Annotated in this window: 45 protein-coding genes and 5 pseudogenes (1 of these 50 cut by a window edge); 31 read left to right on the forward strand and 19 right to left on the reverse strand. The window is 41.6% G+C overall.

All coding sequences use genetic code 11. From position 1 onward, the window contains the following. A protein-coding gene (locus M1F74_RS00785; RefSeq protein WP_247946017.1) for a hydroxymethylglutaryl-CoA reductase, degradative crosses the window boundary here: on the forward strand, positions 1 to 1,034 show its 3' portion. The gene continues 241 nt to the left of window position 1, outside the view; only the last 1,034 of its 1,275 coding nucleotides appear in the window; its start codon lies off the left edge, out of view; its stop codon occupies positions 1,032 to 1,034. A gap of 150 nt (positions 1,035 to 1,184) precedes the next feature. Here M1F74_RS00785 and M1F74_RS00790 read toward each other — a convergent pair whose 3' ends face one another. Then, on the reverse strand, positions 1,185 to 2,150 hold the full coding sequence (locus tag M1F74_RS00790) for a LacI family DNA-binding transcriptional regulator (protein WP_247946018.1): 966 nt from the start codon (positions 2,148 to 2,150) through the stop codon (positions 1,185 to 1,187). Continuing rightward, complete coding sequence (locus tag M1F74_RS00795; protein ID WP_247946019.1) at positions 2,131 to 3,585, reverse strand: sucrose-6-phosphate hydrolase; 1,455 nt, start codon at positions 3,583 to 3,585, stop codon at positions 2,131 to 2,133. The genes M1F74_RS00790 and M1F74_RS00795 overlap by 20 nt, the downstream gene beginning before the upstream one ends. A gap of 375 nt (positions 3,586 to 3,960) precedes the next feature. On the opposite strand from M1F74_RS00795, the gene M1F74_RS00800 reads away from it, so the two are divergent. Further along, entirely contained in the window at positions 3,961 to 5,847 is a 1,887-nt protein-coding gene (locus M1F74_RS00800) for a sucrose-specific PTS transporter subunit IIBC (RefSeq protein WP_247946020.1), read from the forward strand. Between the two features lie 158 nt (positions 5,848 to 6,005). Next, a complete protein-coding gene (scrK, locus tag M1F74_RS00805; protein ID WP_000164288.1) occupies positions 6,006 to 6,893 on the forward strand; it encodes a fructokinase ScrK in 888 nt (295 codons plus the stop codon). Positions 6,894 to 7,171: 278 nt separating this feature from the next. On the opposite strand, the gene M1F74_RS00810 is transcribed toward scrK, so the two are convergent. After that, the gene (locus tag M1F74_RS00810) at positions 7,172 to 7,789 is read right to left on the reverse strand and encodes a TVP38/TMEM64 family protein (protein WP_061417446.1); all 618 of its coding nucleotides are present in this window, start codon (positions 7,787 to 7,789) and stop codon (positions 7,172 to 7,174) included. A 135-nt stretch (positions 7,790 to 7,924) separates the two neighbouring features. On the opposite strand from M1F74_RS00810, the gene M1F74_RS00815 reads away from it, so the two are divergent. From M1F74_RS00815 to dtd, 20 genes and pseudogenes are all read left to right on the forward strand, one after another. Continuing rightward, positions 7,925 to 10,558, forward strand: a complete 2,634-nt coding sequence (locus tag M1F74_RS00815) for a DEAD/DEAH box helicase family protein (protein ID WP_247946021.1) — start codon at positions 7,925 to 7,927, stop codon at positions 10,556 to 10,558. A 427-nt stretch (positions 10,559 to 10,985) separates the two neighbouring features. Then, the gene (locus tag M1F74_RS00820) at positions 10,986 to 11,747 is read left to right on the forward strand and encodes a DUF6261 family protein (RefSeq protein WP_247946022.1); all 762 of its coding nucleotides are present in this window, start codon (positions 10,986 to 10,988) and stop codon (positions 11,745 to 11,747) included. A gap of 99 nt (positions 11,748 to 11,846) precedes the next feature. Next, entirely contained in the window at positions 11,847 to 13,013 is a 1,167-nt protein-coding gene (locus M1F74_RS00825; RefSeq protein ID WP_247946023.1) for an AbiH family protein, read from the forward strand. Positions 13,014 to 13,185: 172 nt separating this feature from the next. Then, complete coding sequence (locus M1F74_RS00830) at positions 13,186 to 14,757, forward strand: type I restriction-modification system subunit M (protein WP_247946024.1); 1,572 nt, start codon at positions 13,186 to 13,188, stop codon at positions 14,755 to 14,757. After that, the gene (locus M1F74_RS00835) at positions 14,747 to 15,751 is read left to right on the forward strand and encodes a virulence RhuM family protein (RefSeq protein WP_247946025.1); all 1,005 of its coding nucleotides are present in this window, start codon (positions 14,747 to 14,749) and stop codon (positions 15,749 to 15,751) included. The genes M1F74_RS00830 and M1F74_RS00835 overlap by 11 nt, the downstream gene beginning before the upstream one ends. Then, positions 15,751 to 17,559, forward strand: coding sequence for a restriction endonuclease subunit S (locus tag M1F74_RS00840; protein WP_247946026.1), 1,809 nt, complete (start codon positions 15,751 to 15,753; stop codon positions 17,557 to 17,559). The genes M1F74_RS00835 and M1F74_RS00840 overlap by 1 nt, the downstream gene beginning before the upstream one ends. Positions 17,560 to 17,596: 37 nt before the next feature. Continuing rightward, the gene (locus tag M1F74_RS00845) at positions 17,597 to 20,641 is read left to right on the forward strand and encodes a type I restriction endonuclease subunit R (protein ID WP_247946027.1); all 3,045 of its coding nucleotides are present in this window, start codon (positions 17,597 to 17,599) and stop codon (positions 20,639 to 20,641) included. 124 nt (positions 20,642 to 20,765) lie between these two features. After that, positions 20,766 to 21,145 (forward strand): annotated as a pseudogene (locus M1F74_RS00850) (YbgA family protein). Beyond that, positions 21,129 to 21,494 (forward strand): TIGR02328 family protein, encoded by a 366-nt coding sequence (locus M1F74_RS00855; RefSeq protein ID WP_247946028.1) that lies wholly within the window; start codon positions 21,129 to 21,131, stop codon positions 21,492 to 21,494. Before M1F74_RS00850 ends, M1F74_RS00855 begins: the two are co-directional and overlap by 17 nt. A gap of 581 nt (positions 21,495 to 22,075) precedes the next feature. After that, positions 22,076 to 24,325 carry a 5-methyltetrahydropteroyltriglutamate--homocysteine S-methyltransferase gene (gene metE / locus M1F74_RS00860; RefSeq protein ID WP_247946029.1) on the forward strand — a complete coding sequence of 750 codons (2,250 nt, stop codon included), beginning with the start codon at positions 22,076 to 22,078 and terminating at the stop codon, positions 24,323 to 24,325. 94 nt (positions 24,326 to 24,419) lie between these two features. Further along, a complete protein-coding gene (gene metF / locus M1F74_RS00865) occupies positions 24,420 to 25,286 on the forward strand; it encodes a methylenetetrahydrofolate reductase [NAD(P)H] (protein WP_025168823.1) in 867 nt (288 codons plus the stop codon). Positions 25,287 to 25,736: 450 nt separating this feature from the next. Further along, a complete protein-coding gene (gene pnp, locus M1F74_RS00870; RefSeq protein WP_247946030.1) occupies positions 25,737 to 27,950 on the forward strand; it encodes a polyribonucleotide nucleotidyltransferase in 2,214 nt (737 codons plus the stop codon). 15 nt (positions 27,951 to 27,965) lie between these two features. After that, complete coding sequence (cysE, locus tag M1F74_RS00875) at positions 27,966 to 28,583, forward strand: serine O-acetyltransferase (RefSeq protein ID WP_247946031.1); 618 nt, start codon at positions 27,966 to 27,968, stop codon at positions 28,581 to 28,583. A 32-nt stretch (positions 28,584 to 28,615) separates the two neighbouring features. Continuing rightward, a pseudogene (gene cysS / locus M1F74_RS00880) lies at positions 28,616 to 29,869 on the forward strand (cysteine--tRNA ligase); the annotation flags it as partial. Positions 29,870 to 30,394: 525 nt separating this feature from the next. After that, positions 30,395 to 30,550: pseudogene (locus M1F74_RS00885) on the forward strand (CysS/YqeB C-terminal domain-containing protein); the annotation flags it as partial. Continuing rightward, positions 30,543 to 30,929 carry a Mini-ribonuclease 3 gene (locus M1F74_RS00890; RefSeq protein WP_131200840.1) on the forward strand — a complete coding sequence of 129 codons (387 nt, stop codon included), beginning with the start codon at positions 30,543 to 30,545 and terminating at the stop codon, positions 30,927 to 30,929. The pseudogene M1F74_RS00885 and the gene M1F74_RS00890, both read left to right, overlap by 8 nt. 3 nt (positions 30,930 to 30,932) lie before the next feature. After that, positions 30,933 to 31,802 carry a helix-turn-helix domain-containing protein gene (locus M1F74_RS00895; RefSeq protein WP_247946032.1) on the forward strand — a complete coding sequence of 290 codons (870 nt, stop codon included), beginning with the start codon at positions 30,933 to 30,935 and terminating at the stop codon, positions 31,800 to 31,802. Between the two features lie 113 nt (positions 31,803 to 31,915). After that, on the forward strand, positions 31,916 to 33,046 hold the full coding sequence (locus M1F74_RS00900; protein WP_000229937.1) for an ABC transporter ATP-binding protein: 1,131 nt from the start codon (positions 31,916 to 31,918) through the stop codon (positions 33,044 to 33,046). Between the two features lie 145 nt (positions 33,047 to 33,191). Further along, positions 33,192 to 35,408 (forward strand): RelA/SpoT family protein, encoded by a 2,217-nt coding sequence (locus tag M1F74_RS00905; RefSeq protein WP_247946033.1) that lies wholly within the window; start codon positions 33,192 to 33,194, stop codon positions 35,406 to 35,408. 29 nt (positions 35,409 to 35,437) lie between these two features. Further along, positions 35,438 to 35,881 (forward strand): D-aminoacyl-tRNA deacylase, encoded by a 444-nt coding sequence (gene dtd / locus M1F74_RS00910; protein WP_247946034.1) that lies wholly within the window; start codon positions 35,438 to 35,440, stop codon positions 35,879 to 35,881. 30 nt (positions 35,882 to 35,911) lie between these two features. Here the strand turns inward: dtd and M1F74_RS00915 are convergent, their stop codons facing one another. The 6 genes from M1F74_RS00915 to M1F74_RS00940 form a co-directional block, all read right to left on the reverse strand. Continuing rightward, entirely contained in the window at positions 35,912 to 36,325 is a 414-nt protein-coding gene (locus tag M1F74_RS00915; protein WP_247946035.1) for a hypothetical protein, read from the reverse strand. Positions 36,326 to 36,432: 107 nt separating this feature from the next. Next, positions 36,433 to 37,083 carry a metal-dependent transcriptional regulator gene (locus M1F74_RS00920; RefSeq protein ID WP_247946036.1) on the reverse strand — a complete coding sequence of 217 codons (651 nt, stop codon included), beginning with the start codon at positions 37,081 to 37,083 and terminating at the stop codon, positions 36,433 to 36,435. An 83-nt stretch (positions 37,084 to 37,166) separates the two neighbouring features. Next, positions 37,167 to 37,661 (reverse strand): thiol peroxidase, encoded by a 495-nt coding sequence (tpx, locus tag M1F74_RS00925; protein ID WP_247946037.1) that lies wholly within the window; start codon positions 37,659 to 37,661, stop codon positions 37,167 to 37,169. Between the two features lie 122 nt (positions 37,662 to 37,783). Beyond that, positions 37,784 to 38,713, reverse strand: a complete 930-nt coding sequence (locus M1F74_RS00930) for a metal ABC transporter substrate-binding protein (RefSeq protein ID WP_247946038.1) — start codon at positions 38,711 to 38,713, stop codon at positions 37,784 to 37,786. Positions 38,714 to 38,745: 32 nt separating this feature from the next. After that, positions 38,746 to 39,594 (reverse strand): metal ABC transporter permease, encoded by an 849-nt coding sequence (locus M1F74_RS00935; protein ID WP_000559797.1) that lies wholly within the window; start codon positions 39,592 to 39,594, stop codon positions 38,746 to 38,748. Then, on the reverse strand, positions 39,591 to 40,313 hold the full coding sequence (locus tag M1F74_RS00940) for a metal ABC transporter ATP-binding protein (RefSeq protein ID WP_247946039.1): 723 nt from the start codon (positions 40,311 to 40,313) through the stop codon (positions 39,591 to 39,593). Before M1F74_RS00940 ends, M1F74_RS00935 begins: the two co-directional genes overlap by 4 nt. Before the next feature lie 179 nt (positions 40,314 to 40,492). On the opposite strand from M1F74_RS00940, the gene M1F74_RS00945 reads away from it, so the two are divergent. Continuing rightward, entirely contained in the window at positions 40,493 to 42,385 is a 1,893-nt protein-coding gene (locus tag M1F74_RS00945) for a M13 family metallopeptidase (RefSeq protein WP_247946040.1), read from the forward strand. A gap of 38 nt (positions 42,386 to 42,423) precedes the next feature. Here M1F74_RS00945 and M1F74_RS00950 read toward each other — a convergent pair whose 3' ends face one another. Both M1F74_RS00950 and M1F74_RS00955 read right to left on the reverse strand, forming a co-directional pair. After that, the gene (locus tag M1F74_RS00950) at positions 42,424 to 43,053 is read right to left on the reverse strand and encodes an MBL fold metallo-hydrolase (protein ID WP_247946041.1); all 630 of its coding nucleotides are present in this window, start codon (positions 43,051 to 43,053) and stop codon (positions 42,424 to 42,426) included. Between the two features lie 63 nt (positions 43,054 to 43,116). Then, the gene (locus M1F74_RS00955; RefSeq protein ID WP_001273840.1) at positions 43,117 to 44,211 is read right to left on the reverse strand and encodes a DUF2974 domain-containing protein; all 1,095 of its coding nucleotides are present in this window, start codon (positions 44,209 to 44,211) and stop codon (positions 43,117 to 43,119) included. A gap of 156 nt (positions 44,212 to 44,367) precedes the next feature. Here M1F74_RS00955 and M1F74_RS00960 point away from each other — a divergent pair, with 156 nt between their 5' ends. The 4 genes and pseudogenes from M1F74_RS00960 (at position 44,368) to M1F74_RS00975 (ending at position 47,559) form a co-directional block, all read left to right on the forward strand. Continuing rightward, positions 44,368 to 45,045, forward strand: coding sequence for a response regulator transcription factor (locus M1F74_RS00960; RefSeq protein ID WP_000548985.1), 678 nt, complete (start codon positions 44,368 to 44,370; stop codon positions 45,043 to 45,045). Continuing rightward, on the forward strand, positions 45,038 to 46,012 hold the full coding sequence (locus M1F74_RS00965) for a HAMP domain-containing histidine kinase (RefSeq protein ID WP_247946042.1): 975 nt from the start codon (positions 45,038 to 45,040) through the stop codon (positions 46,010 to 46,012). Before M1F74_RS00960 ends, M1F74_RS00965 begins: the two co-directional genes overlap by 8 nt. A 75-nt stretch (positions 46,013 to 46,087) precedes the next feature. Beyond that, positions 46,088 to 46,366, forward strand: a pseudogene (locus M1F74_RS00970) (ABC transporter permease); the annotation flags it as partial. A gap of 143 nt (positions 46,367 to 46,509) precedes the next feature. Beyond that, a complete protein-coding gene (locus M1F74_RS00975) occupies positions 46,510 to 47,559 on the forward strand; it encodes a DUF389 domain-containing protein (RefSeq protein WP_247946043.1) in 1,050 nt (349 codons plus the stop codon). A gap of 153 nt (positions 47,560 to 47,712) precedes the next feature. Here M1F74_RS00975 and thrS read toward each other — a convergent pair whose 3' ends face one another. The 3 genes and pseudogenes from thrS to M1F74_RS00990 form a co-directional block, all read right to left on the reverse strand. Beyond that, positions 47,713 to 49,656 (reverse strand): threonine--tRNA ligase, encoded by a 1,944-nt coding sequence (gene thrS, locus M1F74_RS00980; RefSeq protein WP_247946044.1) that lies wholly within the window; start codon positions 49,654 to 49,656, stop codon positions 47,713 to 47,715. A 10-nt stretch (positions 49,657 to 49,666) separates the two neighbouring features. Continuing rightward, positions 49,667 to 50,268, reverse strand: a pseudogene (locus tag M1F74_RS00985) (AAA family ATPase). Positions 50,269 to 50,530: 262 nt separating this feature from the next. Then, positions 50,531 to 50,905 (reverse strand): hypothetical protein, encoded by a 375-nt coding sequence (locus M1F74_RS00990; protein WP_247946045.1) that lies wholly within the window; start codon positions 50,903 to 50,905, stop codon positions 50,531 to 50,533. A gap of 197 nt (positions 50,906 to 51,102) precedes the next feature. On the opposite strand from M1F74_RS00990, the gene M1F74_RS00995 reads away from it, so the two are divergent. The 3 genes from M1F74_RS00995 to M1F74_RS01005 all read left to right on the forward strand — a co-directional run bounded on the left by M1F74_RS00995 (position 51,103) and on the right by M1F74_RS01005 (position 53,545). After that, positions 51,103 to 51,945: a metallophosphoesterase family protein gene (locus M1F74_RS00995; protein ID WP_247946046.1), complete on the forward strand. Its 843-nt coding sequence runs from the start codon at positions 51,103 to 51,105 to the stop codon at positions 51,943 to 51,945. Positions 51,946 to 52,017: 72 nt separating this feature from the next. Further along, positions 52,018 to 52,455, forward strand: coding sequence for an Rrf2 family transcriptional regulator (locus M1F74_RS01000; RefSeq protein ID WP_001167382.1), 438 nt, complete (start codon positions 52,018 to 52,020; stop codon positions 52,453 to 52,455). Between the two features lie 67 nt (positions 52,456 to 52,522). Further along, entirely contained in the window at positions 52,523 to 53,545 is a 1,023-nt protein-coding gene (locus M1F74_RS01005; protein ID WP_247946047.1) for a YdcF family protein, read from the forward strand. A gap of 285 nt (positions 53,546 to 53,830) precedes the next feature. Here the strand turns inward: M1F74_RS01005 and M1F74_RS01010 are convergent, their stop codons facing one another. The 5 genes from M1F74_RS01010 to M1F74_RS01030 form a co-directional block, all read right to left on the reverse strand. Further along, positions 53,831 to 54,613, reverse strand: a complete 783-nt coding sequence (locus tag M1F74_RS01010; protein WP_247946048.1) for a DUF4037 domain-containing protein — start codon at positions 54,611 to 54,613, stop codon at positions 53,831 to 53,833. 130 nt (positions 54,614 to 54,743) lie between these two features. After that, positions 54,744 to 55,403: an amino acid ABC transporter permease gene (locus M1F74_RS01015; RefSeq protein ID WP_000443846.1), complete on the reverse strand. Its 660-nt coding sequence runs from the start codon at positions 55,401 to 55,403 to the stop codon at positions 54,744 to 54,746. Between the two features lie 9 nt (positions 55,404 to 55,412). Further along, on the reverse strand, positions 55,413 to 56,090 hold the full coding sequence (locus tag M1F74_RS01020; protein ID WP_247946049.1) for an amino acid ABC transporter permease: 678 nt from the start codon (positions 56,088 to 56,090) through the stop codon (positions 55,413 to 55,415). Between the two features lie 12 nt (positions 56,091 to 56,102). Then, positions 56,103 to 56,897 (reverse strand): transporter substrate-binding domain-containing protein, encoded by a 795-nt coding sequence (locus tag M1F74_RS01025; RefSeq protein ID WP_247946050.1) that lies wholly within the window; start codon positions 56,895 to 56,897, stop codon positions 56,103 to 56,105. Between the two features lie 10 nt (positions 56,898 to 56,907). Beyond that, positions 56,908 to 57,666 carry an amino acid ABC transporter ATP-binding protein gene (locus M1F74_RS01030; RefSeq protein ID WP_001229577.1) on the reverse strand — a complete coding sequence of 253 codons (759 nt, stop codon included), beginning with the start codon at positions 57,664 to 57,666 and terminating at the stop codon, positions 56,908 to 56,910. Positions 57,667 to 57,671: the final 5 nt, after the last annotated feature.

Raw genomic sequence — 57,671 nt, forward strand, 5'->3', positions numbered from 1 at the left:
AGCCGTCAGTGGTTGCTGCGGCTAGCTATGCCAGCAAAATCATTAAGCGAGCAGGCGGTTTTACTGCTCAAGTACATGAGCGCCAGATGATTGGTCAGGTAGCCCTTTATCAAGTTGCTGATCCTGAACAAGCGCAAGTGAAGATTGCCAGTAAGAAAGCCGAACTCTTGGAACTTGCCAATCAAGCCTATCCTTCTATCGTTAAACGCGGTGGCGGAGCGCGTGATTTGCATGTAGAGCAGATCAAGGGAGAAACAGACTTTCTCGTCGTCTATCTCCATATCGATACCCAGGAAGCCATGGGAGCCAATATGCTCAACACCATGCTGGAAGCCTTGAAACCAGTCTTAGAAGAACTCAGTCAGGGACAGAGTCTTATGGGAATTTTGTCCAACTACGCGACCGATTCTCTGGTGACTGCAAGCTGTCGTATCGCCTTTCGCTACTTGAGTCCCCAAAGGGACCAAGGACGAGAAATTGCGGAGAAAATAGCTTTGGCTAGCCAGTTTGCACAGGCTGATCCCTACCGAGCAGCGACTCACAATAAAGGGATTTTTAATGGTATTGATGCCATTTTGATTGCCACTGGTAATGACTGGCGTGCCATCGAAGCTGGGGCCCATGCCTTTGCCAGTCGAGATGGACGCTATCAAGGTCTCAGTCAATGGAGTCTAGATAGGGACTCAGAAGAATTGGTCGGTGAGATGACACTACCCATGCCGGTAGCGACCAAGGGTGGCTCTATCGGACTCAACCCTCGTGTAGCCCTCAGTCATGAACTACTAGGAAATCCTTCAGCTAAGGAATTAGCTCAGATTATCGTGTCCATCGGTCTCGCCCAAAACTTTGCGGCCCTCAAAGCCTTGGTAAGTACGGGCATCCAGCAAGGCCACATGAAATTACAAGCCAAATCCCTAGCTCTCCTAGCGGGTGCTAGTGAGTCTGAAGTTACTCCCCTCGTTGAGCGTCTCATCGCAGACAAAACCTTTAACTTAGAGACAGCCAAGCGCTATCTCGAAAACTTAAGATCATAAAAAACTCAGACGAATCAGTCTGAGTTTTCTTGTGCTTATACTCAATGAAAATCAAAAAGCAAACTAGGAAGCTAGCCGTAGGCTGCTCAAAACACTGTTTTGAGGTTGCAGATGGAAGCTGACGTGGTTTGAAGAGATTTTCGAAGAGTATTAAATACTTTTTCCAGGCAATAGGGTGACTGGTAAGAAGTAACCGGTTGTCGCGACCTCTTTACCTTCAATCTTCTGCAAGAGGAGATCAACAGTGAGTTGGGCAATTTCTTCTAAGGGTTGCTTGATGGTCGCCAGTTGAGGGTAGTAGTTCTCAATAAAGTAAGTCCCATCATAGCCGATGACTTTGAGCTCTTCAGGAACAGAGATTCCCAGTTCCTGAGCGATTTTGATAACCAAAATGGCTGTCAGATCATCCGAAGCAAAGATAGCATCTGGTTTCTGATGAGTCAAGATATTCTTGATTTCCATTTCTTTTCTGACGGGCGAAAAGTCACTGGAAACATTAATAATAGGAGCTTTCGGGAGTACAGAGGCAAAGCCAGCATGACGCAGTCCAGTCGGTGAGTTCGAGTTGTCATTTCCTGTAATCATGATGATAGACTGGGCACCTGTCTTGACCAGAGTTTGGGCTGCGAGGACCCCACCACCGTAGTTATCAGAGGAGACGACAGGGATGTCTGGTGATAGATTTCTGTCAAAGGAAATAATCGGTGCTGTCACACGATTGTAGTCTTCGATACCCAAGTTATGACTTCCAGAAATGATACCGTCGACCTGATTGGCCTCCAGCATTTCAATGTACTCCCGTTCTTTTTCAGAGTTATGTTCGCTGTTACAGATGATGGTCTTGTAGCCATTTTTGAAGAGTTGGTGTTCCAACTTGTCAATCAACTCCGCATAAAAGATATGACTGATGTTTGGAAAAATGAGTCCAATCAACTTGGCAGATTTTCCTTGGAGACTTCGAGCCAGATTATTGGGTTTGTAACCTAGCTCTCGCATGGCTTCATTAACCTTTTGAATGGTTTTCTCAGATAGATAACCTTTTTTATTGATGACCCGTGAGACGGTAGTGGGGCTGACGCCTGCAAGTTTTGCGACATCAGTTAGTTTTGCGACCATAATCTAATTCATAGTAAGTTCCGGTTGGATTTCCAGATTTGATGAGGATACCATTTTGGTCCGCATGTGGGAAGACACGACCAGAAAATACTTTTTCTCCTTTATTGATGAAAATTTCAAAGACAGAATTGTCGATGAAGATGTTAGCAGTAGTAGTTTGATTGTCGATTGGGCAAGAACGAGTGGTGCCAAATTCTTGAGCGTACTGTTCACCAGCCTGACTACGATCCACTGTCACCTGTCCATTGGCAAGGTCAAAGTTGATGGAAAGTCCCTTGCCTTCTTTATCAGCAAGTAAGACAATCTCGCTCTGGCTATTGGACTCCAAGTTGAGCTCGAGTTCATAGGTGTTGTTGGTTTGAGTACGATTTGAGAAGACCTCTTCAGAAGAACGAAGTTCTTTGATAGCTGCGACTGGATATTGGTAGAGTTTCCCATCTTTGATGGTCAGTTCCTTAACCAGTGAGAGGGCACCTTGATAATCAAATCGATCAGATGGGTAGGCTACATCTGGCAAACCAAGCCAACTTACTGCTAGTGCACGTCCATCAGGAGCATTGAAGGCTTGAGTTGCATAGGCTTCGAAACCATAGTCTAGATTTTGTAATGGAGACACATCTACCATTTTGGCATTTTCAGGATCAAAGGAAGCCCCGATTTTGTACATGTTTGGATAGATATTATCATAGTCTAGAACACTCTTATCCAATCCTTGTGGACAGTAGAGAAGGACAGGTTGCTCCCCTACAAAGACTAGATTTGGGCATTCCATCATATAGGCAGTGCGGTCGTTAGCAAAGTCAAGGTCGCCAACTGCTTGCCAGTTTGTGTAGTCATTGTCCACAGCCTTGTAGAGACGGACGAAGCCTTTTTTCTCCAAGTCCTGTCCACCAACGATGGCATAATATTGTCCCTTAAAGTTAAAAATTTGCGGATCGCGGAAGTGGTCTGTAGAGTCTGCTGGCTGGTCAATCAAGATCTTGTCAATCTTTGTAATCTTGCCATCCTTATCCATCAAAGCACCAATCTGGTAAGGGTGACGGATCCAATTTTCATCACGGACATTTCCTGTATAAAACAGGAACAACTGATCGCCAAACTGCATGGCAGAACCAGAGTAGGCACCGTGGCTATCTAATGGAGTATCTGGCAAAACTTTGACTCCAGTTTCTGTAAAGTGCACTAAATCATCACTTTCAAGCTGCACCCAAGACTTCAACCCATGGGCTGCGCCAAAGGGGAAGTTCTGGTAAAAGAGAATCCATTTGCCATCAAAATAAGAAAAGCCATTTGGATCATTGAGAAGCCCCATTTTAGGCTCGACATGGTAACGAGTATGCCAAGGAGATTGTGCCATCTTTTCCTTGATTTGCTTGATTTCGTCATTAGACCAGTCTTCATAGCGTCTGTAACGGCGCTCAGTTGTCCATTCCATTTTATCTTTCCTCCATAAGTTCTATTCTATTAATAGTAAACGTTTTCGGCAAAAAAAGCAAGTCTTTTATGTTAAAAAAAGAAAAATATGTCAAACGATTGCCAGAAACCAAGTAAAGGAAATCTGGCAAATTTTCACGAAAAAATGAAAGAAAATGTAAACAAAAGCCTTGATTCCTCAAGTTTAAAGATATTTTTTTGAGGAAAAAGAGAATATCCCTCAAAAACGAGCAAGAATAATCAGGAACAAAAGAAAGGAAATAAAAAATCCTGCAAAACGCTTGACATATTTTAGAAACATGATAAAATAATAGTCGTAGGGCGAATAAAATCGCTTTCAAACAAGAACAAAATTTTTATAAGGAGATTTTTGCAAATGAACAATCAGGATATTGCAAAAGAGGTCATCGAAGCCCTTGGCGGACGTGAAAATGTCAACAGTGTAGCCCACTGTGCGACTCGTCTACGTGTCATGGTCAAAGATGAAGGGAAAATCAATAAGGAAGTGATTGAGAACTTGGATAAAGTTCAAGGAGCTTTCTTTAACTCAGGTCAATACCAAATCATCTTTGGTACAGGTACAGTAAACAAGATGTACGACGAAGTGGTTGCACTTGGTTTGCCAACCTCTTCTAAAGAAGACATGAAAGCAGAAGCTGCTAAACAAGGAAACTGGTTCCAACGTGCTATCCGTACTTTCGGTGACGTCTTTGTGCCAATCATCCCAGTTATCGTAGCAACTGGTCTCTTCATGGGTCTTCGTGGACTCTTGAACGCTCTTGGAATGACACTTCCAGAAGATGTTACCATTTACAGCCAAATCCTCACAGATACAGCCTTCATCATCTTGCCAGGTTTAGTTGTGTGGTCAACCTTCCGCGTATTCGGTGGAAATCCAGCTGTTGGTATCGTCCTCGGTATGATGCTGGTTTCTGGCTCACTTCCAAACGCTTGGGCAGTAGCATCAGGTGGTGAAGTAACAGCTATGAACTTCTTTGGCTTCATTCCTGTTGTTGGTTTGCAAGGTTCTGTTCTTCCTGCCTTCATCATTGGGGTGGTCGGAGCCAAGTTTGAAAAAGCTCTCCGCAAAGTGGTTCCAGATGTCTTGGACCTTTTGGTGACACCATTCGTGACACTTTTGGTTATGTCTATCCTTGGACTCTTTGTCATCGGACCAGTCTTCCACGTTGTTGAGAACTACATCCTTTTCGGAACAAAAGCAATTCTTGGCTTGCCATTTGGTCTTGGTGGTTTGGTCATCGGTGGGGTTCACCAATTGATTGTCGTATCAGGTGTGCACCACATCTTCAACTTGCTTGAAGTGCAATTGCTTGCTGCGGACCATGCGAACCCATTTAACGCCATCATCACTGCAGCGATGACAGCTCAAGGGGCTGCAACTGTTGCCGTTGGTGTTAAAACGAAGAATCCTAAACTAAAAACACTTGCTTTCCCAGCTGCTCTTTCTGCCTTCCTCGGTATTACAGAGCCTGCTATCTTCGGGGTAAACTTGCGCTTCCGTAAACCATTCTTCCTTTCATTGATCGCTGGTGCTATCGGTGGTGGATTGGCTTCTATCCTTGGACTTGCTGGTACTGGTAATGGTATCACCATCATTCCTGGTACAATGTTGTACGTTGGTAACGGTCAATTGCTTCAATACCTTCTTATGGTAGCTGTATCATTCGTTCTTGGTTTTGCCCTTACTTACATGTTTGGTTATGAGGACGAAAAAGAAGTTGCTTCTGAAGTGGCGACAGAACGCTTGGTCCAAGAAGAAACAACTGGTAACATTCCAGTAGCTCCTCAAAATGAAACAATCCTAACTCCAATCGTTGGGGACGTAGTTGCTCTTGAGAATGTTAACGACCCAGTCTTTTCAAGTGGTGCAATGGGACAAGGGATTGCTGTAAAACCAAGCCAAGGTGTGGTTTACGCACCAGCTGATGCAGAAGTATCAATCGCCTTTGCTACAGGACATGCTTACGGTTTGAAGACAGCTAATGGAGCTGAGATCTTGATCCACGTTGGTATCGATACGGTGACTATGAACGGTGAAGGCTTTGAACAAAAAGTTTCTCAAGGCGACAAGGTCAAAGCTGGTGACGTTCTTGGAACCTTTGACTCAAACAAAATCGCTGCTGCAGGTCTTGACGACACAACAATGGTTATCGTAACTAACACAGCAGACTACGCTTCTGTGACACCAGTCGCAAGCGGTTCAGTTGTCAAGGGTGACGCTATCATCGAAGTGAAAGCCTAGTCTTCTTCGAAAATCAAATCTAAAAACAAAACGAACAAATATCATGTTTGTTCGTTTTTACTTGGATGGTAAGATTTACAGAGGAAAATCTAAAATATTGAGAAATCTAGCCTTTTAAAATGTGCTATAATAGAGAAAACAAAGATAAGAGGTTTATCATGACAAAATTATATGGAAGCTTAGAAGCGGGCGGTACAAAGTTTGTCTGTGCTGTCGGAGATGAAAATTTTAATGTTGTAGAAAAAACACAGTTTCCTACAACAACTCCTATCGAGACCATCGATAAAACCATCGAATTCTTTTCAAAATTCGATAATCTTGCAGGTCTTGCCATCGGTTCCTTCGGTCCCATTGATATCGATAAAAACTCAAAAACCTATGGCTTTATCACAACGACTCCAAAACCTCACTGGGCAAATGTAGACCTACTTGGTGCTCTCCGCCGCGCCCTCAACGTACCTATGTATTTCACCACAGACGTAAATAGCTCTGCCTATGGTGAAGTAGTTGCTCGTAACAATGCTGGTGGCCGTATCGAAAACTTGGTTTACTACACGATCGGTACAGGGATTGGTGCAGGTGTTATCCAACGTGGTGAGTTTATTGGTGGTGTGGGTCACCCTGAGATGGGTCACTACTATGTGGCTAAACACCCAATGGATGTAGAAAAAGAATTTAATGGCGTCTGTCCTTTCCACAAGGGCTGTTTGGAAGGCTTTGCGGCTGGTCCAAGTCTTGAAGCTCGTACAGGGATTCGTGGTGAAAACATCGAACTCAACAGTTCTGTCTGGGACGTCCAAGCCTACTATATCGCTCAGGCTGCGGTTAATGCTACAGTAACTTTCCGTCCAGATGTGATCGTCTTTGGTGGTGGGGTTATGGCCCAACAACACATGCTAGACCGTGTGCGTGAGAAATTTACAGCTCTTCTCAATGGTTACCTACCAGTACCAGACGTGCGTGACTACATTGTCACCCCAGCAGTCGCAGGCAATGGTTCTGCCACACTTGGGAACTTTGTCCTTGCTAAGAGTGTCGCAAAATAAAACAAACAGAAAATCCGCTTGGGCAACCAAACGGATTTTCTGTTTGAAGACAATTTTTTTGAGCCTTTCCTTAAGTGATGACGGACGGTAGCGACTTTCTTTGAAATTCCATACCTAAACTTTAAGCCTAATATCTCAAAGTTTCCGAACATCTGAAATCTAATGATTTCAGGTGTTTTTATCACGGCGGAAAGGCTAGGTAAGTCCTCGATTCACTATCGAAAAATAGGTATGATTTCCATACCAAAGTATATTTAGTATCAGGCTATATTCTATTCTCAAAACATCTGCCAGAAGAAATCAATAATGTAGGTCAAACCATAAGTATAAACCACTAGGGTAAAGGGTTTGGTCAGAATGATGATAATCATATAGCGTTTGAAGGTCATCTTGGTGAGGGCAGCCAGCATACAGAGAAAGTCAGCTGGACTGACAGGCCAGATCATCATAAAGATAAAGAACCGCTCGAAGCGATTGCCCTTATCTAGCCAACCGATGTACTTGTCATAGGTGCGCTTGCTGACGACGGACTGGACAAAGGCAGCCCCATAGAGACGGACGAGGTAAAAGATAATGGCACAGCCAATCACGATGCCGATATAGTTATAGATAGTTCCGATGATGTGGCCGTAAATAAAGACCCCAGCCACTGAGGTCAAAGCTCCCGGAATAATCGGAACAACAGTTTGTAGGATTTGTAAAAAGATAAAGAGTGGTGGCCCCCAAAGCCCAGCTTGCTGAATAAAGTCTGATAGGGTTTCCTTTGACTGTAAAACACCCGCCTGATAGGCCCAAATACAGAAAATCAAGGTGCCGACTCCCCCGACGATAGATGAGATATTGATGACTTGCTGTAGAAGGGGAGAAACAGCTTTCATTTGCTTATGCTGTGACATAGAAACTCCTTATAGATAGTATGGTTCTACTATACCATATTTTTCTTATAAAGACTAATTTGATTCCTTATCTTGCTTTTTATATAAGTGTGGTACAATTAAAGGAGTAAGTCAAGAGATATAATGGTGAAAGAAATGTTAGATTTAAAATTTAAAGGAAGATGGAGAAAGTACCAAAAGGAAGTCTTAGATCGTTTTCAGAACTATCAAACAGATGGGCATGTTCACCTAGTGGCGGCACCAGGGTCCGGCAAGACCACCATTGGTATCGAGCTGATCGCTCGTTTTGGCAACCCAGCCCTTGTCTTGGTTCCAACTGTCACCATTCGTGAACAATGGGTAGATAGGATCCAAACAGCCTTTTTAGAGAACGAACAGAAGATTTCAGATCTCGTTTCCCAAAACTTAAAGGAGATGAAGGCATTAACGATTGTGACCTATCAGGCTTTTCATAGCGCCATGAACCAATTGCAATCACAAGAAGATGGAGAAGCAGAGGATTTTGTGGGGTTTGATTTGCTTACAAGTCTAGGAGCTCAGAAAGTTGCTACTCTTTGCTTGGACGAATGCCACCACCTGCGCAATGAATGGTGGAAAAGTCTGGAAGTCTTTCGCAAGCAGTATGGACAGTTGCAAGTCATCTCCCTGACAGCGACACCACCTTATGACAGCGAACCTGAACTTTGGGAACGCTATATCCGAATGTGTGGGGAAATTGACCAAGAAATCACGGTACCTGAACTAGTCAAGGAAGACACCCTCTGCCCTCATCAGGATTTTGTTTATATCTGTTCACCAACAGCTGAAGAGTCGGAACACCTCAGGCAGTTTGAAGATAGAAAGTGGGAGTATATCCATCAGCTTTTGGTCAATCCTGACTTTCAAGCTCTAGTATCAGGTTCGAAGGTACTCAAAGGAGATATTTCATCCGATGTTCTATTAGAAGACCCTAAGTACTTGTCGGCTATTTTGATCTATATGCATTCTCAGGGCTTGACCATTCCTGACTCTTTAGAGAATCTTTTGGGGGCGAAACGTCTGCCTCAGGTGAACTCCTACTGGCTGGAGACGCTGTTGCAGAGCGTTCTCTATCAAACTCCAGATTGGTACGAGGATTCAAATGGATTTAGGGAAAAGTTAGAATCGGAGTTAAAAGCACGGGGGTTGATCGAACAGCGACAGGTTTCTCTAGTCAAGTCCAAGTATAGGGACAAGATTTTAAATCAGTCTTTGGGGAAATTGTCTGGTATTGCAGATATTTTTCTGACTGAGTATAAGAGTATGGGACAAGATTTGCGACAACTCGTCTTGGCGGATTATATTCGCAAGGATTTTGCTACCTATCTGGGAGATAATCAGGCAACCATTTCTCAGTTGGGGGTTCTCCCTTATTTTGAAAGCATTCGTCGCAAAGCTCAGGAGCAAGAGATAGCTGTATCTTTGGCTGTCTTGTCAGGGAGTATCGTTATTCTTCCCACCAATGTGGCAGCAGAGTTGAAGGAACTCTTGCCTCAGGTTCATCTTAGTTTTTCGTCTATTGGTCAGTTAGACCAAGAGGATTATGTGCAGGTGGGATTTCTTAGTACGGCTAAGGGTATTGTAGCGGCGGTGACGGAACTTTTCCAACGCGGTCGGATCCAAGTCCTAGTCGGAACCAAATCTCTCCTCGGAGAGGGTTGGGATGCTCCTTGTGTTAATTCCCTAATCCTCGGAAGCTTTGTGGGGAGCTTTATGCTGAGTAACCAGATGCGGGGGCGTGCCATTCGTATCTGGCCGGGACATCCAGAAAAGACCAGTAACATCTGGCATCTGGTAGCCGTTCAAGCGCAAGCGCTCATCACTCTTCCTGGTGAGGAGCCAAGACCAGAGAGCAATCAGGATCTGCAAACCTTGTCTCGTCGTATGGAACATTTTCTTGGACTGGCCTATAATCAGGAGAGTATTGAGACCGGTTTGGATCGTTTGGATTTTCCAAAGCCCCCTTTTAAGAAAAAGCAAATCAGAGAGTATAACGAACGGATTAAGATGTTATCCAAGGATCGAGCAGGTTTGCGCAAAAAATGGTACGATTCTCTCGTAGTGGCAGATCAATTTGAGATTGTCACTGAAGTTGCGACTCAAAAACAGAAAATTCCAATCATGCTCCAGTTTGATGCATTAAAATGGGTACGCATGTCTTTGCTGCTGTTAGCAGTGGATTTATTGGTTTTGTTGTTTAGAATGAGACTGACTGGAGTTTGGTGGCTTACAGCAGCTTGTCTCCTCTTTTTGGCCTTTGCATCTTGGCGCTACCTCTGCTATAAGAGTCCCTATAAACGTTTGCAATCTCTGGGTGAGCAGATCCGAAAGGCTCTGCTAGATTCGGGGCATCTAACAGATGACCAATCTCGTGTTCAGGTAGAGGAGGATAAGGAAAATTATTTGGTTTTCGCCTATCTCAAGGGAGGTAGTATGAGAGATAAGGAATTGTTTGCGCAGACTGTGGGAGAATTCTTTGCTCCAGTGGACAACCAGCGCTATCTCTTGAAGACAGAGAAAGTTCGACAAGGTCAGTCACCTTACTATGTCGTGCCTAGTCTTTTTGACAAGCGCAAGGAAGATGCACAGAAATTCCTAAACTTTCTGATGCCTACTATCGGACGCTATCACCTCGTCTACACACGAACAGAGGCCGGACGGAAAATCCTTCTCGAAGCTCGTATCAAAGCTCTCTCTAACAAAAACGACCGTATCTTGACTAAGAAGAAGGTTAAAAGCCAGTTGGAGTAGGGGAGGTAGCTATTCGAAGTTTCGAAGATATGAATTTACTAAAGTTTATATTCATTCTAAACTTAGAATGACAAGAAATACATAAATTTATGAGCATTCTAAGCTTCGAATGGTCTAGCTGAGAAAGTTTTGAGGTCTTCGAACTTTCGAATAGTCTGCTTTCCTAAAATTTATATGTATTCTAAAGCTAGAAAAGTTAAAATCTAAAAATAGTAAGAGTCTCTATCTGACAGACGGAAATGTTTCCAGTCAGATAGAGATTTTTTGTTTTGGAAATAAAAGATTTGCTCTGAGAAGTACATTTTAGATGGAATTATTGACAGTTCAGAGGAAGGGGGACAAATCTTTTAAAGTAACTGTTAGAATGGATTTATAAATTTAAGGGAAAACTCCTTTTTGAAATAATGAAAAAAGAAAGGTTATCATCATGACAAAAACATTCACTATCCGTCCTCTAAGCTACACCAACTTTACCAACCGTGAGTTTGAAAGTCTCATGGTAGACACGGGTCAACTACTAGAAGTTTTTGCTAAGGCACATAAGGACGAGCCTATGTATAGCAAGCACCTTGCTTCCTTCAAGAGAAAGCTAGCAGACTTCCAAGCTCAACTAGCTATCGTAGAAAAGAAAGAGGCGACGAATCTGACCGAAGTCGATCGCAATCGTGACAGTGCCCTAGTCGGTCTCTTTACCCTTCATAGAGGATTTGCTAAGATCAAGGAAACCAAACTCAAAGAAGCCCATGAGACCTTGAAACCAGTCTTTGCTAAGTACAAGGATATCACCAAGCACAGCAATGATGTGGAAACGGCAGAAATCAAGAGTTTGCTCAAAACCCTCAGTGAAGAACCCTATCACACGGCAGTGACCAGTCTAGGACTGACACCCATGCTACAGGCGGTGATTAGTGCGCAGGAGGAATATGATAAGGTGGAAAGTCAGGCGCGTGCGCATAAGTCTGCCAAGGAAGTCGGCAAGACCAGACAAGTCCGCACCGAACTAACCAGCATCTACGACCTCTTTATGCGCTATACTGCAGCCAGTGCAGAAGCCTATCCTGAAAAGGAACACCTGACCAAACTCCTCAAGGACCTAAATACAATCCGAGATAGTAAACGACGATTGACTGGTTCAAGTAAGAAGGATAAAAAAGTAAAAGTAGAAGAAACAGAACAAGTAGCTGGATAAAAATAAACGTCTTTAGATATATTATTATCTAAAGGCGTTTTTTTGGTGGATTCGTGGTATAATTTTGGTAATTAGCTATAATGTAGAGGAGAAAAAATCATGGCAAACACAATTTTAATTTTAGGCAATGGATTTGATATTGCAATGGGTCGAAAAACAAAATATATAGATTTTATTGAGTTTGAAAAACAATTATTTTCTAATCCTGATGAGAGACTACAAGAGTTTCTAGAAGTTAAAAATATAAGGATTGAGAAATACAGAGATAATTTGTATTTGAAATTTATTAATGATAACAAGGATAAACTTGGAGAAAATTGGTCTAACCTTGAAATCATGATTTCTCAACTTGCAGATGCAATACTGTTTTTTAAAGAAAATAGTAAAGTATTATCTGAATGTATTGGATCTGATTATTACCCTTATTTTAATGATGTTTTAGAAGATACAAATAATTACACCGCAAAACGTTATGTTGCAAAAGTATTCGAAGATGAAATTCTAGATGAAGAATTGGATAATTATAAAAAAGAACTTTTCATAGAGAACCTTAATGAGTTATTTACTAAAAAACTTGATTTATTAATTGAACTATTAGAAATCTATCTGTCGTATTTAAATTATTTAGATTTTGAGGTTCAAGCGATTGAAGCACGTCCAACAGCTCTAGATGCATTATCAGATTTGTCCAATTCCTATGTACTAAACTTTAATTATACTAACACATCAGGTAATATCTACGGAACTTCTGAGGATAAAACTCATTTTATACATGGTAGAATTGATTTAGATAGAACTTTTAATCGGGTCAATACAATGGTCTTTGGAATTGAGGATAAGGAAAATGATGTCAACAGTGCTATAATTCCTTACCAGAAATACTATCAACGAATTGTTAAGGAAACTGGGAATAAGTTTGAGAAGTTTTTTAAAGTAACCCATTTTACCGAAAATATAAATATACCGAGTAGAGGAATAAGCGTTCCCTATACTAAAAAAACTTCAAAAAATATTGTTATTTTCGGTCATTCAGTAGATCCATTGGATAAAGAAATATTCCAAAAATGTTTTGCGTTAGCTGAGGAAGGTGGGTATCTCTACCGATTTATTTTCACTTATTTAGATGAGCCAGCTAAACGTTCGATTGTTAAGAATCTTGCAATCATTCTTGGGAAAGAAAAACTGATAGAGTTAACAGGGATACAGAAAGTTGTATTTGTAAAAAGTGATGACAAGAATGGCATGGAAAAAGTGCTACTGCCTTAATATAGTCACAAAGTAATTGAAGTTATAGAATACTATTATAAAAATCTTATTTAAAAAATTTCTCCGCCACTCGTCCTCTCTAGTTCGAGTGGTTTTTCTTAGTTCGATTGCTTGTTACTATCGAAAATATGATAAAATAGAAAAGATAATACATTAATTAAGGAAAGTAAAAATGGCAAGTAAAGAAAATGCAGAACGCAAGGAGTTGCATCGTAAAATTTGGGCGATTGCGGACGATGTGCGTGGGGCTGTAGACGGTTGGGATTTTAAGCAATATATCCTAGGGATCCTTTTCTATCGCTTTATTTCAGAGCATATGGCCGACTATTTTGACCGTGCTGAGCATGAGGCTGGCGACTTAGATTTCCGTTATGCTGACTTAAGTGACCAAGAAGCTGAGCAAGATTTCAAACCAGGTACAGTTGAGGATAAGGGTTTCTTTATCCTTCCAAGTCAATTATTTGAAAATGTCGTCAAGAACACCTCGCAAAATGAAAATTTAAACGAAGACTTGGCCAATATTTTCCAAGCTATTGAGAAATCAGCGATTGGCTTCAAATCAGAAGATGATATCAAAGGTTTGTTTGATAACTTGGATACACGAAGCAATATCCTTGGTGGAACTGTTCCAGAAAAAAATAAACGACTTTCTGACATTCTAAATGGTATCAATAGCATAAACTTTGGCAATTTTGAGGAAAATGACATTGATGCCTTTGGGGATGCTTATGAGTTCTTGATTTCCAACTATGCAAGTAATGCAGGAAAAAGTGGGGGTGAATTTTTCACACCTCAGACAGTCTCTAAACTACTAGCTCGTCTAGTCATGGTCGGCAAGGACAAGATTAACAAAGTCTATGACCCAACATGTGGTTCAGGCTCTCTCCTTCTTCAAATGAAAAAACAATATGAAGAGCATATCCTAGAAGATGGTTTCTTTGGTCAGGAAATCAATATGACCAATTACAACTTGGCTCGTATGAATATGTTCTTGCACAATATCAACTACAATAACTTTGATATTAAGCGAGGAGATACCCTCTTAAATCCTCAGCATTTGGAAGAAAAGCCTTTTGATGCCATCGTATCTAACCCTCCTTACTCTGTCAAATGGGTGGGTGACGGGGATCCAACTCTCATAAACGATGACCGTTTTGCGCCTGCAGGGAAACTAGCACCCAAGTCAAAAGCTGACTTTGCCTTTATCATGCATGGTCTCAACCACTTGTCTAATAAAGGTCGAGCAGCAATTGTATGTTTCCCGGGGATTTTCTATCGTGGAGGATCTGAAAAGACCATTCGTCAGTATCTGGTAGATAACAACTTTGTTGAAGCAGTCATTGCCCTTCCAGATAATCTCTTCTTTGGCACTTCTATCGCAACTACGATTTTAGTTCTGGCGAAGAATAAACTTGAAAATAAAACACTCTTTATTGATGCGAGTAAAGAGTTCAAAAAAGAGACCAACAACAATGTCTTGACCGATAGCAATATCGAGCATATAGTTGAATTGTTCACGAATTATCAAAATGTAGACTATAAATCTGCTCTTGTTGATAATGATGTGATTGGTTCGGAGCAGGACTATAATCTATCTGTCTCAACCTATGTCGAACAAGAAGACACACGTGAGAAGATTGATATTGATGAGCTTAATAAAGAAATCGCTGAGACCGTTACTAAGATTGACCACTTGCGTGCAGAGATAGATAAGATTGTCGAGGAGCTTAGCTATGGCAAATGATGTGATTCTCTATAGAACTGATGACGGGGAGTCCGCTATTGAACTTCACTTGGATAATGGAACAGTCTGGCTGACCCAACAAGAACTAGCTGAGCTCTTTCAAACTTCCAAGCAAAATATTAGTAAACATATCAAGGCCATCTTTGAAGATGGTGAGTTGGATGAAACAGTGGTTGTCAACTATCAGTTGACAACCACTCGTCACGGTGCAATGGCTGGGAAAACTCAGTCAAAAAAAGTCGCCTTTTATAATCTCGATATGATTTTGGCGATTGGTTATCGTGTGCGTTCCCCTCGTGGAATCCAGTTCAGACACTATGCTTCTACAGTCTTGAAAGAGTATCTGATTAAGGGCTTTGCCATGGATGATGAGCGCTTGAAAAACTTGGGTGGGGGCTCTTACTTTAAAGAACTCCTGGAAAGAATCCGAGATATCCGCTCAAGTGAAAAAGTCTTTTACCGCCAGGTTTTAGATCTTTTCGCGACATCAAGTGACTACAATGCAAACTCACCAGAGGCAAAGAAATTCTTTGCGACAGTCCAAAACAAGATGCATTATGCCATTCATCATAATACTGCCAGTGAACTCATCTACAATCGTGTTGATAGTGAAAAGGAGTTTATGGGCTTGACCACTTTTAAGGGCGACCTCCCTACTTTATCCGAAGCAAAAGTTGCCAAGAACTATCTGACAGAAAAGGAACTCCGTGGGCTTAATCAGCTTGTATCAGGATATCTAGACTTTGCTGAAAGACAGGCAGAGCGAGAGGAAGTCATGACTATGGCGGATTGGGTGGCTCACGTAGATCGTATCCTTCAGGCTACGGGGGAAGACTTATTGGACAATAGTGGTTCTATCTCTCGTGAACAGATGAAGCAGAAGGTAGATAAGGAATATAAGAGCTACCAAGCCAAAACCCTCAGTCAAGTTGAAAAAGATTACCTCAAGGAAATCAAAAGCATTGAAAATCTAGCCAAGGAAGGAGGTAAGTGATGAACATCCTAGAAGACATCCAAAACTGTCCCGTTGAGTGGAAAGAGTTGGGGGAAGTGTGTAAAATAGAAACAGGTAAATTGAATGCCAATGAGTCTGTTGAAGATGGGAAGTATCCTTTTTTTACAACAGCAAAAGAAATAAGTCGAATAAATTCCTTTCGGTGGAATGCAGAGGCACTATTAATTGCTGGAAATGCAAATGTTGGAGATGTTAAGTATTATTCAGGAAAATTTGAAGCATATCAAAGAACATATGTTTTGACAAATTTCTCACATAATGTGAAAGCTCGATTTTTGTTACACATTATCAAACAGGGGCTAAAATCTTATTTAGAGAATAATACAAATAAGGCGGCTATGTCTTACATTGTCATTTCAACTTTAAAATCGTTTCCTATTCCTATCCCACCAATAGAAATTCAAGAAAAAATCGTGCAAATACTTGACAAATTCATCGATTATGTTACAGAATTGACCTCAGAATTGACCTCAGAATTGACCTCACGTAAAAAGCAATATTCTTTTTATAGAGATAAACTCTTGTCATTTGAAGACGAGGTTTATCAGGTTGAGTGGAAGACGCTGGGGGAAGTAGCTAAATTTAATTATGGCTATACTGATAAAGCGAAAGATACTGGAGATGTTAGATTTATTCGAATCACTGATATTGATGAAAATGGCTATCTCAAGTCGAATGATAAAAAATATATTGCTTTAAGTGAAGAATCTAGAAACTATCTAGTAAAATATGGTGACTTGTTGATGGCTAGAACAGGTGCGACTTATGGAAAAACGCTATTTATTGATACAGATGAAGCTAGCGCGTATGCCTCTTTTTTAATTAAAATTACTCCATCAGAGGAGTTGAATTCAAGATACTATTGGCACTTTTCAAAGAGTGAATTGTATTGGAAACAGGCTAATAATTTAGTTTCAAAGGCTGGACAGCCTCAGTTTAATGCGAATAGTCTGAAGAATGTAAAAATCCCAGTCCCTTCCCTCGAAATCCAGTCTCGTATTGTTCAAGTTCTAGACAACTTTGATATGGTTTGTAATGACCTAAACATCGGACTTCCCAAGGAGATTGATCTACGTCAAAAACAGTATGAATATTTCAGAGAAAAACTCTTGACATTCACCGCCGAAGGCGAGTACACTGAGAGTAGAGTAGAGGAGTGGGACAACTCTGCAATTATCAAACTTTTACAGTGGGTTTTTGGCCCAATTCGAGTGGAGTTGGGAGCAGTTGCAGAATATAGTCAAAAGAGGATTAGTGTGACAGATTTGACTCCTGAAACTTATGTTGGAGTTGATAATTTGTTGCAAGATGGAAAAGGGAAAACAGTTGCTACATTTTTACCTGATCAAGGAAGTGTTACAACCTATAATAAGGGGGATATATTGATTGGTAATATCAGACCTTATCTCAAAAAAATTTGGTTCTCTAATCAAGTTGGCGGGAATAGTGGAGATGTCTTAACAATTCAAAATTCTGTAACCTCGTGTATGGAAAATAAATATTTGTATTATATTTTGTCAGAGGATCGATTCTTTTACTATAATATGCAATATTCAAAAGGTTCAAAGATGCCCCGAGGAGATAAGCAGGCTATTATGCGATATCAGTTTATACTGCCATCACTCACTGAACAAAAAAGAATCGTCTCCATTCTTGACAATTTTAACACCCTAACCAACTCTCTTTCTGAAGGTCTTCCAAAAGAAATCGAACTAAGACAGAAACAGTATGAATACTGGAGAGAACAATTATTAAACTTTACTAGACAAATTCTTTCATCATTTTGAGATAGAATCTCAATTAAAACAAACAAGGAAGCATACTATGGTTGATTATTCAAAAGTACAGGAAGTAATTGCGGAAACAAATGAAGGGATTCTCTTGGCTGAGTATCAACCAGAGTATCGCACGGATAGAGAATATCAGACAGAGGCTGATTTAGAAAATCAGTTAATTTCTGATTTGGTGAATCATCTCAACTATGAACGCTTAAATATTCATACGCCTGAAGAACTCTTAGCAAATGCTAAGGTTCAAATTGAAAAGCTTAATAAGGTGACCTTTACGGATGCAGAGTGGCAACGCTTTGTAGTGGAGTATCTGGACTGTCCCAATGAAGGATTGGTTGAAAAAACACGAAAAATCCAAGAAAATCATATCTACGACTTTGTATTTGATGATGGACGGATTAAAAATATTTTCATCCTTGATAAGAAAAACATTCACAATAACAGTATGCAGGTCATCAATCAAGTGACACAGGTGGGGAGCCATACCAACCGCTATGATGTGACCATCCTAGTAAACGGCCTCCCCTTAGTTCAGATTGAATTGAAAAGAAGAGGGGGTAGTCTTAAAGAAGCTTTTGAACAAATCCATAGATATAGTAAGGAAAGCTTCAATAGCGAAAATTCTTTATACAAATACATTCAGATTTTTGTCATTTCTAATGGGACCTATACACGCTATTTTGCCAATACAACAGCTCAAAATAAAAATCATTATGAGTTCACCTGTGAATGGGCAGACCGTAAAAATAAAACCATTCACGATTTAGAAGACTTTACTGTTACCTTCTTGAGCAAGCGAGTCCTTTTGGAGGTATTGACTAAATATTGTGTTTTTGACTCTGATAATACCTTGCTCATCATGCGTCCTTATCAGATAGCAGCTACTGAGAGTATTATACGCAAGATTCATTCATCTAATGAGATGAAGAATTTTGGCACTATCAATGCCTGTGGTTATATCTGGCATACGACGGGTTCAGGGAAAACCTTGACCAGCTTTAAAACTGCTCGTTTGGCGACAGAGTTGGACTATATTGACAAAGTGATATTTGTCGTAGATAGAAAAGACCTAGACTATCAAACCATGAAGGAATATCAAAAATTTCAACCAAATTCAGTCAATGGTAGTAACAATACAAAAGAACTCCAACGTAGTATCGAAGAAAATGATGATCGAATTGTTGTCACAACTATTCAGAAGTTAAATAAATTTATAACAGCAAATCCAAATCATGAAGTCTATAGTAAAAAATGTGTTTTAATCTTTGATGAATGTCACCGCTCCCAGTTTGGGAAAGCTCAAAAGCGTATTAAGAAGGCTTTTAAACAGTATGCTTTATTTGGATTTACAGGGACTCCGATTTTCTCAGAAAATAGCTTAACGGGAGAAACGACACAAGAAGTTTTTGGGGAACAACTTCATAACTACGTTATCACGGATGCTATTCGAGATAAAAAAGTGTTGAAGTTCAAGGTTGATTACAACTATATCAAGCCTGAAATCAATAAATATAGAGAAGCAGAAAAGGCAGTTGGCCGAGAGCTCGATGAGAAGAAACTCAAAAAGATAGAGAAGGAACTTCTTCTCCATCCAGAGCGGATAGCAACTATTACAGAGTATCTGTTAAGAGTTTACGATGATAAGACGCATCGAAATCAACACTATACTCATAAACAAAAACAATTGTTTGGATTTAATGCCATGCTGGCAGTACAAAGCATTGATGCTGCGAAATTATACTATGAAGAACTTCAGCGACAACAAGCAGCTTTACCAGAAGCTAAACGCTTAAAAGTTGCAACCATCTTTAGCTTTGCGCCTAACGAAGAACAGTCAGCTTATGGAGAAATTCAAGATGAAGAGTTAGAGCCTAAAGATACAGCCATGCCTCTTTCATCTAAAGAGTTCCTTTCTAAGGCAATCTTCGATTATAATCAAATGTTCAAGACCAACTTTTCGACTGATGGGAAAGAGTTTCAAAATTACTATCGTGACCTTTCTAAACGAGTTAAGTCCAAGGAAGTGGATTTGTTGATTGTAGTGGGTATGTTCTTGACAGGTTTTGATGCTCCGACCATGAATACTCTCTTTGTCGATAAAAACCTGCGTTATCATGGTTTGATTCAGGCATTTTCTAGAACTAATCGAATTTTTAACAAGGTTAAACCTTTTGGGAATATCGTATGTTTCCGTGATTTAGAAAAAGCTACTCAAGAAGCTATTAGAACCTTTGGAGATACCAATAAGCTTGATATTATCTTAGAAAAAAGTTTTAGCGAATACATGGATGGTTTCGTGGATCAGGTAACTGGTATCAAGGTCAAAGGTTATACAGAAGTCTGTCAGGAAATTCTGGAAAGATTCCCGAATCCGCAAGAAATTGAAACAGAGCATGATAAAAAAGAGTTTGTTAAGTTATTTGTTGAGTTTCTAAAGCTTGATAATGTCCTTCGAAATTATGATGAGTTTCAAGAAATCGACAAGCCTATCTCGGAAGGTTATCTCCAAGATTTAAGAAGTTCTTACGTGGAAATTCGAGATGAATTCTTAAACCTTAAAAACTATGAAAGAACGAAAGACCTAGGTGTTGACCTTTCAGATATTGAATTTGAGATTGAACTCTTAAAAACAGATGAGATTAATCTGGATTATATCCTTGCATTGATTGTTGAGAAATCGAAGAACTCAGAGTCTAAAGAAGCAATGAAAGCAGAAGTTAGTCGTGTGATTCGTTCTAGTATTGATATTCGTGCCAAAGAAGAGTTGGTGATTGGATTTATAAATGACACCGATTTGCAAAAATTGAAAGACCATGATGGGATTATCAATGCTTTTTACGAATATGGCAAGGAGCGCAAGAAAATTGCGATTCACGACCTAGCTGAGGCTGAGAAACTTGTAGCTGATTATCAATTGTTCATCGACAAATCAATTCAACGAGGTTATGCTGAAAATAGTGGGACTGATTTGGATTCGATTATTCCACCAACTTCTCGTAGACAGGGAGCGCGTGAACGGAAAAAGCAAGAAGTTTTACGTAAGATTCAGTTGTTAGTAGAGACTTATTCAGGTATTTAAGGATTTGTCGAACAAGACTTATTAGAAAAATCAGGCTCTACAAAAAATACTCTTTATTCGCTCATTTTTTAGATATAACTTTGTTTCCATATTTCCTGGAAACGGATAGAAAGTAAGGAGAAATATGGAACAAATTAACCAAAAATCCCAGTGCCAACAACTCTGGGCTAGAAACAAATACCTCGTTTTGAGCCATTCCAGCAATATTTACAATGACATTCGCCAGTATCTAAAGAAAGAAGTGGTGGAGCTGAGTCAGGTTCAAGAGATGATTGACCGTGCCTGTCAAATCCCAGAACACAGGGGTCAGGTTTGCAATGCCTTTCAGCATATTTGGGGCTATTTCAAAAAGAAAGCGACAGATGCCGAGCGTAAGGACTATATGCTTTTGCTTGATCGCTACCGCTATGGTCAGGCTTCTAAGGAAGACTTGATCGCTATCCCAATACCTACTTGCAACATTCGACTTTACTGAAAGGAGACACCCATGAGACTTTGGCATGAGGCTTTGATTTCACAACTTCCCCGTCCGCAACTTTTGGGGCAACATCGAGAGTGCTGTGCTCTTCGTGGCAATGGCTGGGGCAGAAAGCATGCGACGGTGGACTATGTCTTTACTCACTCGCCCTATCAACTCTATGCTTATCATCGCTTGATCATGGAGGAGATGGATAACCGTGGCTACAATGTCAGTCCAGAGTGGTTGGACAAGAACTACCGTGGTAAGACTTGCTCTTCTTATCAAGACTTAGCAGAGGAGAAGCTAGGCAAGCCCATCTATAGTGAACATGATGCAGAATACTATGAGGAGTGTCTGGCTAATCTCCGAGAGAAAGGTATTGAGCTGGAGTAAGAGTCAGGATTAGCTCCACATTATAACTCTTCTCATAAATTTTTTCGAATAATAAAGATGAGACCTTTAGAATGATTCTAAGGTCTTCTTTTTATGAGTGTTAGAATTTACTTTTAATAACTTTTGTGTTGTATTTAAAAGCCAAGGGCGAACGAAGTGAGCTTTTATAGGATATTTCCCGCTATAGTGGTATTCTAGATAATAATTTATTATTATCTAGAACGGGATTTTTGAGACATTTTGGCTCAAAAATTAGGGATGAAATTACGAAGTAATTTGCTCCCGCCCGCACTTTTTAAGGGAAATATCAGAATTACAAAAGAAAATCAACCTATAGTCTTTTCTAATAACAAGCCATAGTCACTTATAAGAATCGTCAATATCTCGTTTGAGCATTCCAACTAAAATACAGCCACAAAACAAGCTATACAAAGGATTTGAGACATTTGTTTCAAGTCTTTTTCTTTTGACCAAAAGAGTGATATAGTTTCAAACTATATCAAAGCCTAATTATTTACAATTATACAGACAGTTTCTTTTCTGTTAAGATAGTTTCAACAACAAATTTTGGAGGACACATCATGTCAACTACGATCATCGGTTTCCCTCGTTTGGGCGAATTCCGCGAATTAAAATTTACAACTGAAAAATACTTTAGAAAAGAAATCTCAGAAGAAGAACTCTTGGCAGCAGCAAAAGACTTGCGCGCAAAACACTGGAACATTGTCAAAGAAAAAGGCATCACTGAAATTCCATCAAATGACTTTTCTCACTATGACAACTTCCTAGATGCAGCTTTCCTTTTCAACGTGGTACCTGCTTCAGTTCAAAACTTGGACTTGTCTGAGCTTGAGCGCTACTTTGCTTTGGGTCGTGGTTACCAAGGAGAAAAAGGGGACGTTCGTGCCCTTCCGATGAAGAAATGGTTCAACACCAACTACCACTACATCGTGCCTAAATTTGAAAAAGACACTCAAGTTAAACTTGCAGGTCACAAGATTTTCGATGAGTTCCAAGAAGCTAAAGAACTTGGTCTCAACACTCGTCCAGTCCTTGTAGGTCCATTCACTTTCCTTCAATTGTCAGACTTTGAAGAAGGCGTGAAAGCAGAAGACTTTGTAGATAGTTTAGTAGTTGCTTACCAAGAAGTTTTTGCGAAATTGGCTGAACTTGGTGCGACTCGCATCCAACTCGACGAAGCGGCTCTTGTCAAAGATTTGACAGCTGAAGAAAAAGCTCTCTTCTTGAACCTCTACAACAAACTCTTGGCTGACAAAAAAGGTCTTGAAGTATTGCTTCAAACTTACTTCGGTGATGTTCGTGACGTTTATGCTGACCTTGTGAACTTGCCAGTAGATGCCATCGGTCTTGATTTTGTTGAAGGTAAGAAAACTCTTGAACTGGTTAAAGGTGGCTTCCCAGCTGACAAGACTCTTTATGCAGGTATTGTCAATGGTAAAAACATCTGGCGCAATAACTACGAAAAGAGCTTGGCTGTTCTTGAGCAAATCCCAGCTGAAAACATTGTCTTGACAAGCTCATGCTCACTTCTTCATGTGCCATTTACAACTGCTAACGAAGAATTTGAACCAGCTATCTTGAACCACTTTGCTTTTGCAGTTGAAAAATTGGAAGAACTTCGTGACTTGGATGCTATCCGCAATGGTCAAGGTGCAGAAGCTCTTGCAGCTAACAAAGAACTCTTTGCGACTGAACGTGTTGGTGAAAATGCAGAACTTCGTGCACGTATCGCTGGATTGACAGACGCAGACTACACTCGTTTGCCAGCCTTTGCGGAACGTGAAGCCATCCAAGAAGAAGCCTTTAAACTTCCATCCCTTCCAACAACAACCATCGGTTCATTCCCTCAAACTAAGGAAGTTCGTGCTAAACGTTTGGCCTTCCGTAAGGGTGAATTGTCACAAGAAGAGTACGATGCCTTTCTTGCTGAAACTATCGACGAATGGATCAAATGGCAAGAAGAAGTTGGATTTGACGTGCTTGTACACGGTGAGTTCGAGCGTAACGACATGGTTGAGTACTTCGGCCAAAACTTGTCAGGTTACCTCTTCTCTAAGAATGGTTGGGTACAATCATACGGTATGCGTGGGGTGAAACCACCAATTATCTGGGGTGACGTTACTCGTCTCAACCCAATCACTGTGAAATGGTCTAGCTACGCACAAAGTCGTACTGACAAACCTGTCAAAGGTATGTTGACTGGACCGGTTACTATCCTTAACTGGTCATTCCCACGTGAAGACATCTCTATCAAGGATTCTACTCTTCAAATCGCCCTTGCGATCAAAGATGAAGTACTTGACCTTGAAGCTGCTGGCGTGAAGATCATCCAAATCGACGAGGCTGCTCTTCGTGAGAAATTGCCACTCCGTCGTAGCGACTGGTATGAAGACTACCTTGACTGGGCTATTCCAGCCTTCCGCTTGGTACATTCTACAGTTGCGCCAGATACGCAAATCCACACTCACATGTGTTACTCAGAATTTACAGATATCATCCCAGCCATCGACAACATGGATGCGGACGTTATTTCCTTTGAAGCAAGCCGTTCAAACCTTGAAATCTTGGACGAACTCAAAGCGAAAAACTTCCAAACAGAAGTGGGACCTGGGGTTTACGATATCCACTCTCCTCGTGTGCCAAATGAAGGCGAAATCGACCACACGATTGATGCTATTCTTGCCAAAGTTCCAAGCAAGAAAGTTTGGATCAACCCTGACTGTGGTTTGAAAACACGTGGTATTCCAGAAACAAAAGAAAGCTTGATCCGCCTTGTCGAAGCAGCAAAAGCTGCGCGTGAGAAATTGTAAGATAAGATTTCGCTCGTGACACTGACTGATCAAGGGACTGCTTGGCCCTAGCTGGCTCAGCAATCATGAAATCAAAAAGAAAAGGATAATGACTATGTCACGCCAAACGCCGTCACTTTCATTTGAAGTGTTCCCTCCAAACCCAGCTGTGGGTAATGATAAAATTATTTCAGCTTTGCAGGATATGCGGGAGCTGACACCGCACTTTATCAGTGTGACTGCCAGCAATAATAAATTTAATATCAAGGAAACAACGGTTCGTTTGGCTGACTTTATCCAGAATGATTTGGCGATTCCCACTATTGCCCACTTGCCAGCTATCTATCTGACCAAGGAAAAGGTTGCTGAAACCATTGCAGACTTGGATAAGGTTGGGGTACAGAAAATCTTGGCCTTGCGTGGGGATATTATCCCTGATGTGGAGCCACAAAAGGATTTCCGCTACGCAACGGACTTGATTGAGTTCATCAAGGAACAAGCCCCTCACTTTGATATTGTTGGTGCTTGCTACCCAGAGGGGCATCCTGACTCGCCAAACCAAATCTCAGATATTCAAAATCTCAAGAAGAAAGTGGATGCAGGCTGTTCCAGCCTTGTAACACAACTTTTCTTTGACAATGAGCGCTTCTATGATTTCCAAGACAAGTGTACCTTGGCAGGGATTGATGTTCCCATTCATGCGGGTATTATGCCCATTCTGAACCGTAACCAAGCGCTTCGTCTCTTGAAGACTTGTGAGAATATCCACCTTCCACGCAAATTTAAAGCTATCTTAGACAAGTACGAGCATGACCCTGAGTCGCTCAGAGCAGCAGGACTTGCCTATGCCGTGGACCAGATTGTGGACTTGGTAACCCAGGATGTTGCAGGTGTACATCTCTACACCATGAACAATGCTGAAACAGCAAAATACATCCACCAAGCAACCCATGCTTTGTTTAATCATCAGTCTTTAGGATAATAAAAAGCAAACCATTCTTCTCAGGTGAGGGGAATGGTTCCTTTTTAATAGAAAAGCCCGCACTTTTTAAGAAAAGTATGATAAAATAGACTCTGTACGTACTTGATACAAAGATGAGGGTATAAACAGATTCTTAGCTATTCAAATCTGCTATAAAAGGTACAAATGCTAAAGAATAATATTTTTAAACTTTTCAAAGTGCCTAGATAGTTGAACACGGGCTGAATCCCTAGTGAAAAAGATAGATTTCCTGGTGTGCATCGCACACTGCGTCAATTTATGCTATCATGAGTAATTGAACCCGGCCGAAAAGCTGTGTAAAAAAGATAAACTGTCTTGTCTTCATCGAAGACTTCGCCAGTTTCCTATTTTTACTTTGCTTTTTGCGACCTTAGTATCTTGATCTTTGTAGGCAAGGCGTATAATTTCATCAATCCAAAGGGGATTAAAATGACAAAACAAGTGTTTCAAACGACTTTTGCGGGTCGTGAATTAATCGTTGAGACTGGTCAGGTTGCTAAGCAAGCAAATGGCGCAGTTGTCGTGCGTTACGGTGAGTCAACTGTCTTGACTGCGGCCGTTATGTCTAAGAAAATGGCAACTGGGGATTTCTTCCCACTTCAAGTCAACTACGAAGAAAAAATGTATGCGGCTGGGAAGTTTCCTGGTGGCTTTATGAAACGTGAAGGACGTCCTTCGACAGACGCAACCTTGACGGCGCGTTTGATTGACCGTCCAATCCGTCCGATGTTTGCGGAAGGTTTCCGTAACGAAGTGCAAGTAATTAACACCGTCCTTTCTTATGATGAAAATGCCTCTGCTCCAATGGCGGCTATGTTTGGTTCATCCTTGGCGCTTTCTATCTCAGATATTCCGTTTGACGGACCAATTGCTGGGGTGCAAGTAGGTTATGTTGATGGCCAAATCATCATCAACCCTACTCAAGAACAAGCAGAACAATCTCTTCTTGAATTGACAGTAGCTGGTACCAAACACGCTATCAATATGGTAGAGTCTGGTGCCAAAGAATTGTCAGAAGAAATCATGTTGGAAGCTCTTCTCAAAGGACATGAAGCTGTTAAAGAATTGATTGCCTTCCAAGAAGAAATCGTTGCGGCAGTCGGTAAAGAAAAAGCAGAAGTGGAATTGCTTCATGTGGATGCTGACTTGCAAGCTGAAATCATTGCAGCTTACAACAGCGACCTCCAAAAAGCGGTCCAAGTAGAAGAAAAATTGGCTCGTGAAGCTGCAACTCAAGCAGTTAAAGACCAAGTGACTGCTGTTTACGAAGAAAAATATGCAGACCACGAAGAATGTGACCGCATCATGCGCGATGTGGCTGAAATCTTGGAACAAATGGAACATGCTGAAGTACGCCGTTTGATCACAGAAGATAAGGTACGTCCTGACGGTCGTAAGGTCGATGAAATCCGTCCTTTAGATGCGCAGGTCGACTATCTTCCTCGTGTACATGGTTCTGGCCTATTCACTCGTGGACAAACTCAAGCTCTTTCAGTCTTGACCTTGGCTCCAATGGGTGAAACTCAAATCATTGATGGTTTGGATCCAGAGTACAAGAAACGCTTTATGCACCACTATAATTTCCCTCAATACTCTGTAGGGGAAACTGGTCGTTACGGTGCGCCTGGTCGTCGTGAAATTGGTCACGGTGCTCTCGGTGAGCGTGCCCTTGCTCAAGTCTTGCCTAGTTTGGAAGAATTTCCATACGCGATCCGCTTGGTAGCTGAAGTATTAGAATCAAACGGTTCATCTTCTCAAGCCTCTATCTGTGCGGGAACTCTTGCTCTTATGGCTGGTGGTGTGCCAATCAAGGCGCCAGTAGCAGGGATTGCTATGGGTCTCATCTCAGATGGAAATAACTACACAGTATTGACAGATATCCAAGGTTTGGAAGACCACTTTGGAGATATGGACTTCAAGGTTGCAGGTACTCGTGACGGGATTACAGCTCTCCAAATGGATATCAAGATCCAAGGAATTACTGCAGAAATCTTGACTGAGGCCCTTGCTCAAGCCAAGAAAGCTCGTTTTGAAATCCTTGATGTGATTGAAGCAACCATTCCAGAAGTTCGTCCAGAATTGGCTCCAACTGCACCGAAAATTGATACCATCAAGATTGATGTGGACAAGATCAAGATTGTCATCGGTAAGGGTGGAGAAACCATCGACAAGATTATCGCTGAAACTGGCGTTAAGATTGATATCGACGAAGAAGGTAATGTTTCTATATACTCTAGCGACCAAGATGCCATTAACCGTACCAAAGAAATCATTGCTGGTTTGGTTCGTGAAGCCAAAGTGGATGAAGTTTACCATGCTAAGGTTGTTCGTATCGAGAAATTTGGTGCCTTTGTCAACCTCTTTGATAAGACAGATGCACTTGTGCACATTTCGGAAATGGCTTGGACTCGTACCAACCGTGTCGAGGATTTGGTAGCTATTGGTGATGAAGTCGATGTTAAGGTTATCAAGATTGATGAAAAAGGTCGTATCGATGCCTCTATGAAGGTACTTCTTCCTCGTCCGCCAAAACCTGAGCATGATGAAAAAGGCGAAAAGTCTGAGCGACCTCACCGTCCACGTCATCACAAAGATTACAAACCTAAGAAAGAAGTTACAGAAACACCAAAAGATTCAGAATAAGAAAAGGAGAAATGTATGGGATGGTGGCGCGAAACCATTGATATTGTAAAAGAAAATGATCCAGCGGCACGCAACAGTTTGGAAGTTTTGCTGACTTATCCAGGTGTCAAGGCCTTGGCTGCCCACCGTCTCTCGCATTTTCTCTGGAAGCACGGCTTCAAACTCCTGGCTCGTATGCACAGTCAGTTTTGGCGCTTTTGGACCCAGATTGAGATTCATCCAGGTGCCCAGATTGATTCAGGTGTCTTTATCGACCACGGTTCAGGCTTGGTGATTGGAGAGACAGCGATTGTTGAAAAAGGCGTTCTGCTCTATCATGGAGTGACTCTCGGTGGGACAGGGAAAGACTGTGGCAAACGCCATCCGACTGTGCGTAAAGGAGCTCTCATATCGGCCCATGCCCAAGTTATCGGGCCGGTAGAAATCGGTGAAAATGCCAAAGTCGGTGCAGCAGCAGTAGTCGTGGCAGACGTACCTAGTGATGTAACAGTTGTCGGTATTCCGGCTAAGATCGTCCGAGTTCATGGACAGAAGGATGAGCCTATCATCCACGAGGTCGAAGAAAAACGTGAATACTACGTCAATAAACTTGAGCATGCTAGAGAAGCCAGTCACAGGTCGTCTGGTTTGTAAGCTTATTGTAAGAAACAGAAAGGAGTCAGTGAGTGATTAAAATCTATGACACCATGTCTCGTGATTTGCGAGAATTTGTCCCAATCGAGGACGGCAAGGTTAAGATGTATGTCTGTGGGCCGACAGTTTATAACTATATCCACGTGGGGAATGCCCGTTCAACAGTGGCTTTTGATACGATTCGTCGCTATTTTGAATACCGTGGTTATGAGGTTACCTACACTTCCAACTTTACGGATGTGGATGATAAGATTATCAACCGTGCCAAGGAAGAAGGTATCACGCCTCAGGAAGTAGCAGACAAGTACATTGCTGCCTTTCGTGAGGATGTGAGGGCCTTGGGAGTCAAACCTGCTACTTACCATCCGCGTGTGGTGGATTATATGGCTGACATCATCCGCTTTGTGGAAGATTTGATTGAAAAAGGCTATGCCTACGAAAGTCAAGGAGATGTTTATTTCCGAGTGGAAAAATCTCACAACTACGGCAAATTGGCTAATAAAACACTGGAAGACTTGGAGTTAGGTGCTTCAGGTCGCACTGATGAGGAGACAGCCCGCAAGGAAAATCCTGTAGACTTTGCCCTTTGGAAAGCTGCTAAAGTAGGCGAGATTTCTTGGGATAGCCCGTGGGGACCTGGTCGTCCGGGTTGGCACATCGAGTGTTCGGTTATGTCAACTAAGCTTTTGGGAGATACTATCGATATTCACGGTGGTGGAGCTGACCTAGAGTTTCCGCACCATACCAACGAAATTGCCCAGTCTGAAGCTAAAACGGGCAAGACCTTTGCCAACTACTGGATGCACAATGGTTTTGTCAATATCGACAATGTCAAGATGTCCAAGTCTTTAGGTAACTTCATTACGGTACACGATGCCCTTAAAACTATCGATGGTCAAGTATTGCGTTTCTTCTTTGCGACTCAACACTACCGTAAGCCTATTAATTTTACAGAAAAAGCAGTGCGCGATGCCGAGACCAATCTCAAGTATCTAAAGAACACCTATGAACAACCATTTACTAGAACTGTAGATACTCAAGAGTTACAGGCTTTTAAAGATAAGTTTGTAGCTGCTATGGATGAGGATTTTAACGCTTCCAACGGGATTACAGTAGTATTTGAAATAGCCAAATGGATTAACTCAGGTAACTATGATGCTACAGTCAAGCAAACTCTTGCGGCTATGCTAGAAGTTTTTGGGGTTGTATTTTTAGAGGAAGTTTTGGAATATGGTGCTGTTGAAGAGGTTATTAATCGTCTTGAATTCGATAAAAATAATGACGATAAAAGAGCTGTTGAGAAAAAAAAGAGAGCTTTATTGAGAAGGAATCTAGTACTTCATGAGAAGGGATACAGTCCATTTTTGAATTTTAATAGTAAAAAATATCATGAAATTTCCTTTGTTATTAATCACATTGAGAATGCAAGTCGCTCTATAGATAGCATTTTATTAAATGAACCAAAAAGAGTACACGGACAGAAGATAGCAGATTTCTTATTCAAGTACTTGCAGAAAGAACTAAATTTTTGGAATTGGGAATCTAACAATCAAACAAAAACAGATATTCAAGGAAATTATCTCCAAAATAGAATCTTTATTGAGGTACTTAATACAAAGAATCCGAGATTGGATTCTAGAGTTGTAAATTCTCTTGTAAATATTACTAGTGAAATGTCAGATGATATTGATCCAGTAATTGTATTACTTTTATTTGGTACTAATATTTCCTCATCACTCCTAAAATCATTGAACAATATTACAATTATAGGAGCAGAACTAGGTGTAACAGTAATACCTAAACTAATTAATTTATTAGATTTTGAAATCGAAGCCTTGATCCAAAAACGTCAAGAAGCGCGTGCGAATCGTGACTTTGCGACAGCAGACCAAATCCGTGACCAATTGGCTGCTCAAGGAATTAAGCTCCTTGACACCAAGGATGGAGTGAGGTGGACTCGTGATTGATGTCAATCTCATTAACGGGATTGCGCTAGCTTTTGAGGGAGATGCGGTTTATTCCATGTATATCCGTCGCCACCTCATTCTCAAAGGCATGACCAAGCCCAACAAGCTCCACCAAGAGGCGACTAAGTATGTGTCAGCCAAGGCTCAGGCTCGCTTGATTTCCCTCATGTTGGAAGAGCAAGTCCTGACGGAAAAAGAAGAAGAAATCTACAAACGTGGCCGCAATACCAATAGTCACACAAAGGCTAAAAATGCAGATGTCGTGACTTACCGTATGTCCACGGGATTTGAGGCGGTCATGGGCTATCTCCATCTGACTGAAAATGTGGAGCGTCTAGAGACCATAATTGCTTGGTGCATCCAAAAAGTGGAGGGCTAGGATATGATTGCAAAGGAATTACAAGACTGGTTCCCTGAAGCTCAGATTTCAGATCAGCCGATTGAGAAACCAGGCTATCTCACTCTCCCTTTAGATTCTCAGCAGTGGATTTTACTGGAGGAAGCTGGGCTCAGCGAGCGTGAAAAGCAGTTGGTTGCTCTTTTGACCCAGCAGGAGCAGGCTCGTTCGCTCAATCCTTGGTATCCCTATCTAATTGAGGGGAAGGGGCAGGCACCGCAAACATTTAAAAAAATTCAGCTGGTTTATTGCCATCTTTCCTATTTCCAACAGGAAAATCTATCCTCTTGGCTAGACATGATGCGGACTCTTTTTCCCAACTGCCTGACAGTGCTACAGGTCGGTTCTCAGGATTATGTATTTGTGCTTCAACAAGATAAGTACAGCTCTGTTCGCTCAATCTTATCTGATACGATTGAGGCAGTAGAGTATGACTTTGGTCTTCGTCTGTCGATCATGTTAGGTCAGGTTTGGTCTCAGACTGGGTATCAGGCTCTGTCAGACCTGATCAAAGCGGAGCGAGATTTGTTTAAGACATGGTGGCGCCAGGGTCACCAAGGTGTACACACCTTTTCACAACTCTATCTTTGGAGTATGGGAGAAAGACTAGTGGACTTGAAGGTAATCAAGGAATGCCTGCACCAGATAATCTTGGATCAGGACCAGATTCAGGAAATTATCCTTTCTCTCTGGGAAAACAGTGCTGTTCTAACTAAAGCAGCCCAGCAACTCTATCTGCACCGAAATTCTCTCCAATACAAGATTGACAAATGGGAAGAATTGACGGGACTTCAGTTGAAGGAGTTGACGGATCTCACCCTTTGTTATCAGTTGATTTTACCAGATATTCTCTAAAGTTTTGTGCAAGTTGCACAGAACTTTTTTGTTTTTTTGGTCACCTTGCCATAGAAAAGTAAAGCGTTTTCATCTATAATAAAACTATCAAAAGACAAAAGGAGTTCACCTCGATGGTAGAATTAAATCTTAAAAACATTTACAAAAAATATCCAAACAGCGAACACTACTCAGTTGAAGACTTCAACTTGGACATCAAAGACAAAGAATTTATCGTTTTCGTAGGTCCTTCAGGATGTGGTAAATCAACGACTCTTCGTATGATTGCTGGTCTTGAAGACATCACAGAAGGTACTGCATCTATCGATGGCGTGGTTGTCAACGACGTAGCTCCAAAAGACCGTGACATCGCCATGGTATTCCAAAACTACGCTCTTTACCCACACATGACTGTATATGACAACATGGCTTTCGGTTTGAAATTGCGTAAATACAGCAAGGAAGACATCGACAAACGTGTACAAGAAGCAGCAGCAATCCTTGGTTTGAAAGAATTCTTGGATCGTAAACCTGCTGACCTCTCAGGTGGTCAACGTCAACGTGTTGCCATGGGTCGTGCCATCGTCCGTGATGCAAAAGTGTTCTTGATGGACGAACCTTTGTCAAACTTGGATGCCAAACTTCGTGTATCTATGCGTGCTGAAATTGCGAAGATTCACCGTCGTATCGGAGCTACAACTATCTACGTAACCCACGACCAAACAGAAGCGATGACTCTTGCAGACCGTATCGTTATCATGTCAGCAACTAAGAACCCAGCTGGTACAGGTACTATCGGACGTGTAGAACAAATCGGTACACCTCAAGAAGTTTACAAAAACCCAGTTAATAAATTCGTAGCAGGATTTATCGGAAGCCCAGCTATGAACTTCATCAATGTGAAATTAGAAGGCAATGAAATTGTTTCTGACGGTTTCCGCTTGAAAGTGCCAGAAGGTGCTTTGAAAGTTCTTCGTGAAAAAGGCTACGAAGGAAAAGAATTGATCTTCGGTATTCGTCCAGAAGACGTGAATGCAGAACCTGCTTTCCTTGAAACATTCCCAGAATCAGTTGTCAAAGCTACTATCTCTGTATCAGAATTGCTTGGTTCAGAATCTCATCTTTACTGTCAAGTTGGTAAAGACGAATTTGTTGCTAAAGTGGATGCTCGTGACTACTTGCAAACAGGTGCGACAGTTGAACTTGGATTTGACTTGAACAAAGCACACTTCTTCGACGTAGAAACTGAAAAAACAGTTTACTAAGATAAATAAAATAACAAAGCACTGCAGAGTCTCTCTTGCAGTGTTTTTTCTTTTAATTGCTTAGGTTAGGCATAAAAACAGAGCTTTTCTAGTTTTCATATCCTTAAAAAAGTGATAAAATGGTAGGAAGAATTGGAGAGTATAGATGCCGAAAGAAGTGAATTTGACGGGCGATCAGGTAGTCGCTTTAACGAAAGAATATTTAACAAAGGAAGACGTTGCTTTTGTACAAAAAGCATTGATTTACGCAGTTGATTGTCATAGTGGGCAGTTTCGGAAATCAGGTGAGCCCTATATTATCCATCCCATTCAGGTTGCAGGCATTCTAGCTAAGCTCAAGCTGGATGCCGTAACCGTTGCCTGTGGTTTTTTGCATGACGTAGTTGAAGACACAGATGCGACACTGGATGATTTGGAGAGAGAGTTCGGTCATGATGTTCGGATTATCGTTGATGGGGTGACCAAACTTGGTAAGGTTGAGTACAAATCACTCGAGGAACAATTGGCTGAAAATCATCGCAAGATGCTTATGGCCATGTCTGAGGATATCCGTGTTATCTTGGTTAAATTATCGGACCGTTTGCACAATATGCGGACTCTTAAACACCTGCGAAAGGACAAGCAAGAACGGATTTCAAGAGAAACTATGGAAATCTATGCTCCACTTGCTCATCGCCTGGGGATTTCCAGCGTCAAGTGGGAGTTAGAAGACTTGTCCTTCCGCTATCTCAATCCAACTGAGTTTTACAAGATCACTCACATGATGAAGGAAAAACGCAGAGAGCGAGAGGCTTTGGTCGATGAAGTCGTGACAAAGTTAGAGGAGTACACTTCCGAACGCAATCTAAAAGGGAAAATCTATGGCCGTCCCAAGCATATCTACTCTATCTATCGAAAGATGCAGGATAAGAAGAAACGCTTTGAGGAAATTTATGACCTGATTGCCATTCGCTGTATCTTAGATACCCAGAGTGATGTTTACGCTATGCTGGGTTATGTGCATGAACTTTGGAAACCCATGCCAGGCCGCTTCAAAGACTATATCGCTAACCGTAAGGCCAATGGTTACCAGTCTATCCATACGACCGTTTATGGGCCAAAAGGACCGATTGAATTTCAGATTCGGACTAAGGAAATGCACGAGGTGGCTGAGTACGGGGTAGCAGCTCACTGGGCTTATAAGAAAGGCATTAAAGGGCAGGTCAACAGCAAGGAATCTGCTATTGGGATGAACTGGATCAAGGAGATGATGGAGCTCCAAGACCAGGCTGATGATGCCAAGGAATTTGTGGATTCTGTAAAGGAAAACTACCTGGCTGAGGAGATATACGTCTTTACCCCAGATGGGGCTGTACGTTCCCTTCCAAAAGATTCAGGACCGATTGACTTTGCCTATGAAATCCATACCAAAGTCGGTGAAAAAGCGACAGGTGCCAAGGTCAATGGCCGTATGGTTCCACTGACAACCAAGCTCAAGACAGGGGATCAGGTTGAAATTATCACCAACCCCAACTCCTTTGGTCCGAGTCGTGACTGGCTCAACATGGTCAAGACCAGCAAGGCACGCAACAAGATTCGTCAGTTCTTTAAAAATCAAGACAAGGAATTATCCGTTAACAAGGGCCGTGAGATGTTGATGGCCCAGTTCCAAGAAAACGGCTATGTAGCCAATAAGTTTATGGACAAGCGTCATATGGACGAGGTCCTTCAAAAGACCAGCTACAAGACAGAGGAAGCTCTCTATGCAGCCATTGGTTTTGGAGAAATTGGCGCTATTACCGTCTTTAACCGTTTGACCGAAAAGGAACGCCGCGAGGAAGAACGTGCCAAGGCCAAGGCGGAGGCAGAAGAGCTTGTCAAAGGTGGCGAAGTTAAGGTCGAGAACAAAGAAACCCTCAAGGTAAAGCATGAGGGTGGTGTGGTCATTGAAGGTGCTTCAGGTCTCCTAGTTCGGATTGCCAAGTGTTGTAATCCAGTGCCGGGTGACGACATTGTCGGCTACATTACCAAGGGACGCGGTGTAGCTATTCACCGTGTGGACTGTATGAATCTCCGTGCCCAAGAAAACTACGAGCAACGTCTCCTTGATGTGGAGTGGGAAGATCAATTCTCAAGCAAGGAATATACTGCCCACATCGATATCTATGGTCTCAACCGTACAGGGCTTTTGAACGATGTTTTACAAGTTCTCTCAAACACGACTAAGAATATCTCAACTGTTAATGCTCAACCAACTAAGGATATGAAATTTGCTAATATCCATGTCTCATTTGGTATTTCCAACCTCTCTACACTGACCACGGTCGTGGATAAGATTAAGAGTGTGCCAGAGGTTTACTCCGTCAAACGGACCAACGGCTAACTATCCTAGCTCTTACTAGAAAGGCTATTATGAAAATCATTATCCAACGGGTTAAAAAAGCTCAAGTGAGTATCGAAGGTCGGGTTCATGGGAAAATCAATCAGGGACTCTTATTGCTGGTTGGTGTTGGACCAGAGGACCAAGAAGAAGATTTGGACTATGCTGTGAGAAAGCTCGTCAACATGCGGATTTTTTCTGATGCAGAAGGCAAGATGAACCTGTCTGTCAAGGATATTGAAGGGGAAATCCTTTCTATTTCTCAGTTTACCCTCTTTGCGGATACCAAGAAAGGCAATCGTCCAGCCTTTACAGGTGCAGCCAAGCCGGATATGGCAACTGCCTTCTATGACACTTTCAACCAAAAGCTAGCTCAGGAAGTCCCTGTTCAGACTGGTATTTTTGGAGCGGATATGCAGGTGGAGCTGGTAAATGATGGGCCAGTTACCATCATTCTTGATACTAAAAATAGATAAGAAAACCAAGCCAGCTGGCTTGGTTTTTGTTTATAGACACTCCCAGAAAGAGATGTGTTTGTTGTAAAAGTCTGAATAGTTTTCTCTTAGGTGGGCAGCCGTCATATAATATAAAGTAGAATGACAACCAGTGACGATTGGCATAAGAGAGGAAAATCGCTGAGAACTAGTGAAGGCTAAAAGGATAAATAATAGAAAGTCAATGGTGAGAACCCCTAAATAGTAGAAGCGAATCTTTTTATTGATTTGAGGATAAATCTCAGCGAGATGATGTTTGAGTCGGTTGACCAAGCGAAATAGCAGTAGTCCCTGAGCAAGGATGAAAATAAAACCAGAGAGCAGGAGCCAGCCTAAAGCTGTCTCTTGTCTTATGATAAAAAAAGCTAATAGTAGCAAATCGCTGACTGCAATGGCTGCAAAATGGATTCTAAAGAGCTTTTTCATTGGAAGACCTCCCTCTTTTATCTAGCTTCATTCTACACCAAACGAATGGGACTTACAAGCAAAATAATAAAAAATCCCTGAAAGGAACTTTTTTCAGGGATAAGGGCTTAGTTGATTTTTTCGACATAGAGTTGTTTGGCGATATCGATGCTAACTTGGAGATCTTCGTCTTTGTTGACTAGAGTAAAGCTATTGGAAAAATTATCAAACTGCTTGACTTGGACTTGGTCACCGATATGAATTTCATGCTTTTCTAAGTATTTGAGCAGATTAAAGCTATCGTGAACCCGAGTCAGGAGATAGGTTCCAGCTTCTTTGGTATCTGCTAAAGGTAGGTTGTTGATTTCAACCAAGAGCTCTCCTTTGGCTGGGATGGTTCCTCCGTGGGGGCAGGTTTTAGGGAAGCCAAGCAGTTTATCCAGTCTCTCTACGAAGAGATCGGATACAGTGTGTTCTAGGACTTCAGCTTCTTCGTGGATCTGGTCACTGGTATAGTCGAGATGGTGAACTAGAAAGACCTCAATCAACCGGTGTTTGCGATAGAGCTCGGAGACTAGTTTGAGCCCAATATCTGTCAATAGATAGCCATTCTCCTTATCCTTGAGGATGAGATTTTCACTTTTCATGCGTTTGATCATCTCTGTTACGGCAGGTGGAGAGACTTGCATACGGGCAGCAATTTCTTTATTGGTAATTTTCTGCACCTCCGTACCGATTTCATAAATACATTTTAGGTAGTCTTCTTTATTTGGCGTCATTCGTTTCCTCTTGTCTTTTCTCTCCATCTAGTATACCAAAAAAAGCTAGATTTCTCTAGCTTTCTGCCATAATGCTTGTGATTTTAGTCTAGTTCTTTAACCGCAGCAATGGCAGCTTCAAAGTTTGGCTCCGTGTTGATATTGTCAACGTATTCTACATAACGGATGATATTGTCAGCATCGAGAACAAAGACGGCACGTGCAAGGAGATGCCATTCGTTGATTAAGAGGGCATAATCACGCCCGAAAGAATGGTCAAAGTAGTCTGAAAGCATGATGGCATTGTCAAGGCCTTCAGCCCCACACCAGCGTCCTTGGGCAAATGGTAGGTCCATAGAAACGGTAAGAACGACGGTATTATCAAGGTTGGCTAGTTCTTGGTTGAATCGACGTGTTTGCGTTGAGCAGATACCAGTATCGATAGAAGGGACAACACTCAAGACTTTTTTCTTTCCATCAAAGTCAGCTAGCGTTTTTTTAGAGAGATCGGTTGTTGTAAGAGAAAAGTCAAGTGCCTTGTCTCCGACTTGCAGTTGTTTACCTGTAAAGGTTACAGGATTTCCGAGAAAAGTGGTCATGAAACTACTCCATTCTTTTTTCTTCCATTTTACCGAGAATTGTCAGATTTTTCCAATGATTTGACTGGAAATTAAGGGACAAAAAAACGCCCATTCACGTGAGAACGACGTTTTTTAATGGATTACTTAGACAAACCTTCAGCAATCTTGTCAAGGTTGTATTTCATCATGCTGTAGTAGCTGTCGCCTTCTTTCCCTTCTTCAGCGATTGAGTCAGTAAAGATTTGTGCGTAGATTGGGATATTTGTGTCTTGTGAAACAGTCTTCATTGGACGGTCATCGACACTTGATTCAACAAAGAGTGATGGAACTTTTGTTTGGCGAAGTTTTTCAACCAAGGTCTTGATTTGTTCCGGTGTTCCTTCTTCTTCTGTGTTGATTTCCCAGATGTAGGCACTTGGGACTCCGTAAGCTTTAGAGAAGTATTTGAAGCATCCTTCGCTGGTTACGATGAGTTTCTTCTCAGCAGGGATATTGTTAAATTTCTCTTTGGCTTCTTTGTCCAGTTTGTCTAGTTTTTCAGTATAGTCTTTGAGATTTTTTTCGTAGAATTCCTTGTTGCTAGGGTCTTTGGCAATGAGCTGTTTAGCGATATTTTTAGCATAAATCATCCCATTTTCAAGGTTGAGCCAAGCGTGTGGGTCTTCTTTGCCTTTCTCGTTTTGGCCTTCAAGGTAGATAACATCAACGCCTTCGCTAACTGCAAAGTAGTCTTTGTTTTCAGTTTTCTTGGCATTTTCTACTAATTTGGTAAACCAAGCATTGCCACCTGTTTCAAGGTTGATACCGTTATAGAAAATCAAATCAGCTTGAGAAGTTTTCTTAACGTCTTCAGGAAGTGGTTCGTATTCGTGTGGGTCTTGACCAACAGGAACGATACTGTGAAGATCAATCTTGTCACCAGCGATATTCTTGGTAATATCAGCGATGATTGAGTTTGTAGTAACAACTTTTAGTTTTTGACCAGAAGCTGCATCTTTTTTTCCGCTAGTACATGCGACAAGAGCAATAACAGAAAGAAAGAGAACAAGCAATGTACCTAATTTTTTCATTAGATTCCTCCAATTTATTGGGACTTTGCCCCTTATTTTAACAAATGTTTATTTTTTAGTTTCAAATATCGTTGTTTTGGAGCGATAAAGAAGCTAATGAGAAAGAAACTAGCAGCTGTGAGCACGATGCTCGATCCTGCTGCAAGATTTAAGCTATAGCCGATAAAGAGTCCCACAACAGAAGCAAGGGCTCCGAGACTTGATGAAAGGAAAATCATGCTCTTTAGGCTATTAGCATAGAGATAAGCCGTCGCAGCTGGGGTGATCAGCATGGCTACGATAAGAATAGTTCCAACACTTTGCATGGCGGTGACGGACACAAGAGTCAAGAGCACCATGAGCAGATAGTGGTAGAAATTGACGGGCATTCCCATGGCTTTAGCCAGAAGCTCGTCAAAGGATGTAATCAATAGTTGTTTAAAGAAAATCCCGATAATCAAGAGAATCAATGCCCCCATACCAATGGTAATCCACATGTCTGTATCTTGGACAGCGAGGATATTCCCAAAAAGGATATGGAAGAGGTCTGTCGAACTCTTGGCAACACTAATCAAGATGACACCTAAGGCTAAGAAAGATGAAAAGGTAATACCAATGGCAGTGTCACTCTTGATGATAGAGTTTCCCTTGATGTAGGTAATGATGATGGAAGCCATCAAACCAAAGATGATCGCTCCAATAAAGAAATCAATTCCCAGAATAAAGGAAAGGGCTACGCCAGGCAAAACTGCGTGAGAGATGGCATCTCCCATGAGAGACATTCCACGCAGGATGATAAAACATCCCACAGCTCCAGCAACGACTCCGATGACAATAGCTGTGATCAAGGCGTTTTGTAGGAAATGGAAATTTTGTAATCCATTGATAAATTCTGCTATCATAGGTCACCTCCATTGAAAAAGAGTTTGCTACCATAAGCCTTTTTGAGATTGGCCTCGGTAAAGGTTTCTTCGGTCGGACCAAGGTCTATTAATTCTCGATTGAGAAGTAAAACTTGGTCGAAATAATGGGGGACTTTGCTGAGGTCATGATGGACGATGAGAACTGTTTTACCAGATTTTTTTAGGTCTCTCAGCGTATTCATGATAATCTCTTCACTGATCGAGTCAATCCCGACAAAAGGCTCATCTAGAAAGATGTAGTCAGCTTCCTGCACTAAGCAACGGGCAATCAAAACACGTTGGAATTGTCCTCCTGAGAGCTGGCTGATTTGGCGATCAGCATAGTCTGAGAGCCCAACGATTTCAAGTGCTTCTGCCACTTTTTTCCAGTGGCTGGCCTTTAAAGTGTGGAAGAGCGGGATGGATGGATAGAGTCCCAGAGAGACACATTCCTTGACCTTGATAGGGAAATTGTAGTCAATATGGATTTTTTGCTCGACATAGGCAACTCGATTTAAAGATTTCTTGACTTCTTTGTCGTCGAGAAAGGCCTGACCTTCATGTGGGATAATTCCCAACATACCTTTTAATAAAGTTGATTTTCCAGCACCGTTTGGACCAATAATTCCGGTAATAGTTGGTCCGTGGAGCACTAGTGAGATATCCTTTAGTGCCAGCGTTTCTTTGTAGGAGACGCTGAGGTGTTCAATACGTATCATAACAAATTCCTCCCTCCCGTATTTAATATACATTAAAAAAAAAATTAAGTCAAGTTAATTTTTAAAAAATTTAATAAAATAACAATAAAATGAAAGATACAAGAAATTTATTTTTGATTGCATTCCCTAGATTTTTTTGCTAAGCTAGGAATAAGTGAAAATATGAAAGCGAGAACAAGATGACACGTTATCAAGACGATTTTTATGATGCAATCAATGGCGAATGGGAAAAAACAGCTGTCATTCCGGCTGACAAATCTCGAACAGGTGGTTTTATTGACCTTGATGAGGAAATTGAAGAGTTGATGCTGGCGACTACGGACAAGTGGTTGGCAGGTGAGGATGTTCCAGAGGATGCTATCCTCGCAAACTTTGTTAAGTACCATAGTATGGTCAGAGATTTTGATAAACGAGAAGCAGATGGAATCAAACCAGTCCTTCCTTTGCTTAAGGAATACCAGGATTTGGAGAGTTTTGCAGATTTTACTAGCAAATTAGCAGAATTTGAACTAGCTGGTAAACCAAACTTCCTTCCATTTGGAGTATCACCAGACTTTATGGATGCCAGAACCAATGTTCTCTGGGCTAGTGCACCAGGAACAATATTGCCAGATACAACCTACTATGCTGAAGACCATCCTCAACGTGAGGAGCTCTTGACGCTTTGGAAGGAAAGTAGCGCAAATCTTCTCAAAGCCTATGATTTTTCAGATGAGGAAATCGAAGACTTACTAGGGAAGAGATTAGAATTGGACAGTCGTATTGCAGCTGTGGTGCTTTCTAACGAAGAAGGTTCAGAGTATGCCAAACTCTACCATCCATACGCTTATGAAGATTTCAAAAAGTTTGCCCCTGCCCTACCTTTGGATGATTTCTTCCAAACAGTTCTTGGACAAACTCCAGACAAGGTTATCGTAGATGAGGAACGTTTCTGGCAAGCAGCAGAGCAATTCTATAGTGAAGAAGCATGGCCTTTCCTTAAGGCGACTTTGATTTTGGGCGTAGTCAATCTTTCAACCAGCTATCTAACTGACGAGATTCGTGTTTTGTCAGGTGCCTACGGACGTGCCCTTTCAGGTGTGCCAGAAGCACAGGACAAGATCAAGGCAGCTTATCACTTGGCCCAAGGTCCTTTCAAGCAAGCCCTTGGTCTCTGGTATGCGCATGAAAAATTCTCTCCAGAAGCTAAGGCAGACGTAGAGAAAAAAGTAGCGACTATGATCGATGTTTATAAGGAACGTTTGGCTAAGAACGACTGGCTCACACCTGAAACGCGAGACAAGGCCATTGTCAAACTCAATGTCATCAAGCCTTATATCGGTTATCCAGAGGAATTGCCAGAACGCTACAAGGACAAGGTAGTGGACGAAACTGCCAGTCTCTTTGAGAATGCCCTAGCCTTTGGGCGTGTGGAAATCAAGCACAGTTGGAGCAAGTGGAACCAACCGGTTGACTACAAGGAGTGGGGCATGCCGGCTCATATGGTCAACGCCTACTACAATCCTCAGAAGAACTTGATTGTCTTCCCAGCAGCCATTCTACAGGCTCCGTTCTATGACTTGCATCAGTCGTCTTCTGCCAACTACGGTGGTATTGGTGCTGTTATTGCTCACGAGATTTCTCACGCCTTTGACACAAATGGTGCGTCCTTTGATGAAAATGGTAGTCTCAAGGATTGGTGGACAGAAAGCGACTATGCTGCCTTTAAAGAAAAAACGCAGAAAGTTATCGACCAGTTTGATGGGCAAGAATCTTACGGAGCAACGATTAATGGAAAACTAACTGTATCAGAAAACGTTGCCGACCTAGGAGGGATTGCTGCAGCCCTTGAAGCTGCCAAGAGAGAACCAGACTTCTCAGCTGAAGAATTCTTCCACAACTTTGCTCGTATCTGGCGTATGAAAGGCCGTCCTGAGTTGATGAAACTCATGGCCAGTGTTGACGTGCACGCGCCTGCCAAACTCCGTGTCAATGTTCAAGTACCAAACTTCGATGACTTCTTTACAACTTACGATGTCAAAGAAGGCGATGGTATGTGGCGTTCACCAGAGGACCGTGTGATTATTTGGTAAGACAAAAACCAAGGAAAATTTCCTTGGTTTTTTGCTTGTTAGAAAAAGGGATTAAAGGTTTTTTCGTGAGCGATAGTCGTAGCTGGACCATGACCAGGGTAGACATCGTAGTTAGGGAGGGTGAAGAGTTGCGTCTGAATGCTATGGAGGAGTTGTTCCGTGCTACCTGTAGGAAGGTCTGTCCGTCCGATGGTTTCGCGGAAAAGAGCATCTCCGGTCAAGACTAGATGGACATCAGGAAAGACGATAGAAACACCGCCAATAGAGTGTCCTGGGGTCGGTAGAACGGTAAAACGGAATTCCTCAAGCTGGTATTCTTCATGAAAGACAAAGGTGTGTTCTGCTGGTTTTGCGACCACGTCTGCCATATCATCATGACGAGGGAGACCAGAGAGATTATCTACAGGTGTATAAAGCCAGCTAGCTTCACTCTCTGCTACATAAACTGGGGGATTTCCAAAAGTATCACGAACCAAGTCCAGACTCATAATATGGTCGTAGTGGGTGTGGGTCAGGAGAATCGCGCAGACTGGTTTGTTGATTTTTTCGATAGTCTTGCGAATAGCTTCCCAATGGCTACCTGGGTCCACCACAATCAGGTGTTGGTCCCCTTCCAGATAATAAGTGTTTTCATAGGCAATGGGATTCACGGTTTTATGGATTTTCATACTGGCTCCAATCTCAAAGAATGCACTAAACTAAGTATAGCATAGAAGAGGATACTTAGGGTATCAGAAAGTCTTTTTCGTACCTTGACGATTTTTCCAAGCTTGGTAGCGGGTGTCAATCAAGAGTTGGGTTAAGCGCCCCATGGTTTCTCTTTCTTCGGGAGTAAGGGATTGAGCTTGTACAAAGAGTTGATGAATGTGTTCAATGACATTGAAGGAAGAAAGATCGTTGATAGAGGAGATGCCCGCATCGAGAATGATTCCAAAAAAGAGATCAAAGTAGAGTTGCAGTTCTTCGTCAGGAACTGTTTCAACCCATTCCTTGAAGGTTGTATCGACTTGCTGGCTGTCACTATTGGTCTCGTCCAGTTGGACAAAGTGTTTGTTTTCAACCTGCCAACTAAAGGTGTCGTGCTGGGCAAGGCCACCTAAGGCGGTGCTTCGAACGACGATTTTTTTATCCGGAATTTCCAGCATCATCCCGATAATAGAACCTTGTGGGATAAATACTTTCGTTCTTTCCATCATATTTTGATAGCCTGGTGTTTCGGTTAGTTCCTTGTGAAGTCCAGGGGCATCAAAAGTATAGACAGCGATAATGTTTTTCTGCAAGTTTGGATTAAGTTGACTGGCAGCATAGACAGCTAAATTGCCCCCTTTTGAGTGTCCTGCTAGGATAACCTTTTGGTTAGGATGTTGGGCAAAAAAGTCCTGTAAATACTGAAGAGCATGTTTTTGAGCTGGGATTTCCTTCATATAGGTCATATGGAAATCTTCTTTCCAGCCAATGATGCTGTCATCCGTCCCGCGAAAAACAAGCAAATAGGTATCGAGACTGATACGATAAGTCATAGCTGCGAACTGTTTTTGCAATTCAGGATCGATATCGTTGATAAAGTCTGAGAGCTTGCAATTTTTAAAGCGTTTGTGCTGAGCGAGTTGATCCAACAACTGGAGACGGTTTTTATTGGTCAGCATCGTCGTTTCTCTAGGAATTTGAGGTGCTAGATCTATGATGCGCTTTGGTTCTTGGGTAACTACATCATCAAAAGCAAGGTAGGTTAATTCAGTAAGGGCAAGAACATCTAACTCATTCACGGGGAGGTCATAAAAGGAATCGTATGCTACATCATTGAGGTAGTCAAAAATATTGGCCATAAAAGCTCCTTTCTCTATGTTTATCCTATCACATTTACCAAGAATTAGCTAGTGGGCTTACTAGATTTTGCTATACTGCTAGCGAGCTGGTTTAAATACAGGTTTGCGTTTTATCCATGGGGAAAATCTGTTATAATAAGAGCGAAGGAGGAGCGCATGCACAAGATTTTACTAGTAGAAGATGACCAAGTTATTCGGCAACAAGTGGGGAAACTGCTCTCAGAATGGGGGTTTGAGGTCGTTTTGGTAGAGGATTTTATGGAAGTATTGAGCCTTTTTGTTCAGTCAGAACCTCATTTGGTCCTCATGGATATTGGCCTGCCACTCTTTAATGGTTACCACTGGTGCCAGGAGATTCGCAAGATTTCTCAGGTACCTATCATGTTTCTGTCTTCGAGAGATCAGGCGATGGATATCGTTATGGCGATCAATATGGGTGCGGATGATTTTATAACCAAACCTTTTGACCAGCAGGTGCTCCTTGCCAAGGTTCAGGGATTGTTGCGCCGTTCCTATGAGTTTGGACGGGATGAAAGTCTGCTAGAGTATGCGGGTGTGATCCTCAATACCAAGTCTATGGACCTGCACTATCAGGGGGAAGTCCTGAGTTTGACCAAGAATGAATTTCAAATTTTGCGGGTCTTGTTTGAACATGCGGGTAATATCGTGGCGCGTGATGACCTGATGCGGGAACTCTGGAATAGCGACTTTTTCATCGATGACAATACCTTGTCTGTCAACGTTGCTCGCTTGCGCAAAAAGTTGGAGGAGCAAGGCTTGGCAGGATTTATCGAAACCAAGAAGGGAATAGGGTACGGACTGAAACATGCTTGATTGGAAACTATTTTTTCTGGCCTATCTGCGTTCTCGCAGTCGTCTTTTTGTCTATATTTTTTCATTGGGTTTTCTTGTTTTTCTCTTTCAGTTTTTATTCGCTAGTATAGGATTTTATTTCTTCTATTTTTTCCTCCTCAGTAGCTTTTTAACCCTTTTATTTTTGGTTTGGGATATTTTTGCAGAAGCTCAGGTTTACCGGCAGGAAGTGCTCTATGCTGAAAGAGACCCAAAGTCTCCTTTGGAATGTGTGCTAGCGGAAAAACTCGAAGAGCGTGAGTCTGAATTGTATCAAAAGAAGTCAGAAGCCCAAAGTAAACTGACGGATTTGCTTGACTACTACACCTTGTGGGTTCATCAGATCAAGACCCCCATTGCGGCTAGTCGACTTTTAGTGGCAGAAGTTTCTGATCGGGAGGTCAAGCAGCAACTGGAACAGGAAATCTTTAAGATTGACTCCTATACCAATCTGGTGTTGCAGTATCTTCGTTTGGAAAGCTTCCACGATGACTTGGTATTTGAAAAGGTTCAAGTGGATGACTTAGTTAAGGAAGTGGTTCGTAAGTATGCTCTTTTCTTTATCCAAAAGGGACTGACGGTCAATCTACATGACCTTGACAAAATCATCGTGACCGATAAGAAGTGGCTGTTGGTCGTCATTGAACAAATCCTCTCAAACAGCCTCAAATACACCAAGCAAGGTGGTTTGGAGATCTATATGGAAGGCCAGGAGCTCTGTATCAAGGATACGGGAATCGGGATTAAAAACAGTGATGTGCTCCGAGTCTTTGAACGTGGCTTTTCAGGATACAATGGCCGTTTGACCCAACAGTCCTCTGGACTTGGCCTCTACCTATCTAAGAAAATTTCTGAAGAACTGGGTCACCAGATTCGTATCGAGTCTGAGGTCGGAAAAGGAACGACAGTGCGGATTCAGTTTGCTCAAGTGAACCTAGTCCTTGAGTGAGAAGAGTAGATAAGAGCCCAGGATAAAACAACTGGGCTTTTCTATCTTTAACCGTGTAGCCTAGTAAATTATTTTATCTATTATAAACAAATCTCTGAGGGATATGAAGACCACGAACGAAAAGGTAGGTCTAGATCAAAAGCAGATTAAGCAAACCATTAACAAGCAAATCTTGACAGTTTTCTTCCTTCCTGTAATTTTTGCATTTCTCCATTGGCCTTTGCTTATCATATGCTTAGTTTAGTTCTCAAGGTCATTGAAGTAGTCGATGATACCATGAGGTTGACGATAACTTTCTCTATCTGTTCAATTGATAGATTTCTTTGGAGAAAGACTGTAAAATTTTTGATATAATGCTAAGGATGGACTGACGGATATTTAAAGGATAATTTTCAAAAGAATAACAGGTGAGAATTAAAAATATGTAAGATTGGACAGAAGTTTCTCTACCATCATCCATGCAGAAACAAGATTATATGAAATAAAAGGAGTAACCAATGACCGGAAACTATTCAACACGTGAATACCGTGAGAAATTATATGATGATCTTCATGTTCGATTAAGAGATACAGTGATTTTGATGTGTGCGATTTTTATTGCCTCTATCGGCCTAAATATGAATTCAACAGCTGTCATTATTGGAGCCATGCTGATTTCCCCTCTTATGACATCGATTGTTGGACTTGGATTTGGTTTAGCTATTTTTGATACGCGTTTAATCAAGCAATCTCTAGAGGTTTTATTTACTCAAGTATTGGTTAGCTTGCTTGTCTCGGCTCTGTATTTCTGGATTTCTCCCTTATCTTATGAAAGTAGCGAATTGATTGCACGAACCTCTCCAACCATTTGGGATGTTCTCATTGCTATTGCTGGTGGGATAGCAGGCGTAATTGGTTCAAGGAAAAAAGAAGCAAACAATATCGTGCCAGGAGTAGCCATTGCAACAGCTCTGATGCCACCTATCTGTACTGCAGGCTATGGTTTAGCTAATGGAAATGTACGATTTTTATTTGGAGCTCTCTATCTTTTCTTGATCAACTGTGTCTTTATCATGCTAACCAACATTGTTGGAACAAGAATTTTGATGAGGAAATCTCCCTTAAGTTCATTTAAAGAGCTAAATATTAAAATGAGAATTGGCTTGACATCTTTGATTGTATTATTGGTTCTTCCAGCCAGCTATTCAGCAGTCACTCTGACGATAGATCAAGCGCGAAAAGAAGGAATCAAACAGTTTGTAGGAAAAGAGTTCGCCAATCATACGGTCATTAATCAAGTCTACAAGTCAAGGAACAATGAATTGGTCTTGACGGTTGTTGGAGATCCGATTTCAGAAGAAGAATTAGAAACGCTCCATCAAAAACAAGCCTCTTACGGTATTCAATCTGTTCAATTAAAAGTCAATCAAGTTCATAATTCGACAAAATTAGACAGTGATACGACCAAGGAATTTTATGAAACCATTAACAAGTATATCGATCAAAAACTCTCTGAAAAGGATTCACAAAAAGAGCTCGTAAAAGAAAATGAAGCAGATAAGGATTGAGGATATTGACCTTATCTAACTCATGAAAGCAAATCTTGTGTTGTGGTTTGACCAATCACTACTAGCTCAGATTAAATAAAATATAAAAAGCAACAGCTGAAATAGTTGTTGCTTTTTCTGGCTCTGAAAAATGTTTCTCAGACTGTGATTGTTTTATTTCTCAACGCGTGATTTGTGGGCGATATCAGCTAGGATAGCTTGAACAAAGTCATCAACTGAGACAGTTTGTGTTTCTTTTTGGCCATAGCGACGAACGTTGACTGTTCCGTCTTCCATTTCCTTGTCCCCAACGATCAATTGGTAAGGAATCTTGCTTGTTTGTGAAGCACGGATCTTGAACTGCATTTTTTCATTGCGCTCATCTACATCTGCACGGACACCACGGTCACGGAGTTTCTTGGCTACTTCCCAAGCGTAGTCCACATGTTTTTCGTTAGATACTGGGATAAGGGTCACTTGATGTGGTGCAAGCCATGTTGGGAAGGCACCCTTGTAGTTCTCAATTAAGATAGCTGTGAAGCGTTCCATGGTTGAGATAACCCCACGGTGAATCATTACTGGACGGTGTTCTTCCCCATCCGCTCCGATGTAGTGAAGGTCAAAACGTTCTGGAAGCAAGAAGTCCAACTGGATGGTAGAAAGAGTTTCTTCCTTACCGAGAGCTGTTTTCACTTGGATATCCAATTTTGGTCCATAAAAGGCTGCTTCACCTTCAGCTTCGTAGTATTCAACACCCATGTCATCAACAGCTGCTTTCAACATGCGTTGTGCATTTTCCCACATCTCATCGTTGTCAAAGTATTTGTGTTTATCTTCTGGGTCACGATAGGACAAGCGGAAACGGTAATCTGTCAAATTAAAGTCTTCATACACGTCGATAATCAATTGAAGAATTTTCTTGAATTCTTCCTCAATTTGTTCTGGAGCTACAAAAGTATGGCCATCATTTAGGGACATTTCACGTACACGTTGAAGGCCTGTAAGGGCGCCAGATTTTTCATATCGGTGCATCATGCCAATCTCAGCGATACGGATTGGTAATTCACGGTATGAGTGTACATGGTGTTTATAAACTTCGATATGGTGAGGACAGTTCATTGGGCGGAGGACAAACTCTTCACCGTCTCCCATGTCCATAGTTGGGAACATATCTTCACGGTAGTGATCCCAGTGACCAGAAGTTTTATAGAGTTCCACTGAGGCAATTGGTGGAGTGTAAACATGTTGGTAGCCTGCAGCGATTTCCTTGTCAACAATGTAGCGTTCCAATTCACGACGGATAGTTGCTCCGTTTGGTAACCAGAATGGTAAACCTTGTCCGACTTCTTGTGAAATCATGAAGAGGTCAAGCTCTTTACCGAGTTTACGGTGGTCACGTTCCTTGGCTTCTTCACGCATTTGAAGGTAGTTCTTTAAGTCTTTCTTGTCAAACCAAGCTGTACCGTAGATTCGTTGCATCATCGCGTTGTCGCTATTTCCACGCCAGTAGGCACCAGCTACGTTGAGCAGGTGGAAGATTTGGATACGACCTGTTGATGGGACGTGAGGACCACGGCAGAGGTCCACGTATTCGCCCTGACGGTAGATAGTCAAACCGCCTTCGTCTTCTGAGTGTTCTTCAATCAATTCCAATTTGTAAGGGTCGTTCTTGAAGATTTCACGGGCCTCGTCTTTGGTAACTTCTTCACGGATTGATGGGAAGTTTTCTTTAACGATTTTTTTCATTTCTTCTTCGATACGAGGCAGGTCCTCGTTAGAGATTTGACCAGCAGTATTGTCGGTATCGTAGTAGAAGCCATCTTCGATAGCTGGACCGACACCCAAATGAATGTCTGGGAAGAGGCGACGAGCTGCTTGGGCAAACAAGTGAGCAGCTGAGTGGCGCAAGATTGGCAGAGCATCTTCGTGATCAGGCGTCACGATTTCGATGCTTCCATCATCAGTGATAGCACGAGTAGTGTCGATGAGTTTGCCGTTGAATTTACCAGCCAAGGCTTTTTTTGCTAGGGAATTGCTGATAGATTGGGCAATTTCAAAAGTAGTAACGCCAGATTCGAATTCACGAACAGCGCCATCTGGGAAAGTAATCTTAATCATGGTTTTCTCCTTAAATATTTATTCTATTTTTGTTGGACAATTTTAAGAGCCGAGCAACTTCTTCCGCAGTCTGATTTTCTGGTTGACTACCATCTGTTACGAGACTAGGATAGCCTAATTTCATCGCTTCCTTACGAACCATTTGAGCAAAAAGAATATCTCGTTGCATCCAGTTTTCAAAAGCTTGCTCAGGGTTGGTTGTACCCTCTAAGACATAAGGAACCCATTCTCTCTGTGTATAATGCTTTTTTTGAAAATCGGCTGTTGGAGTCAAGCATAGATAGGAAGACGTTGGACATTCAAGCTCCTTTACCAAGTGAGGCAAAAGTCCAGCTCTCTCCACCAAGAGAGGTCTGTTTTGATTTTTTATTAAGTGAGATTTTACATAAGGAAAAATCTCACTTAATAAAAGCGCCATTCTTCATCTGCCATCTCTTCTGGATTTCTATCCTGCCTAAGAAGGCAAATCGGCTGTGAGTCTGCACTTGCTTGACTCATCATCTCTTCTATCAAATCATCCAGTTTGATATGAAGTAGTTGATATTGTCTAGCAAGAAGTGAGGCAATTGTTGACTTTCCACTGCAAGGTGATCCGCCAATCATATAAAGCATCGTTCTTCTTCCTTCTGATAAAACAAAAAGCGACATCCTTAAAAGGACGTCGCAACGTGGTTCCACCTTCATTTATGTTCCTCAAAAAAGAGGGACACCTCAGATTGGCTTTAACGTAGCCACCGTTTTATGTTTGCATAAAAGTCAGTAGAGTAGTATCAGTTTAGGCTTTCTATGCGTTTCCAGCAACCACGCACTCTCTAGTAGAAAGGGACTAAGTGACTTGTCTCTATGCATTATTATAGCATGATTGCGAGATTTTTCAAGGATTTTGTGAAAGTTTTTTATTTTTTCCTCGCTGTAGCATGTATTTAATACCCGAACCTGAAGCCATACCAAGTAGGGCAAAGAGTTCATAAGCTAGGAAATAAACGAGAATGAATTCATTAAAAGTGATGATGGTAAAGCAATAGAGCAATCCGACACCAAGCAGCCACCACAGTGAGAATTGGAAACGGTAGCTATAAAGAAGGGACACGATGAAGGTTGCCAAAGGTGAAAAGAGGAGAATGTTGTAAATGTACAGTCCCTTCAGTGTATATGGGTCAGTGATGAGTAGTGAGAATAGCTCATAGAGGAGCCAGTAAAAGAAGAAAATGACAAGGTAGTATGGGAGATACTTAAGATAGTTACGCATGGCAATAGTCCTCCAATCTACAAAAATTGAGAGAGGTTGAATACCACATAATCTTAAATGAAGGGGAACTCTCTACTTATATTATAGCACGTCTCGGAAGCCTTTACAAGTTAATCCAGTGAGTAGTGATAGTGCTCTTTTTGAGTGTTTTCTGCTATAATACTAACAAAAGAAGTAAGAGGAAAAGAGGAGAAAGGATGACGAAAATAGCAGTTCTTTCAGACATACATGGGAATACGACAGCCTTGGAAGCTGTACTGGCTGATGCTAAAAAGGCAAAGGTAGATGAGTACTGGCTTTTGGGGGATATTCTTATGCCGGGAACGGGACGTAGAAGGATATTGAATCTTTTAGCGGCTTTGCCTATCACTGTAAGAGTTCTTGGTAATTGGGAGAATAGTCTCTGGCGAGGTTTGCATCGTAAGCTAGATTTGACAAAAGCTAGTCATCGCTACCTCCTACGTCAATGCCAGTATATATTAGAAGAAATCAGCCCTGAAGAAATCGAAGACCTCCACAATCAACCCATGCAAGTTCATCGTCAGTTTGGTGATTTGATGGTGGGAATCACTCACCATCTCCCTGATAAAAACTGGGGTAGGGAGTTGATTCATACGGGAAAACAAGAAGATTTTGATAGATTAGTGACGGAACCGCATGCCTCCATCGCAGTATATGGTCATATCCACCAACAGTTGCTTCGTTATGGAAGTGATGGACAGTTGATTCTTAATCCAGGGTCCATTGGACAACCCTTCTTTTTAGATGCGGGATTACGTAAGGACCTACGGGCCCAGTATATGATTTTAGAGTTTGATGAAGCAGGTTTGTCTGATGTTGATTTTCATCGAGTGGATTATGATGTAGAAGCTGAATTGCAGTTGGCTAAAGATTTAAAGCTTCCCTATTTCCAGATCTACTATGAAAGTTTGGTAAATGGGATTCACCACACTCATAACCAGGAACTTCTGTATGAGATTGCCCAAGAACAGGGGCATGATATTGAGTTGGATGCATGGTTAGATAGTAGTAATGATTGACATGACATCAAAAAGGGGTATAATGAGTATGAGAAGAGAGATGATGAGAATCTCAGGTGAAAGGGGAACAAAATGCAAATTTCAAGTCGATTTACCATTGCGACCCATATGCTAATTATCATTGCTATCAAGGGCCGGGAAAGCAAGGTGACCAGTGATTTTCTCGCAGCTAGCGTTGGAGTTAATCCAGTCATTATCCGTAAGACTTTGTCGCAACTCAAAAAAGCTGGATTGATTTCAGTTGCTCGTGGGACGGGTGGTACCGAAATTATCAAAGACCTCCAAGATATTAGCCTTTTTGATGTTTATCAGGCAGTCGAATGTTTAGGAAAATCTGGTAAGCTCTTTAGTTTCCATGACAATCCCAATCCTAACTGTCCAGTAGGGGCTAATATTCATAAGGTCTTGGATCAGAAATTGCTGGATATCCAAGTAGCTATGGAAAATCAACTTCGTCAGATGAGTCTGGCTCAGGTTGTGGCAGATGCAGAAGCAAGAATTGTAAAATAAGAGGGCTAGGCTCCTCTTTTTCTATTGCCACAATTATGGTACAATGTAGTCATCAAAGGAGGAGACTATGTACTTTATCACAGGATTTTTTGTCCTACTTTTTCTCGTTTCGTTTTTAAGGGACAATCGCAGTCTCTGGAATCCAGCTCTCTTACTTTTGTCTCTGCTCTTTTCTTATATGTCCATTGCCAATCTTTTTTATGAGGCTGGGCAAGAAGAATTGCACATGGTTTTCTTTGCAGGGTTTTTTCTCCTGCTGCCTCTTTTAGTTTTTCTAAGTGGCTTTTTCCTTATTTATAACGGATTTGTGTTATTGAAGAAAGAGGGGAAATCCAAGGCGAATTATTTGTCTCTAGGATTAGGTTGTGTGATTCTATTCTTTTTTGTGATCATGGCGATTCGAGTGAGCGATACCAAGGGCCTGTTTTACACCAATCATCTAGTGAATATTATCTTTTTCTTTTTGATTTATTCGTATTTGATTTTTGGTTTTGCCTTTGCAGGATTTCTGCTTTATTCTATCCTGTATCTTTTTATTCCTAAGAAAAAATATTATGATTTTATTATCATTCACGGAGCAGGTTTGTTGAATGGAGAAAAAGTGACTCCCTTACTGAAGAGTCGCATTGATAAGGCAGTAGAAGCTTATCACCAGTCTTTCAATCCCAATGTTAAAATCATCGCAAGTGGTGGTCGAGGTGGGGATGAGAAGATTTCCGAAGCTCAGGCAATTTGTAATTATTTGTTGGAAGAGACAGATGTTCCGAGAGAAGCGATTCTCCTAGAGGAAAACTCAACGACGACCTATGAGAATCTTCTCTTCTCAAAAGAAATGGGAGAGAAGCTGGTGGCCAGTCCACGTTTTCTCTTTGTGACCAATGATTACCATGTTTTTCGTACCAGTACCTATGCTCGCCGTATTGGGATGAAGGGAGATGGCCTTGGTTGCCGTACAGCCGCCTACTATATCCCATCGGCCTTTATTAGAGAATACATTGCTCTATGTGTGAAGATGAGATGGCTTTTTATCGCATTCTATATTTTATTAATTTTAGCTCTGATTTTCTCTTATAGAGGTGTTCTATGGTAATATGTAAAATTCATATTGTAATTCTTGTTAGAATGTCTAAAAAATCTTGTAGTAACCCTAAGGGGAAAATTGTCACTAGTAATGAAAGAGCAGGGTAAGTGATTGTGAGTGCGGTTTTTGGAACGGCTTCATGATTGCTCGTCAATCAATTGAACAATTTCTAACCTGGTTGCAGATTTTCAGAGAGAGTCAAAATAGGCAACTGAATATGAGTAGACTAGAATTTTACAGTCAACGACAAATAAAAATGTGAACAGCAGCAGAGGTTCACATTTTCTTTTTGGTCTATGGCAAAATGGCTTTTAGTTCCTTCAGGATAGTTTGCAAGGTTACGATCGCTTGTTCTCCTTGTTGTGGTTGATAGAGTAGTTGGAAATACTTGCGAATAGTTTTTTCAAATTGCTTAGGGAGGAGTGTACAATGGGTCTTTGCGTACTCCAACATTCGTTTTTCACCAGGATGGGTTTGCTCATTGAGCGCAAATAACAAGTCAAAGTAGGAAGCAAAAAATTCACTCGTACGATGATTCATACTGAGAAGATCTTGGCGTTTGATAGCTTTTTCTATTTGGTGAGAGAAGGCAGGAATGGCTTGTTCTAGCAAAAGGAGTTGCCTTTCGATGATCTGTTTTTTGAGTTCCTGTGGATAGGGAATCTGGTAGGTTCTTTGGAGCGAAGCATAGTGTCCATTCGGATCGTATAGAATCTTGCTGTGGAGTAGATTATGCCACATGCAAGTTGTATAGGCATTTTGAGCTTTGTGTTGAAAAACGGTTGAGTTCAATTCTTGTTCAAACGAATCCAGTGAACGATAAATCAACTCGATTTCGATACCGTTGTTTAGTACGCAGTCATCCTCTAACTCCCAAAACTGGTTTCCAATTTCCATATAGGAGCAGTATTTACTCAAAATTTTTAGGCGAGTCGCCTCATCAATAGGAGAGTTGAGATAGATATAAACGTCATAGTCAGAATTTTGATTGTAGTCTTGTCCTGCACGTGAACCACCAAGAGCGATAGCTTCTACTTGTTCCAGTTGAGAGAATTCTTTGTAAAGGTCTTGAATCATTGTTTTTCTCCTTGCGTTATGGTTTTAAAGTCATTTTACCAAAAAAGTAAAACGTTTGCATAGCATTGAGTTGCCCTTTTTCATTTATAGCAAAAAATATGAACCCTTGTTTTGAGTTCACATTTCGTTTTTATTCTGCGGCTTGTTGCCAACGTTTTGCTAGCATATGAGACAGGCTAGAAATGGCAAAGTTAAAGATAAAGTAAATCAAGGCAATCAGGATATAAAGACTGAAGACCTGCTCTGGTTCGAAATAACGTCCCATGAGAATTTGGCTGGCGCCAAAGAGTTCTTGTAGGGCGATAACAGAGTAGAGGAGACTGGTATCCTTAATCACGGTTACAAACTGAGAAATGATGGCTGGCAGCATTTTACGGATCGCTTGTGGGAGAATGATGTAGTAGAGGATTTGCACTGAAGTGAATCCTTGCGACATTCCTGCTTCGTACTGGCCCTTGTCCACGGCATTTAGACCGCCTCGGATAATCTCAGCTAGGGCTGCTGAGGTAAAAAGAGTAAAGGCAGTAATACCTGCTGGTGTGGACTTCATCTTGAACACCAAAAAGATGGTGAAAATCCAGAGAAGGTTGGGAACGTTACGTACAAACTCGATATAAATGCTGGAGATGATTCGTAAGACGGGATTTTTCCCATTTCTCATGACGGCTAGCACTGTTCCGATAAGGGTCGAGAGGACGATAGCAATCAGAGAGATATAGAGGGTCAAGCCAAATCCTTTAAAGATAAAGGCTAGGTTATCTGGGGTCAAAACTTCTAAAATAGATTCCATAGTAACCTCCTAAAGTGAATAGGCTTTTTTATTGGCTTGCTCCATCTTGCGACCAAATTGGGCGACAGGGAAGCAAAGGGCAAAGTAGAGTAGGGCAGCACCTAGAAAGGCAGGGATGTAGTTTCCGTTGAGAGCTGACCAAGACTTGGTCACAAACATCAAGTCCACTCCAGAGATGATAGCAACCGTTGAAGTATTTTTGATGAGGTTAACGATTTGGTTGGTCAAAGGAGGGAGAATGATACGGAAGGCCTGAGGCAAGATAATCAAGTGCATAGCACTGATATAGGTGAAACCTTGCGATAGGGCAGCCTCCATCTGACCGCTAGGAATAGACTGAATCCCTGAACGAATAACCTCAGCGATATAGGCGCCGTGATAGAGTCCTACACAGAGTACAGCTGTCCAATAGATTGGAATCATGATGGTGTGTTCACTGATAAGAGGTAGACCATAAAAGACGATGACAAACTGCACCAAGAGGGGGGTGTTTTGGTAAAATTCGACAAAGATACGAGCCAAAATTCTTAAAATTTGATGTTTGCTAGTTGATAGGACTCCAAAGATGATTCCTAAGACCATAGCTAGGATAAAGGATCCAATTGCTAGGGCAAGAGTGAAGAGGAAACCATTGAAAAATTGTCCAAAATCCTGAAAATAGGCTGTCCAAGATGATAAATCTGTCATGGGGTGTCCTCCTTAATCTGCAGTATGGCTAGATGGTTTGAGCTTGTATCGGTCATAGAGTTTCTGCAAACTACCATCCTTGCTCCATTTAGTGACCAAGGTATCAAGATAGTTGTTTAGCTCGGTATTTGATTTCTTGGTGACGATACCGTAGTCAGATGGCTTGAAACTATCATCTAGTAGTTCGGTCCGTTTACTAATGTAGCCAGACAGGATAGAACGGTCCACGGAAAAGGCATCAATACGGTGAGCGTGAAGGGAAGTAATCAATTCTGGGTAGGAACCAAGTTCTACAAACTTAAATTTCAGACCTTTCTTTTTACCTAGTTCGGTAATCAGGCGTTGGGTGATGGAACCTTGGGCAACTCCGATGGTTTTGCCATTCAGGTCTTCAACGCTTTTGATGTTGGCAGATTTATTGACCAAAAAGCCAGAAGCGTCCGTATAGTAGGGACTGGTGAAGTTGTAGAGTTTTTTACGTTCTTCTGTGATGGTAAAGGTCGCGATATCCAAATCGACCTGTTCATTGTCAAGAAGTGGGCCACGGGTTTGAGCGGTAACAGGAACGTAGCGAACCTTGACCTTGAGCTCGTCCGCAATCATCTTGGCCAAGTCCGTTTCGATACCAGAATAAGTCCCTGTCTTGGGATCCTTGTAGCCAAAATTGGGAACGTCTTGTTTGACACCGACAACTAGCTCGCCTCTCTTTTGAATATCTGCGACACTGGTGTCTGCTTGAACTGGCTTAGCTAGGGTAAGGCTGAAAAGGCTCATAAATAGAGCTGATAAAAAGAATTTCTTTTTCATAGGCGCCTCCTTATTTGACTTTGTCACTTTCGTGGTTGATAATTTTGCTGAGGAATTGTTGGGCACGAGGTTCGCTTGGGTTGTCAAAAAAGTCATCGACATCTGTCGTATCCACCAAAACTTCTCCGTCGGCCATAAAGATGATGCGGTCAGCAACTTCACGGGCAAATCCCATTTCGTGGGTAACGATGATCATGTTCATCCCATCATGTGCTAGTTTCTGCATAACTGCTAGAACATCTCCGATGGTTTCAGGGTCAAGGGCAGATGTTGGCTCATCAAAGAGGAGGAGTTCCGGATGCATGGCAAGACCACGTGCGATGGCGATTCTCTGTTTTTGACCACCAGATAGCATAGCTGGATAAGAATCCTTCTTGTCCCACATATTTACAAATTCCAGATATTTTTGGGCTGTTTTTTCAGCTTCTTTTTTATCAATTCCTAGAACTTTTATGGGTGCGAGTGTTACATTTTCTAACACTGTTTTGTGTGGATAAAGATTAAAATGTTGAAAAACCATGCCGACTTCCTTACGAAGAGGAACTAAATCTTTCTGGCTAGCACCTGCGACTTGGTGTCCATTGACCAAGAGACTACCTTTGTCAACAGCCTCTAAACCATTGATTGTACGGATAAGAGTGGACTTTCCAGAACCAGAAGGTCCAAGCAAGACAACGACTTGTCCTTTTTCAAAACGGAGATTGATATCGCGGAGTGCGTGGTAGTCTCCGTAATATTTTTCGACGTGTTTAAATTCGACTAAAGCCATGAGAG

Origin of the sequence: Streptococcus oralis, assembly GCF_023109315.1 — a bacterium.
GTDB lineage: Bacteria > Bacillota > Bacilli > Lactobacillales > Streptococcaceae > Streptococcus > Streptococcus oralis_BS.

Excerpts from the sequence above, each read along its gene's own strand:
- M1F74_RS00990 (WP_247946045.1), bottom strand. The coding sequence starts at position 50,905 with ATGCGTAACTATCTTAAGTATCTCCCATACTACCTTGTCATTTTCTTC.
- M1F74_RS00835 (WP_247946025.1), top strand. The coding sequence starts at position 14,747 with ATGGCAAATGATGTGATTCTCTATAGAACTGATGACGGGGAGTCCGCT.
- M1F74_RS00810 (WP_061417446.1), bottom strand. The coding sequence starts at position 7,789 with ATGTCACAGCATAAGCAAATGAAAGCTGTTTCTCCCCTTCTACAGCAA.
- tpx (WP_247946037.1), bottom strand. The coding sequence starts at position 37,661 with ATGACCACTTTTCTCGGAAATCCTGTAACCTTTACAGGTAAACAACTG.
- M1F74_RS00975 (WP_247946043.1), top strand. The coding sequence starts at position 46,510 with ATGACCGGAAACTATTCAACACGTGAATACCGTGAGAAATTATATGAT.
- M1F74_RS00815 (WP_247946021.1), top strand. The coding sequence starts at position 7,925 with ATGTTAGATTTAAAATTTAAAGGAAGATGGAGAAAGTACCAAAAGGAA.
- scrK (WP_000164288.1), top strand. The coding sequence starts at position 6,006 with ATGACAAAATTATATGGAAGCTTAGAAGCGGGCGGTACAAAGTTTGTC.
- M1F74_RS01000 (WP_001167382.1), top strand. The coding sequence starts at position 52,018 with ATGCAAATTTCAAGTCGATTTACCATTGCGACCCATATGCTAATTATC.
- M1F74_RS00920 (WP_247946036.1), bottom strand. The coding sequence starts at position 37,083 with ATGACGCCAAATAAAGAAGACTACCTAAAATGTATTTATGAAATCGGT.
- M1F74_RS01005 (WP_247946047.1), top strand. The coding sequence starts at position 52,523 with ATGTACTTTATCACAGGATTTTTTGTCCTACTTTTTCTCGTTTCGTTT.
- M1F74_RS01030 (WP_001229577.1), bottom strand. The coding sequence starts at position 57,666 with ATGGCTTTAGTCGAATTTAAACACGTCGAAAAATATTACGGAGACTAC.
- pnp (WP_247946030.1), top strand. The coding sequence starts at position 25,737 with ATGACAAAACAAGTGTTTCAAACGACTTTTGCGGGTCGTGAATTAATC.
- dtd (WP_247946034.1), top strand. The coding sequence starts at position 35,438 with ATGAAAATCATTATCCAACGGGTTAAAAAAGCTCAAGTGAGTATCGAA.
- M1F74_RS00950 (WP_247946041.1), bottom strand. The coding sequence starts at position 43,053 with ATGAAAATCCATAAAACCGTGAATCCCATTGCCTATGAAAACACTTAT.
- M1F74_RS00940 (WP_247946039.1), bottom strand. The coding sequence starts at position 40,313 with ATGATACGTATTGAACACCTCAGCGTCTCCTACAAAGAAACGCTGGCA.
- M1F74_RS00900 (WP_000229937.1), top strand. The coding sequence starts at position 31,916 with ATGGTAGAATTAAATCTTAAAAACATTTACAAAAAATATCCAAACAGC.
- M1F74_RS01020 (WP_247946049.1), bottom strand. The coding sequence starts at position 56,090 with ATGACAGATTTATCATCTTGGACAGCCTATTTTCAGGATTTTGGACAA.
- M1F74_RS01010 (WP_247946048.1), bottom strand. The coding sequence starts at position 54,613 with ATGATTCAAGACCTTTACAAAGAATTCTCTCAACTGGAACAAGTAGAA.
- M1F74_RS00905 (WP_247946033.1), top strand. The coding sequence starts at position 33,192 with ATGCCGAAAGAAGTGAATTTGACGGGCGATCAGGTAGTCGCTTTAACG.
- M1F74_RS00955 (WP_001273840.1), bottom strand. The coding sequence starts at position 44,211 with ATGGCCAATATTTTTGACTACCTCAATGATGTAGCATACGATTCCTTT.
- cysE (WP_247946031.1), top strand. The coding sequence starts at position 27,966 with ATGGGATGGTGGCGCGAAACCATTGATATTGTAAAAGAAAATGATCCA.
- M1F74_RS00840 (WP_247946026.1), top strand. The coding sequence starts at position 15,751 with ATGAACATCCTAGAAGACATCCAAAACTGTCCCGTTGAGTGGAAAGAG.
- M1F74_RS00830 (WP_247946024.1), top strand. The coding sequence starts at position 13,186 with ATGGCAAGTAAAGAAAATGCAGAACGCAAGGAGTTGCATCGTAAAATT.
- M1F74_RS00855 (WP_247946028.1), top strand. The coding sequence starts at position 21,129 with ATGAGACTTTGGCATGAGGCTTTGATTTCACAACTTCCCCGTCCGCAA.
- M1F74_RS00935 (WP_000559797.1), bottom strand. The coding sequence starts at position 39,594 with ATGATAGCAGAATTTATCAATGGATTACAAAATTTCCATTTCCTACAA.
- M1F74_RS00965 (WP_247946042.1), top strand. The coding sequence starts at position 45,038 with ATGCTTGATTGGAAACTATTTTTTCTGGCCTATCTGCGTTCTCGCAGT.
- M1F74_RS01015 (WP_000443846.1), bottom strand. The coding sequence starts at position 55,403 with ATGGAATCTATTTTAGAAGTTTTGACCCCAGATAACCTAGCCTTTATC.
- M1F74_RS00895 (WP_247946032.1), top strand. The coding sequence starts at position 30,933 with ATGATTGCAAAGGAATTACAAGACTGGTTCCCTGAAGCTCAGATTTCA.
- M1F74_RS00915 (WP_247946035.1), bottom strand. The coding sequence starts at position 36,325 with ATGAAAAAGCTCTTTAGAATCCATTTTGCAGCCATTGCAGTCAGCGAT.
- M1F74_RS00995 (WP_247946046.1), top strand. The coding sequence starts at position 51,103 with ATGACGAAAATAGCAGTTCTTTCAGACATACATGGGAATACGACAGCC.
- M1F74_RS00795 (WP_247946019.1), bottom strand. The coding sequence starts at position 3,585 with ATGGAATGGACAACTGAGCGCCGTTACAGACGCTATGAAGACTGGTCT.
- M1F74_RS00820 (WP_247946022.1), top strand. The coding sequence starts at position 10,986 with ATGACAAAAACATTCACTATCCGTCCTCTAAGCTACACCAACTTTACC.
- M1F74_RS00845 (WP_247946027.1), top strand. The coding sequence starts at position 17,597 with ATGGTTGATTATTCAAAAGTACAGGAAGTAATTGCGGAAACAAATGAA.
- thrS (WP_247946044.1), bottom strand. The coding sequence starts at position 49,656 with ATGATTAAGATTACTTTCCCAGATGGCGCTGTTCGTGAATTCGAATCT.
- M1F74_RS00945 (WP_247946040.1), top strand. The coding sequence starts at position 40,493 with ATGACACGTTATCAAGACGATTTTTATGATGCAATCAATGGCGAATGG.
- M1F74_RS00930 (WP_247946038.1), bottom strand. The coding sequence starts at position 38,713 with ATGAAAAAATTAGGTACATTGCTTGTTCTCTTTCTTTCTGTTATTGCT.
- M1F74_RS00825 (WP_247946023.1), top strand. The coding sequence starts at position 11,847 with ATGGCAAACACAATTTTAATTTTAGGCAATGGATTTGATATTGCAATG.
- M1F74_RS00960 (WP_000548985.1), top strand. The coding sequence starts at position 44,368 with ATGCACAAGATTTTACTAGTAGAAGATGACCAAGTTATTCGGCAACAA.
- M1F74_RS00790 (WP_247946018.1), bottom strand. The coding sequence starts at position 2,150 with ATGGTCGCAAAACTAACTGATGTCGCAAAACTTGCAGGCGTCAGCCCC.
- metE (WP_247946029.1), top strand. The coding sequence starts at position 22,076 with ATGTCAACTACGATCATCGGTTTCCCTCGTTTGGGCGAATTCCGCGAA.
- M1F74_RS00800 (WP_247946020.1), top strand. The coding sequence starts at position 3,961 with ATGAACAATCAGGATATTGCAAAAGAGGTCATCGAAGCCCTTGGCGGA.
- M1F74_RS01025 (WP_247946050.1), bottom strand. The coding sequence starts at position 56,897 with ATGAAAAAGAAATTCTTTTTATCAGCTCTATTTATGAGCCTTTTCAGC.
- metF (WP_025168823.1), top strand. The coding sequence starts at position 24,420 with ATGTCACGCCAAACGCCGTCACTTTCATTTGAAGTGTTCCCTCCAAAC.